The 51,995-nt window shown below is 57.7% G+C and carries 51 protein-coding genes and 1 pseudogene; 27 read left to right on the top strand and 25 right to left on the bottom strand.

What is annotated here, in order from left to right; translation table 11 throughout:
- Positions 1-152: 152 nt before the first annotated feature.
- Complete coding sequence (locus PUZ33_RS21645) at positions 153-737, bottom strand: class I SAM-dependent methyltransferase (protein ID WP_038981716.1); 585 nt, start codon at positions 735-737, stop codon at positions 153-155.
- A complete protein-coding gene (locus PUZ33_RS21640) occupies positions 737-1,750 on the bottom strand; it encodes an HNH endonuclease domain-containing protein (RefSeq protein WP_038981717.1) in 1,014 nt (337 codons plus the stop codon). The genes PUZ33_RS21645 and PUZ33_RS21640 overlap by 1 nt, the downstream gene beginning before the upstream one ends.
- 446 nt (positions 1,751-2,196) lie before the next feature.
- Between PUZ33_RS21640 and PUZ33_RS21635 the strand changes: the two genes are divergently transcribed.
- The 3 genes from PUZ33_RS21635 to PUZ33_RS21625 all read left to right on the top strand — a co-directional run bounded on the left by PUZ33_RS21635 (position 2,197) and on the right by PUZ33_RS21625 (position 3,598).
- The gene (locus tag PUZ33_RS21635; protein WP_072203616.1) at positions 2,197-2,664 is read left to right on the top strand and encodes a SymE family type I addiction module toxin; all 468 of its coding nucleotides are present in this window, start codon (positions 2,197-2,199) and stop codon (positions 2,662-2,664) included.
- A gap of 180 nt (positions 2,665-2,844) precedes the next feature.
- Complete coding sequence (locus PUZ33_RS21630) at positions 2,845-3,360, top strand: DUF2778 domain-containing protein (RefSeq protein ID WP_306295015.1); 516 nt, start codon at positions 2,845-2,847, stop codon at positions 3,358-3,360.
- On the top strand, positions 3,335-3,598 hold the full coding sequence (locus tag PUZ33_RS21625) for a hypothetical protein (protein ID WP_045902479.1): 264 nt from the start codon (positions 3,335-3,337) through the stop codon (positions 3,596-3,598). Before PUZ33_RS21630 ends, PUZ33_RS21625 begins: the two co-directional genes overlap by 26 nt.
- 486 nt (positions 3,599-4,084) lie before the next feature.
- Here the strand turns inward: PUZ33_RS21625 and PUZ33_RS21620 are convergent, their stop codons facing one another.
- Together PUZ33_RS21620 and trpS are read right to left on the bottom strand one after the other, a co-directional pair.
- Positions 4,085-4,456: a hypothetical protein gene (locus PUZ33_RS21620; RefSeq protein ID WP_058679390.1), complete on the bottom strand. Its 372-nt coding sequence runs from the start codon at positions 4,454-4,456 to the stop codon at positions 4,085-4,087.
- A gap of 576 nt (positions 4,457-5,032) precedes the next feature.
- Positions 5,033-6,037 (bottom strand): tryptophan--tRNA ligase, encoded by a 1,005-nt coding sequence (trpS, locus tag PUZ33_RS21615; protein ID WP_058680787.1) that lies wholly within the window; start codon positions 6,035-6,037, stop codon positions 5,033-5,035.
- A 200-nt stretch (positions 6,038-6,237) separates the two neighbouring features.
- Here trpS and fosA point away from each other — a divergent pair, with 200 nt between their 5' ends.
- Entirely contained in the window at positions 6,238-6,663 is a 426-nt protein-coding gene (fosA, locus tag PUZ33_RS21610) for a FosA/FosA2 family fosfomycin resistance glutathione transferase (RefSeq protein ID WP_023305374.1), read from the top strand.
- Here the strand turns inward: fosA and PUZ33_RS21605 are convergent.
- On the bottom strand, positions 6,649-7,656 hold the full coding sequence (locus PUZ33_RS21605) for a LacI family DNA-binding transcriptional regulator (RefSeq protein WP_274205369.1): 1,008 nt from the start codon (positions 7,654-7,656) through the stop codon (positions 6,649-6,651). The genes fosA and PUZ33_RS21605 overlap by 15 nt on opposite strands.
- A gap of 185 nt (positions 7,657-7,841) precedes the next feature.
- Between PUZ33_RS21605 and PUZ33_RS21600 the strand changes: the two genes are divergently transcribed.
- A complete protein-coding gene (locus tag PUZ33_RS21600; RefSeq protein WP_058661999.1) occupies positions 7,842-8,930 on the top strand; it encodes a cellulase family glycosylhydrolase in 1,089 nt (362 codons plus the stop codon).
- Positions 8,931-8,980: 50 nt separating this feature from the next.
- Positions 8,981-10,402 (top strand): MFS transporter, encoded by a 1,422-nt coding sequence (locus tag PUZ33_RS21595; protein WP_029882208.1) that lies wholly within the window; start codon positions 8,981-8,983, stop codon positions 10,400-10,402.
- Here the strand turns inward: PUZ33_RS21595 and PUZ33_RS21590 are convergent.
- The 4 genes and pseudogenes from PUZ33_RS21590 to PUZ33_RS21575 form a co-directional block, all read right to left on the bottom strand.
- The gene (locus PUZ33_RS21590; RefSeq protein ID WP_023293378.1) at positions 10,365-11,186 is read right to left on the bottom strand and encodes an alpha/beta fold hydrolase; all 822 of its coding nucleotides are present in this window, start codon (positions 11,184-11,186) and stop codon (positions 10,365-10,367) included. The genes PUZ33_RS21595 and PUZ33_RS21590 overlap by 38 nt on opposite strands.
- A gap of 30 nt (positions 11,187-11,216) precedes the next feature.
- Positions 11,217-12,836, bottom strand: a complete 1,620-nt coding sequence (locus PUZ33_RS21585) for an MFS transporter (RefSeq protein WP_013095408.1) — start codon at positions 12,834-12,836, stop codon at positions 11,217-11,219.
- Complete coding sequence (locus tag PUZ33_RS21580; RefSeq protein ID WP_058661998.1) at positions 12,833-13,240, bottom strand: DoxX family protein; 408 nt, start codon at positions 13,238-13,240, stop codon at positions 12,833-12,835. The genes PUZ33_RS21585 and PUZ33_RS21580 overlap by 4 nt, the downstream gene beginning before the upstream one ends.
- Positions 13,240-15,110: pseudogene (locus PUZ33_RS21575) on the bottom strand (amidohydrolase). Before PUZ33_RS21575 ends, PUZ33_RS21580 begins: the two are co-directional and overlap by 1 nt.
- A 217-nt stretch (positions 15,111-15,327) precedes the next feature.
- Between PUZ33_RS21575 and PUZ33_RS21570 the strand changes: the two are divergent.
- From PUZ33_RS21570 to PUZ33_RS21550, 5 genes are read left to right on the top strand one after another with little or no spacing between them, the layout of a single operon-like run.
- On the top strand, positions 15,328-16,014 hold the full coding sequence (locus PUZ33_RS21570) for a hydrolase (RefSeq protein ID WP_013095411.1): 687 nt from the start codon (positions 15,328-15,330) through the stop codon (positions 16,012-16,014).
- A 60-nt stretch (positions 16,015-16,074) separates the two neighbouring features.
- Entirely contained in the window at positions 16,075-16,287 is a 213-nt protein-coding gene (locus tag PUZ33_RS21565) for a DUF1427 family protein (RefSeq protein WP_013095412.1), read from the top strand.
- Entirely contained in the window at positions 16,284-16,544 is a 261-nt protein-coding gene (locus tag PUZ33_RS21560) for a XapX domain-containing protein (RefSeq protein WP_013095413.1), read from the top strand. Before PUZ33_RS21565 ends, PUZ33_RS21560 begins: the two co-directional genes overlap by 4 nt.
- A gap of 22 nt (positions 16,545-16,566) precedes the next feature.
- Positions 16,567-16,947 carry a response regulator transcription factor gene (locus PUZ33_RS21555; RefSeq protein WP_013095414.1) on the top strand — a complete coding sequence of 127 codons (381 nt, stop codon included), beginning with the start codon at positions 16,567-16,569 and terminating at the stop codon, positions 16,945-16,947.
- 9 nt (positions 16,948-16,956) lie between these two features.
- Entirely contained in the window at positions 16,957-22,539 is a 5,583-nt protein-coding gene (locus PUZ33_RS21550; protein WP_058680785.1) for a trifunctional serine/threonine-protein kinase/ATP-binding protein/sensor histidine kinase, read from the top strand.
- Between the two features lie 3 nt (positions 22,540-22,542).
- Here the strand turns inward: PUZ33_RS21550 and PUZ33_RS21545 are convergent, their stop codons facing one another.
- Positions 22,543-23,160 carry a response regulator transcription factor gene (locus tag PUZ33_RS21545; protein WP_023620669.1) on the bottom strand — a complete coding sequence of 206 codons (618 nt, stop codon included), beginning with the start codon at positions 23,158-23,160 and terminating at the stop codon, positions 22,543-22,545.
- Between the two features lie 179 nt (positions 23,161-23,339).
- Positions 23,340-23,726 carry a VOC family protein gene (locus PUZ33_RS21540; protein ID WP_029882203.1) on the bottom strand — a complete coding sequence of 129 codons (387 nt, stop codon included), beginning with the start codon at positions 23,724-23,726 and terminating at the stop codon, positions 23,340-23,342.
- 81 nt (positions 23,727-23,807) lie between these two features.
- Here PUZ33_RS21540 and PUZ33_RS21535 point away from each other — a divergent pair, with 81 nt between their 5' ends.
- From PUZ33_RS21535 to PUZ33_RS21525, 3 genes are all read left to right on the top strand, one after another.
- Complete coding sequence (locus PUZ33_RS21535) at positions 23,808-24,578, top strand: DeoR/GlpR family DNA-binding transcription regulator (protein WP_013095418.1); 771 nt, start codon at positions 23,808-23,810, stop codon at positions 24,576-24,578.
- 63 nt (positions 24,579-24,641) lie between these two features.
- The gene (locus tag PUZ33_RS21530) at positions 24,642-25,238 is read left to right on the top strand and encodes an ATP-dependent Clp protease proteolytic subunit (RefSeq protein ID WP_013095419.1); all 597 of its coding nucleotides are present in this window, start codon (positions 24,642-24,644) and stop codon (positions 25,236-25,238) included.
- Between the two features lie 136 nt (positions 25,239-25,374).
- On the top strand, positions 25,375-26,496 hold the full coding sequence (locus PUZ33_RS21525; RefSeq protein ID WP_013095420.1) for a ribosomal protein uL16 3-hydroxylase: 1,122 nt from the start codon (positions 25,375-25,377) through the stop codon (positions 26,494-26,496).
- A gap of 100 nt (positions 26,497-26,596) precedes the next feature.
- On the opposite strand, the gene PUZ33_RS21520 is transcribed toward PUZ33_RS21525, so the two are convergent.
- Positions 26,597-28,015, bottom strand: a complete 1,419-nt coding sequence (locus tag PUZ33_RS21520) for an aminotransferase-like domain-containing protein (RefSeq protein WP_038981738.1) — start codon at positions 28,013-28,015, stop codon at positions 26,597-26,599.
- 176 nt (positions 28,016-28,191) lie between these two features.
- Between PUZ33_RS21520 and PUZ33_RS21515 the strand changes: the two genes are divergently transcribed.
- Positions 28,192-28,353 carry a DUF1127 domain-containing protein gene (locus PUZ33_RS21515; protein ID WP_020687816.1) on the top strand — a complete coding sequence of 54 codons (162 nt, stop codon included), beginning with the start codon at positions 28,192-28,194 and terminating at the stop codon, positions 28,351-28,353.
- Between the two features lie 86 nt (positions 28,354-28,439).
- Here PUZ33_RS21515 and pdxR read toward each other — a convergent pair whose 3' ends face one another.
- Entirely contained in the window at positions 28,440-29,828 is a 1,389-nt protein-coding gene (gene pdxR, locus PUZ33_RS21510; protein ID WP_058680783.1) for a MocR-like pyridoxine biosynthesis transcription factor PdxR, read from the bottom strand.
- Positions 29,829-29,930: 102 nt separating this feature from the next.
- On the opposite strand from pdxR, the gene PUZ33_RS21505 reads away from it, so the two are divergent.
- Positions 29,931-30,410 (top strand): carboxymuconolactone decarboxylase family protein, encoded by a 480-nt coding sequence (locus tag PUZ33_RS21505; RefSeq protein WP_058680782.1) that lies wholly within the window; start codon positions 29,931-29,933, stop codon positions 30,408-30,410.
- Here PUZ33_RS21505 and PUZ33_RS21500 read toward each other — a convergent pair.
- Positions 30,397-31,299, bottom strand: coding sequence for a LysR family transcriptional regulator (locus tag PUZ33_RS21500; RefSeq protein ID WP_023620661.1), 903 nt, complete (start codon positions 31,297-31,299; stop codon positions 30,397-30,399). The two genes, PUZ33_RS21505 and PUZ33_RS21500, sit on opposite strands and share 14 nt — an antisense overlap.
- Positions 31,300-31,399: 100 nt before the next feature.
- On the opposite strand from PUZ33_RS21500, the gene PUZ33_RS21495 reads away from it, so the two are divergent.
- The 7 genes from PUZ33_RS21495 (at position 31,400) to PUZ33_RS21465 (ending at position 37,151) form a co-directional block, all read left to right on the top strand.
- Positions 31,400-32,815 carry an aldehyde dehydrogenase family protein gene (locus PUZ33_RS21495; protein ID WP_062676737.1) on the top strand — a complete coding sequence of 472 codons (1,416 nt, stop codon included), beginning with the start codon at positions 31,400-31,402 and terminating at the stop codon, positions 32,813-32,815.
- A gap of 151 nt (positions 32,816-32,966) precedes the next feature.
- Complete coding sequence (locus tag PUZ33_RS21490) at positions 32,967-33,290, top strand: antibiotic biosynthesis monooxygenase family protein (protein ID WP_045902494.1); 324 nt, start codon at positions 32,967-32,969, stop codon at positions 33,288-33,290.
- Entirely contained in the window at positions 33,283-33,681 is a 399-nt protein-coding gene (locus PUZ33_RS21485; RefSeq protein WP_058680779.1) for a hypothetical protein, read from the top strand. Before PUZ33_RS21490 ends, PUZ33_RS21485 begins: the two co-directional genes overlap by 8 nt.
- Positions 33,653-34,348 carry an ArsR/SmtB family transcription factor gene (locus PUZ33_RS21480; protein ID WP_038418621.1) on the top strand — a complete coding sequence of 232 codons (696 nt, stop codon included), beginning with the start codon at positions 33,653-33,655 and terminating at the stop codon, positions 34,346-34,348. Before PUZ33_RS21485 ends, PUZ33_RS21480 begins: the two co-directional genes overlap by 29 nt.
- A 202-nt stretch (positions 34,349-34,550) precedes the next feature.
- On the top strand, positions 34,551-35,021 hold the full coding sequence (locus PUZ33_RS21475; protein WP_013095432.1) for a MarR family winged helix-turn-helix transcriptional regulator: 471 nt from the start codon (positions 34,551-34,553) through the stop codon (positions 35,019-35,021).
- Positions 35,018-36,085, top strand: a complete 1,068-nt coding sequence (locus PUZ33_RS21470; protein WP_095440265.1) for an HlyD family secretion protein — start codon at positions 35,018-35,020, stop codon at positions 36,083-36,085. Before PUZ33_RS21475 ends, PUZ33_RS21470 begins: the two co-directional genes overlap by 4 nt.
- Entirely contained in the window at positions 36,075-37,151 is a 1,077-nt protein-coding gene (locus PUZ33_RS21465; protein ID WP_013095434.1) for a DUF2955 domain-containing protein, read from the top strand. The genes PUZ33_RS21470 and PUZ33_RS21465 overlap by 11 nt, the downstream gene beginning before the upstream one ends.
- Here PUZ33_RS21465 and PUZ33_RS21460 read toward each other — a convergent pair.
- Positions 37,121-38,419, bottom strand: a complete 1,299-nt coding sequence (locus tag PUZ33_RS21460; protein WP_013095435.1) for a DUF445 domain-containing protein — start codon at positions 38,417-38,419, stop codon at positions 37,121-37,123. The genes PUZ33_RS21465 and PUZ33_RS21460 overlap by 31 nt on opposite strands.
- Before the next feature lie 169 nt (positions 38,420-38,588).
- Between PUZ33_RS21460 and PUZ33_RS21455 the strand changes: the two genes are divergently transcribed.
- Together PUZ33_RS21455 and PUZ33_RS21450 are read left to right on the top strand one after the other, a co-directional pair.
- Entirely contained in the window at positions 38,589-38,876 is a 288-nt protein-coding gene (locus tag PUZ33_RS21455; RefSeq protein ID WP_047023211.1) for a BrnT family toxin, read from the top strand.
- Positions 38,863-39,165: a BrnA antitoxin family protein gene (locus PUZ33_RS21450; RefSeq protein WP_023620649.1), complete on the top strand. Its 303-nt coding sequence runs from the start codon at positions 38,863-38,865 to the stop codon at positions 39,163-39,165. Before PUZ33_RS21455 ends, PUZ33_RS21450 begins: the two co-directional genes overlap by 14 nt.
- Before the next feature lie 30 nt (positions 39,166-39,195).
- Here the strand turns inward: PUZ33_RS21450 and PUZ33_RS21445 are convergent, their stop codons facing one another.
- Both PUZ33_RS21445 and PUZ33_RS21440 read right to left on the bottom strand, forming a co-directional pair.
- Positions 39,196-39,834 (bottom strand): LysE family translocator, encoded by a 639-nt coding sequence (locus tag PUZ33_RS21445; protein WP_058680777.1) that lies wholly within the window; start codon positions 39,832-39,834, stop codon positions 39,196-39,198.
- Between the two features lie 48 nt (positions 39,835-39,882).
- Positions 39,883-40,626, bottom strand: a complete 744-nt coding sequence (locus PUZ33_RS21440) for a helix-turn-helix transcriptional regulator (protein ID WP_058680776.1) — start codon at positions 40,624-40,626, stop codon at positions 39,883-39,885.
- Between the two features lie 137 nt (positions 40,627-40,763).
- On the opposite strand from PUZ33_RS21440, the gene PUZ33_RS21435 reads away from it, so the two are divergent.
- Complete coding sequence (locus tag PUZ33_RS21435; protein ID WP_058680775.1) at positions 40,764-42,134, top strand: NAD-dependent succinate-semialdehyde dehydrogenase; 1,371 nt, start codon at positions 40,764-40,766, stop codon at positions 42,132-42,134.
- Positions 42,135-42,175: 41 nt separating this feature from the next.
- On the opposite strand, the gene PUZ33_RS21430 is transcribed toward PUZ33_RS21435, so the two are convergent.
- Together PUZ33_RS21430 and PUZ33_RS21425 are read right to left on the bottom strand one after the other, a co-directional pair.
- Positions 42,176-42,496 carry a hypothetical protein gene (locus PUZ33_RS21430; protein ID WP_013095439.1) on the bottom strand — a complete coding sequence of 107 codons (321 nt, stop codon included), beginning with the start codon at positions 42,494-42,496 and terminating at the stop codon, positions 42,176-42,178.
- Entirely contained in the window at positions 42,496-43,041 is a 546-nt protein-coding gene (locus PUZ33_RS21425; protein ID WP_013095440.1) for a YfaZ family outer membrane protein, read from the bottom strand. The genes PUZ33_RS21430 and PUZ33_RS21425 overlap by 1 nt, the downstream gene beginning before the upstream one ends.
- 402 nt (positions 43,042-43,443) lie before the next feature.
- On the opposite strand from PUZ33_RS21425, the gene PUZ33_RS21420 reads away from it, so the two are divergent.
- On the top strand, positions 43,444-44,802 hold the full coding sequence (locus PUZ33_RS21420) for an esterase-like activity of phytase family protein (RefSeq protein ID WP_058680774.1): 1,359 nt from the start codon (positions 43,444-43,446) through the stop codon (positions 44,800-44,802).
- Positions 44,803-44,860: 58 nt separating this feature from the next.
- On the opposite strand, the gene yjiA is transcribed toward PUZ33_RS21420, so the two are convergent.
- The 6 genes from yjiA to hpaB form a co-directional block, all read right to left on the bottom strand.
- Positions 44,861-45,814, bottom strand: a complete 954-nt coding sequence (gene yjiA / locus PUZ33_RS21415) for a GTPase (protein ID WP_062676739.1) — start codon at positions 45,812-45,814, stop codon at positions 44,861-44,863.
- Positions 45,815-45,824: 10 nt separating this feature from the next.
- Entirely contained in the window at positions 45,825-46,028 is a 204-nt protein-coding gene (locus tag PUZ33_RS21410; RefSeq protein WP_003856610.1) for a YbdD/YjiX family protein, read from the bottom strand.
- Between the two features lie 114 nt (positions 46,029-46,142).
- Positions 46,143-48,296 (bottom strand): carbon starvation CstA family protein, encoded by a 2,154-nt coding sequence (locus PUZ33_RS21405; RefSeq protein ID WP_029882188.1) that lies wholly within the window; start codon positions 48,294-48,296, stop codon positions 46,143-46,145.
- 205 nt (positions 48,297-48,501) lie between these two features.
- A complete protein-coding gene (locus PUZ33_RS21400) occupies positions 48,502-49,404 on the bottom strand; it encodes a helix-turn-helix transcriptional regulator (RefSeq protein WP_020688847.1) in 903 nt (300 codons plus the stop codon).
- Between the two features lie 178 nt (positions 49,405-49,582).
- Entirely contained in the window at positions 49,583-50,095 is a 513-nt protein-coding gene (locus PUZ33_RS21395) for a 4-hydroxyphenylacetate 3-monooxygenase reductase subunit (RefSeq protein WP_013095446.1), read from the bottom strand.
- A 17-nt stretch (positions 50,096-50,112) separates the two neighbouring features.
- Entirely contained in the window at positions 50,113-51,675 is a 1,563-nt protein-coding gene (hpaB, locus tag PUZ33_RS21390) for a 4-hydroxyphenylacetate 3-monooxygenase, oxygenase component (RefSeq protein WP_058680771.1), read from the bottom strand.
- Between the last annotated feature and the right edge of the window lie 320 nt (positions 51,676-51,995).

The raw sequence follows: 51,995 nt of genomic DNA, 5'->3' as shown, positions 1-51,995 counted from the left end.
GCGATCAACAACCTGTTTGACTGCTTCAGTTTTAAACTCTTCGGGATAACGCTTACCGCTCATGGGCACCTCTCTTTAAGCCATCTTAAATGACTCTGAGGTGTCTGTTAAACCCGTGGCGATTCACCCTATCGATTAGAACTACGTGTTGATCAAGCGGCGGTTTTTCGTAATATCCCATTCAGCCATGTCTCATCCCTGTCCGGGCGGTTATCCTGAGTCGCCCACAGCGAAGCTATCTCAATCCCCGGAACCGCCTTCAATAACTCCCGCAACCCCTCTTCATCCAGATCCGTAAACCGTCTTTCACCCTGCACACGCTCACCGTTGCCATACTTAAAGGACACGTACCAGACGCCGCCAGGCTTAAGCGCATCCGCAAGCTTCTGCATCACCGCAGGCAACTCAGAAGAGGGGACATGCAGCAAAGAGGCACAGCACCAGATCCCATCGTACTGCGCTTTAGCGTCGATCTCTGAAAATGTCGTCAGCTGCACGGGTAGCCCGGTATGTTGCCTTGCCAGCTCCACCATCGCGGAAGAGGCATCAAAAGCATCCACCAGATAACCCATTTCATGAAAGGCTTTTGCGTCCCGACCAGAACCACAGCCCGCATCCAGAACCCGGGCACCATTAGGCAGTTGTTGCGTGAAGGCGTCGTAGAGCGCGGTCATATCGACATTGACCGTGCCATCGAAGAAATCCTGTGCGTGATTCTGATAGTAGTGAAGTGTCATTAAAACGTTGCCTCGCCTTCCGCGTTGGGTTTCCAGGTATGGATAAGTTTGTCCAGCGCGGCCTGCCAGTTACGCTGAAGAAAGCTTCTCCGTGCTTCAGGACGTTGCCCTGTCTGTAGAACAATCGTCTCATGTAACGGCAGTTTGCTCTGAATAAAATACTCATTGCGTGTGTGTAACCGCTGCAGGAGCCTGAGCTCGGGAATGCGTGCAGATTTGCCTTCAACGCCACGGTTACAACACCGACAGGCCAGCACTAAGTTCCATACGCCGTTAATATTGCTCACTTCTTGGCGGGCAGCCCAGGGAATAAAGTGGTCGACGTCCGCCAGTTCTGCGTCTCCCGGTACCAGACTGATGGGTTTAAAGCAGTAAAAACATCGTCCTTTCTGGTAACCATTCAGGCTGTCGCGACAGCTGGTGATGTCTACGCGACGCGCATTTACCCTCGTGAACAACAGCTGATTATCTTCATCGAACTCCACGCCCACAAGGTTACGTGAAATCCCCATAGACCAGGCCTGTTCTACCAGGTTCCAGCGGGCATTAGTTTCAAAGGCGAGGTTTTTATACTGCAGGCGTTCGCTCAGTAAAAAGAAGTTATCCGTCAGGCGGATCCCGTTGTGGGTTTTGCGCTCATCGAGGAAAAAACGTTTTTCGATCTCACCCTGGTTCACGTAATGAAAGGCATCGATCACGTTGTTAAAGCCAAGGCGCACCGTCGCTTCAATGAGCTGAGCGTGGGTGATTTCACCTCTGTTGAACTTCAGGCAGGTTTCCAGAAATTGACTGCTGCGGGAGGTGATCTGTTTTGGCGCATGCTTCAGATGTTCGCAAAGATAGCGGCTGAACGGCACGGCAAGCTGGTCGAGCGTAATCAAATCGCTGCCTGTTTTATCCACTTCATACAACGCTGACGCCAGCGCAAATTTGTAAGATGCGACGTTCCTTCCAAAGAGGATCACACCACGCCAGTAGTTCTCAAGCGTCGGATCGGCCTGATAAAATTCCATCGATGAAGTCCTGTTACGGTTGGCTGGGCAGGGCGTTACTAAAGCCTGTAACAGGATCACATAACAAAATCAGGGTGATGTAAATCGTTAATCTATAGGTTTGATGAATTTTTGAGAGATATGTGAGAAAGGCGTGGTGGCAACCGATGCGGCATTAGCGCCAGGTGCGAACGAACAGATATCTGGAGGAGGTGAGTTGTAGTGATTTCCAGACGAAGCGTTGTCATTTCTCGAATTAAAACCCTATTTCCTGAATCCCCCTCGCAAATTCCAAATTTACTCCACACCAAACTGCTGTATTTATATTCAGCCCTGTATAATGAGCATCAGAAATTACGCCGAACGGCAAAGGAAGTATCGAGGAATATTTAACGAAGAATTCGCGATATGAAGGTGCTGCAACACCCCCATACCGCTAACCACAACCAACTATCGAGGAGTTGAAAATGGCTGCGACGAATTTTAAGCCAGAGTTTACTGTTTGCAAAACAGAATCAGACGCTTTCACCGGCATGATTGAAAACCGCGAGCTGGTACGCAAAAACAGTGCCCGCCGCCTTCACGGCAACCCGCCCAACGCGGCACCCGTTCATCCCCGCGCGGAAACGCCGCAGGACAGTGCAGCCTGCTGCGAACTGTATGCACGCATAGACATGAAATACCTTCTTTTGGGCGGCGACTGGTTAACCCGTGCAGGCTTTATCAACGGTATGCCGGTAAAAATCCGCGCCATGAAAGACTGCATTGTGATTACGCCACAGCATACAAGAGAATTATGGGGATGTCTGGAAGGGATGAGTGTGGTGAATATAAATAAACAGAAAGTCGCGCAGTGGTTAAAAACATTTCCGGGCGCGTTGAATGATACTGGGGATATACCTATGGTGAAGCGCAGAAATGGTCTGGCAGAGTAAGAATAATATCTAAAATATCCCTTCTGTAATCATGTAAAAGGATAGGTTAATACGGGCTTGAATACACGTGTCCGTATTTTTCTTTTTTAAATGAATTATCTAATTCCGCTGGTACACCCAATAAAACGGTTGTAACATTCTCCGCAAAGCGACAGGGAGATTGCTATGCAAATTTGTAGGATGGATTACAACGATGTCTCCGCAGATGGAAGAACATTGACATTACACGTCTATGGGGTTGGGGCATTTCCTGTTTTTTCAGGTGTCGAACCCGTAACCAATATTGCAGAGTGCGCCTTTATCAGGAATGCTGCGTTACCGGTGGGTACATATTGGATCGTTGATTCACCGGAAGGAAGTGTTGCTAATCGTGTTGGGCGATTTGTAAAAGACTTAAAGAACGGGACCGATCATTCTGAATGGTTCGGCTTGTTTAATGCATCGACCATGGCTGATAACGTATTTGTGAATGGGGTCGACAGAGGATCATTTAGGCTTCACCCATTGAGGCCGAATGGCGAAGGAGAGTCGTGGGGATGCATAACGTTCTATAATATCCCTGATTTTCAGCTGGTCAGACAATCTTTGCTCGCACGTAAGAAGATTCGTGTTCCTGGTGGCAAAGGGTTGATGGCATATGGGCGTATAGATGTAACAGGAAGGGTCGATTATGCTTCATGCAAAGTTAAAAAATAATATCCTGATTGGCCTGGCATGCCTCATTGCTTCCTTCTTTATTGTCCTGTTTCCTTTGGGAGGCTTACTCGATTACTTATCTCAAGCCAGCAATGATTTTTTAAATCGTACCGGTCTGGGGTTTGCTGATGGTGAAGCAGACCCATCATTCCTGTGGGTGTTGGGTGGAATGATGGTCGTGGTTACCGCGCTACTGATGTTCGCCATCCGAAAGATATGCAGCCTGAAACGGGCATGAGATATTTCATTAAAGATTTTTTCGACAATCCCGTCAAAAGTCCTGAAGTGGTGCGTACTTTCGACTGCCATGGTATTTATCCTCGGATGGCTGTTTGTCTGGCTTGTGGTATAAGGTTCTGATGACACGACTGTTTATACAGAAAACGATTTTTTCCACTACCACCTGCTGACAGACAGGGAGATTGAAAACGCCCCTAAAGTAACGGACGACTATTATTTTGAGGCGCATTCGGGCGATGGTTACGAACCTTCAAACAGTATCATTTTTAAAGGCGCTACCAGTGCTGCGCCGTTGCGCGCTTATCTCGAAACGTTAGGGTATGTGAAGAAAAAGCGTAGCCTGGAAGTGAAGGAGGTCTGGTCGACACCCGAACGGTTAAACGCAGATTTTTTCTATCTGAACTTCAATACGGTTACGGGTGACATTGAACTGACCAAAGTGATAGGTAACGGGCATGTATCCCATGCCCGTAGTAAGAAAAAATCACTCGTGTTTTATCTGCTCTTTCACAGCCTTAACCAATACAGCATGGAGTTCGCCAACGGTTAAATCGCGTATCACAGGTTCGGGAATGCCTCGCAACCTGCGAATTAAACGGCAGATACCAAAGTAATCTATGCCCTCGGTGCTAAAAAGAAACTCGTTTTCAGCGAGAGAAAAAGTTTTCTCATAACCATCTTCTTCAGTGACGAGCGTAACGCCAAACGCGTCCTCGCAGTCTTCAATCAGGGCATCGCCATCCATGCCGCATATATCGAGGTCGGCTTCGATCAGGGTGTTCTCATCAATGCGCTTGCGATGATGTCCTGAGGACTGACGTACAACTTCTATGACCTGCGAAAGAGTGGGATTCATTATGTTGGATTCCATGGGGGAAGAAATGGCGCAGATATTTATAAAGAGACCGAATTAACGCCTGGGACTTATTATTGAAGGTACAAAGAAAATCAAAACAATCCACGCAAACATCCCAATGATTTTTAGCGGCCAAGGTTCGAATACATCAAAGCACACAATTGTGCCTATTACTAATAGTGGTCCTCCCAATAATTCAAGTATTCCTTCTAAAATAGATAACTTATGAGGCAATACACGATTCAGTAAAACGGCCATGAAATGTGCGCATCCTAAAGTAATGATTATAGCTATAGTGCATTCTTTCCAGTTATCAGTGACGCCCACGCATATGAGGCATAACACAATCACAAAAACACAAAGTAATGTATTCAGCATGGAAATAATAAACTTGCTCATAACATTTTCTACAACGTTCGAAAAATATAAAGAATCTATGAATATAGCGCTCTCAACAGAATAACAAACGACATTAGCTAAAAATGCATTTAAGAGACTCTTGCGCTTTAACTATTATTTTAATCGGCTACAAAGCGGCTTCGTGCTCTTCCCACGCACTCCACCGCTAAATCGACTTTAACTAAACACCGGCATCCCCAGCCCAACCTTCACCTCCCTCAACGTCTCCTGCGTCACCCCCTGCGCCCGTTCCGTGCCGCGCTTCAGCATCGCCATCAGCTCCCCCTTGTCCTGCATATACATCGCCCTCCGCTCCCGCATCGGCGCAATCAGCTCCTGCAAACACGCCTCCAGCTCGTTCTTACACACCCGGTCGCCCAGCCCGCCTGCCTGATAGTGCACCTTCATCGCCGCCACTTTGTCCTTGTCCGGATGAAACGCGTCGAGATACGTAAACACCACGTTCCCCTCAATCTGCCCCGGGTCGCTTACCTTCAGGTGGTTCGGGTCGGTGTACATGGCGCTGACCGCACGGTGAATGGTCTCTTCGCTGGCAGAAAGGTGCAGCGTGTTGCCCAGCGATTTCGACATCTTGGCGCTGCCGTCGATGCCGGGCAGGCGGCTGGTGTCGCTCAGCATCGCCTTGCAGTGGCGCAGCACCGGGGCGGGCAGCAGGCTGTTCATCTTGTGCACAATCTCGTTGGTCTGCTCAATCATCGGCAGCTGGTCGTCGCCGACGGGCACGCACTCGGCCTTGAACGCGGTGATGTCTGCCGCCTGGCTGATGGGGTAGGCCATAAACCCGACCGGCAGCGAGCGGGCGAAGCCCTTCTGCGCAATCTCGTTTTTCACCGTCGGGTTACGCTCCACGCGGGCGACGGTGACGATGTTCATATACAACATCGTCAGCTCGGCGAGGGCGGGCAGGGCGGACTGCAGGCAAATCGTGGTCAGGTTCGGGTCGATGCCGGCGGCGAGGTAGTCGGCCAGCACTTCGGGAATGTTGTCGCGGATCTTCTGCGGGTTACTGCCGTTGTCGGTCAGCCCCTGCAGGTCGGCAATCAGCACAAACTGGTTGTGCGTCTGCTGCAACGCCACGCGCTGGCGCAGCGATCCGACGAAGTGGCCGAGGTGCAGCGGGCCGGTTGGGCGGTCGCCGGTGAGGATGGTTGGTGCGTTCATAAAGACTCCTTAATGTGCAATTGCCGAAAGGGGTCTTAGATGTGAGAAAGCCGCCTTTCGGCGGCTATCTGAAAAATGAGGAAAACTACTCCGTGCCGCCTTTAAGAAGGCAGCCACCAGCGGTTTACGGTGAGCACGTCGTGGTTTATGTTCATGCTTTTACCGTATCACGTCCGGCGCGAAAAACAAAAGGGCACGTCATGCTGCAATCACTCAACCACCTGACCCTCGCGGTCAGCGACCTGCAAAAAAGCGTCACCTTCTGGCACGAGCTGCTGGGGCTTGCGCTGCACGCCCGCTGGAATACAGGGGCCTATCTCACCTGTGGCGATCTGTGGGTCTGCCTGTCGTACGACGAGGCGCGCCAGTATGTGCCGCCGCAGGAGAGCGACTACACCCACTACGCGTTTACCGTGGCGGAAGAAGATTTTGAACCGTTCTCGCACAGGCTTGAGCAGGCGGGCGTCACCGTCTGGAAGCAGAACAAAAGCGAGGGGGCGTCGTTCTATTTTCTCGACCCGGACGGGCACAAGCTGGAGCTGCACGTGGGCAGCCTCGCCGCGCGGCTGGCGGCGTGTCGCGAGAAGCCCTATGCGGGCATGGTGTTTACCTCAGACGGGGCTTGAGGCGCGTACCTTCAGCCTGCCCGCCAGCGTCACGTGCGTGGCGGCATCTTCCTGATTACACAGGTACTCCACCGCCAGCCGTCCCAGCTCGCTGTAGGGCAGCTGGATACTGGTCAGCGGCGGGGGGAGCTGCTCGGAGATCTTCTGGTCGTCGTAGCCCGCCAGCAGCATATCCTGCGGGATGCGCACGCCGTTCACCGCCAGCGCCTGATAGCAGCCAATCGCCAGCCAGTCGCTGGCGCAGAAGATGGCGTCCGGGCGCTCGGCCAGTTCCAGCAGGGAGGTGGTGGCGGTAAAGGACTCGCTGAACTGCCAGTTGGTCTGGCGCACCAGGTCGTCGTCGCACGCGAGTCCGGCCTGCTGCAGCGCGGCCTGGTAGCCCGCCAGACGCTGGCGCGAGGCTTCCATCCAGCTTTCCCCGGTGATGTGGGCGATGCGCGTGGCCCCGCAGGCGATAAGGTGTTTAGTCACCTGGAAGGCGTTGGCGTAGTCGTCCGGGATAAACGACGGCAGCAGCGGCGAGCCGGGGTCGCGCTGGTTAAGCAGCACAAGTGGGATGCGGGTGCAGTCCTGGAATGCCGTCATGTCCACCAGCGTGGTGACCGGGGAGGCGAGGATAATCCCGATGCAGTTGCGTTTCTCCAGCTGGCGGATGATGTTCAGCGCCAGCTCGATGTCGTCGCCGTAGTCGTAGACGGTGAGCAGGGTTTCGTTGCGCCACGCCGCTTCCCGTGCCTGACTGATGGCGTCGATAAACGGGTCGAAGCTCTGCATGGAGCTCACCAGCAGGGCGATCTCTTCCTGGTTGCGCGGGGCGTGAACGGCGGGGAGGCGGTCGTAGCCGAGCTCAGTGGCCACGTTAATCACCCGCTGGCGGGTGTCGTCGCTGAGCTTGATGTTGCGGGACTGGTTAAGCACCAGCGATACCGTCGCCTGCGATACCCCTGCCGCCCGCGCAATATCGTTCATCGTCACTTTCGTTTTTCGCTTCATCCGTCCTCTCCCTTTCGCGATTTCGCATCATACCCTAACCGCACGCTTTAGCGCCGTCGATCACGTTTCTCATTCATCGAAGCGTGAACTTTGTGAGGGCCGTCGCTTTTCTAAACGCCGTGATTTGCGCATTTATCCCGCAGCTAATATTTATTAGCTAAATATTATCAGTAAGAGGACACGTAATGAAAGAGCAGTGGAGCAGGGAGCAGGCACAGGCGTGGTATCAGCAGAAAGGCTGGCTGTGCGGGTTTAATTACCTGCCGTCGACGGCGGTGAACTGGACCGATATCTGGCAGGAAGAGACCTTCGATGCCGCCACCATCGAGCGCGAGCTGGGCTGGGCGGCAGAGGCGGGTTATAACACCCTGCGCATCAACCTGCCGTTTATCGTCTGGGAGCATGACCGCGACGGGCTGATGGCGCGCATCGACCGCTTTTTGACGATTGCCGACGGTCATGGCTTCAGCACCATGCTGACCCTGATGGACGACTGCGGTTTCTCCGGCGACGAGCCGTACCTCGGCCCGCAAAAGCCGCCGGTACCGGGCAAGCACAACAGTCAGGCGGCGGCGAGCCCGGGGCGCGACAAGGTGTGCGATCCTGACTGCTGGGCAAACATTGAACGCTATATCCGCGACGTTGTCCGCCAGTTCCGCGACGATAAGCGCGTGCTGCTGTGGGATCTCTATAACGAGCCGGGCAACCGCGGCATTTTCGCGACTGGCACGCAGGAGGTGCAGTACGACGCGAAGCTGGAGACCTGCGCGCACGAGTTGATGAAGCTGGCGTTCAAGTGGGTGCGTGAAGAAGACCCGACCCAGCCGCTCACCGTCTGCGCGTGGCGTCTGCCGCCGGAAGAGGAGGGCGAGACGTTCTTCCAGCATCCGCTGGACCAGACCGCACTGGCACTCTCGGACGTGGTGAGCTTCCACGCCTACACCCACACCGGCCGCATGACGGCGATTATCCAGCAGCTGCAAAAGCTTGGTCGACCGCTGTTCTGCACCGAATGGCTGGCGCGCCACGTGGGTAGCACCATCGAGGAGCAGCTACCGCTGATGTACGCGGCGAAGGTCGCGCCGTATCAGTGGGGGCTGGTGCGCGGCAAAACCCAGACGTGGCTGCCGTGGCCGGTGGTGATGAAGGAGTCCACGGACTACTGCCGCCTCTGGTTCCACGACGTGTTCGAGGAGAACGGCATTCCGTTCTCACGCCGTGAAATCGCATTAATGCAGCAGCTGCGCAAGATCGCCCCGAAAGTTCAGGGCTAATAATATCGACCCGGCGGCCGACCGCCGGGCAACCAGGCAGGCATATAACAATGGCAATGACAATGAAAATACCGTCTCGCGAGTTGTGGTCTTATTTTGGCTATGGTTTAGGTCAGTGTTTTAGCTTTGGTTTAGTAGGTTCGTTTATTAACTATTTTTACACCGACGTGCTGGGGATCTCGGCGCTGGCGGCCAGTACCATCTTCCTGATTGCCCGCGCGTGGGACGCGGTTCACGATCCGCTGTTTGCCAGCATCATGGATACCATTAACAGCCGGTTCGGCAAGTTTCGCCACTTTTTGCTGATTGCGCCTTTGCTGATCACCGGCGTCACGCTGCTGTCGTTCTATAAAATCGAAGCAGACATGACCACCAAAATCCTCTACGCCGGGGTGACCTACATCCTGTGGGGGACGCTGTATGCCATCTCCGATATCCCGTTCTGGTCAATGTCGTCGGTGATGACCAACGACTCCGCCCAGCGCACCCGCGCGGTGACGGCGGCGATGCTCGGGGTGAACGCGGGGATTGCCTGCGCCAACATCTTCTTCCCGAAGCTGGCGGCGTTCTTCGCCCAGTACAGCAATGATAAAGGCTACTTTATGGCGGCGCTGGTGATGATGCTGGTGGGCCTGCCGCTGATGCTCAACGGCTTTATGCAGATCAAAGAGCGCGTGCCGCCGAGCCCGGAAAAGGTGACCATCCGCGACACCTTCCACAACCTGCGTCAGAACAAGCCGCTGTTTATTGTCCTGCTGTCGTTCTTTTTCTGCGTGTTCCACAACGTGGCGGGCGGGCTGTATATCTACTTCTTTATCAATAACCTGGGCGACGGCAGCCTGCAGATGGCGATTGGCGTGATGGGGATTGTGGCGGCGGTGTTGTGCCTGGTGGCCCCAATGCTGACGCGCCGGATGCAGAAGCGGAAGCTGTTTATGATCCTCTGCGGGCTGGACGTGGCGGTGCGCGTGGTGATGTGGTTCATCGGGTATCAGCAGGTGACGATGCTTTTTATTCTGCTCGGCCTGAGCACGCTGTTCGTGATGATGACCAACATCCTCACCTCGTCGATGATTGCCGACACCATTGAGTACGCGGAGTACCACACCCACAAGCGCTGCGCGGCGATCACCTTCTCCGGGCAGACCTTTACCGGCAAGATGTCGGTGGCGGTGGGCGGTGGGTTAATCGGCGTGTTTCTGACGATGATCGGTTACGTGCCGCAGGCGCAACTTCAGAGCCAAGGCGTGCTGTCGGGACTGTTCTTCGGGATTTGTTTGTTACCGGCGATTGGCTCGTTGATCCGCATGGGCTTTATGTCGCGCTTTACCTTTACCGAGGAGAAGCATGCGGAGATTTGTCGGCTGCTGGCGGAGCGGAACGCGTCTGCGAAAGCGCCGGGTGGCGGCTGCGCCTTACCCGGCCTACAGAAAATTACAGCGACTTCACAAACGCCAGCAGATCTTCGTTGAGCTGGTCCTGGTGGGTCAGCGCGAAGCCGTGCGGCGCGTTGTCGTACACCTTCAGCGTGGCGTTTTTGATCATCTCTGCCGCCAGCTTGCCGGTGCTTTCAAACGGCACGATCTGGTCGTTACTGCCGTGGATCACCAGCGTCGGCACATCGATTTTCGCCATATCCGGGCGGAAGTCGGTTTCGCCGAACGCGGTCACGCAGTCGATGGTGCCCTTCAGTGACGCCAGCAGGGCGATGTTAAGCGTTTGGGTCAGGGCACCGGCAGAGACGGTCTGCCCGGCATTGATGCCGTAGAACGGGGTGGCGAAGTCGCTGATGAACTGGGCGCGATCTTTACGCAGGCCGTCGCGAATACCGTCGAACACGCTCTGATCCACACCCTGCGGGAAGGAGTCCGATTTGCCGAAGATCGGCGTGACCGCGCCCAGCAGCGCCAGACCGGCCACGCGTGCGCTGCCGTAGTTATTGATGTAGCGGGTCACATCGCCGCCGCCCATGGAGAAGCCCACCAGCGTCACGTCCTGCAGGTCCAGGGTGGTAATCAGGTCGTTGATATCGGACGCAAAGGTATCGTAGTCGTAGCCGTTCCACGGCTGATCCGAGCGGCCAAAACCGCGACGGTCAAAGGCGATGGCGCGGAAGCCGCGTTCGGCCAGATAGTTCAGCTGGCTGTCCCACATGTCGCCGTCCAGCGGCCAGCCGTGGCTGAAGAGAACCGGTTTACCCGCGCCGCAATCTTTGTAGTAAATCTGCGTGCCGTCTTTTGCCTTAAACGTTGCCATAGTGTGTTCCTGTACAGGTGATGGTTATGGTTATACCGGCGCGACCAGGTAGCGAATAGCCGGTGATGTTGTGCCCTGATGAAAAGCCAGAACGCGGCTCTGCAGCAGGAGGTCATTCATGGTGTGGCGCTCCTGCTGGCGCAGATGCTCAATCCAGGAGCCCATCAGGAAGGTCTCGATAAACAGTCCGGGGCGTTCGATATCCTCGTACACCGCCCAGCTCATCGCTCCGGCGCGGCGGCGCACCCGGCGCAGCTCGTGCACTGCCTGCAAAAACGCTTTCGCGTTGTGCGGGTCGATGATGTACTCGTGCGACACCAGCACCGGGCCGCGCTCGTTCGGCAGGTCGATCTCCACGCCGTCCAGCGGCTGGCCGCTGAGGTCGAGATTTAAATCAGGATCTTTCTCCAGCTTCCAGCGGAACACCGTCGCGCTCGCCAGCACCATTCCCAGCGTGGCGACCACCAGCGAAGTCGGGGTGCCAAACTGCGAAGCGATCTGTCCCCAGAGGGCGCTGCCTGCGGTCATCGAGCCGAAGAACACCGTCAGATAAACCGCCAGTGCGCGGGCTTTCACCCAGCGTGCCGCGCTGCGCTGCGCGCCGAGGTTGAGGGTAGAGAGCACCGCAATCCACGCGAAGCCGGTGAAAAACTCAAACAGGTTCAGCAGCCAGAAGTGGCGTACGAACGCCAGCGCCAGCATAGTAAGAGCAAACGTCAGGCTGGCAGCCACCATCAGGCGGTCGGCGTTCAGCCGCTGGCGCAGTCGCGGCAGCAGGATGGCCCCGGCAATCGCCCCCAGGCCAATGCACGCCAGCATCACGCCGTAGCCCGCGGGGCCTAAGCCCAGCTCGCGACGCGCCACCAGCGGCAGCAGGGCCCAGCCCGCGCTGCCGAAAACGAAGAAGGCCACCGTGCGCACCAGCACATTGCGCAGCACCGGCGCGGCGTGTACGTAACGGATGCCAGAGCGCACCGCCGAGAAGAAGTGCTCCGGCGGCAGACGCTGCACTGTCGGTGCGGGGCGCCAGCGCCACAGCACCCACGCCACGCCGACCACGGAGAGCGCGTTCAGGGCAAACACCATCCACGGCCCGGCCAGTGACAGCAGAAAACCGCCCAGCGCAGGGCCAATCGCCCGGCTGATGTTCACCCCGAGCGAGTTGAGCGCCACGGCGGCACCCAGCTCCGGCTTGCTCACCAGGTCGGGCACCACCGCCTGGAACGGCGGCGAGCTCATCGCCGCCCCCACGCTCAGCAGAAACGTCGTCACCAGCAGAACCGCAGGCGTGACGTGGCCGGTGAAGGAGAGCACCGCCAGCCCGGCGGCGGCGATGAACACCCACAGCTGGGAGAAGAGCAGGTATTTACGTCGGTCGACGATGTCCGCCATCACCCCGGACGGCAGGGCGAAGAGGAACATCGGCAGGCTGCTGGCCGCCTGTACCAGCGCGATATCCAGCGGATCGGCGCTCAGGCTCAGCATGCTCCAGTTAATACCGACGTCGCTCATCCATGAGCCGACGTTAGAGACCACCGTGGCGATCCACAGCATGCGGAACACCGGCTGGCTCAGCGGCTGCCAGGGCGAAACCGTCGGTGCGGGCGTCGTCTCGACGTGGGCGTCACGAACGTCGTTAACCTGGGTCATGCAAATTTCTCCGTTACCTTACGCTGCAGCCGCCACTGGCCCGGCCCGGTGAGGGCAAGGGTAGTGAAGATAATCAGCAGCAGCCAGCCAAACTGCCCTTCGGCAATCGACCAGTTGGGGTGAACCGCCAGCATCGCCACCAGCAGTACGGCAATAATCGGCAGGCACGCCAGGCGGGTGTAGACGCCCGCAATGATAAACAGCGGGCAGATCACCTCGGCGACAATCGCCGGGATCAGGCTCGCCCAGGGCCCTAAGCCGAACGGATCTTCAATGCGCGTCAGCTCTTCGCTGAAGTGCAGCACCTTCGGCAGGCCGTGCACGTACAGCAACAGCAGGCTGCCGGTCAGACGCAGGAAAAACAGCCCCAGGTCTACCCGGGACGGAGCAAAGGTGTTTTTCATCAGAATGCAAAGCAGCTGCAGCCCAGCGCCCCCCAGAATGCGTTATCGTCCGACACCGGTATCTCTGACGTGCGCGCAAAATCATGCTGGTGGCTGTGCACCCCGCACGGGCCGCTGCAGTGGTGGACGGCGTTCATACCCACGCGTGTGGCCTGCGGCGGCGCGCTGCGGTAGTGGCCCGGCACCTTCACCACCGGGGACCACTCAGGCAGGACCGGAATGGCCGGCGGGGCCAGCGGGCCAAAGCTGCCTGCGGCGTAGACGATATCGCCGTTGACCACCGTCAGGACGGATTCGATGCCCTTGATCTCCTCTTCCGGCACGCGGAAGTAGTCTTTGCTCAGCACCGCCAGGTCGGCGAGCTGACCGACTTTGATCTGCCCCTTCTGGTTTTGTTCGCTGGAGAACCATGCGCTGCCCTGGGTCCAGAGCATCAGGGCGGTGTCGCGATCCAGACGGGCGCTGTGATCGTACATCTGCATCCCGCCGACGGTGCGGCCAGAGACCAGCCAGTAGAGGGCGGTCCACGGGTTGTAGCTCGCCACGCGGGTGGCATCGGTGCCTAAACCCACCGGCACGCCAGTCTCGAGCATTTTTGCCACCGGTGGCGTATGGCGGGTGGCTTCAATACCGTAACGCTCGGCAAAGTATTCGCCCTGGAAGGCCATACGGTGCTGCACGGCAATGCCGCCGCCGAGCGCTTTGATGCGGTCGATGTTGGCCTGGGTGACAGTCTCCGCATGGTCGAAGAACCAGTGCAGGCCGTTGAACGGAATATCGCGGTTAACTTTTTCGAACACGTCCAGCATGCGGCTGATGGACTCGTTGTAGGTGGCGTGCAGGCGGAACGGCCAGCGGTGCTCTACCAGATGGCGAACCACGCGCTCCAGCTCATCCTCCATGCCTGGTGCGAGATCCGGGCGTGGTTCGAGGAAATCTTCAAAATCGGCGGCGGAGAAGACCAGCATCTCGCCCGCGCCGTTATGGCGGAAGAAGTCGCTGCCCTGGCCCGGCGTGAGCATGTCGGTCCATTTCTCAAAGTCTTCCAGCTCGTGGCCCGGACGCTGGGTAAAGAGGTTGTAGGCGATGCGGACGGTCATCTGCTTCTTCTCGTGCAGCTCGGCAATCACCTCGTAATCTTCCGGGTAGTTCTGGAAGCCGCCGCCCGCGTCGATGGCGCTGGTCAGCCCCAGACGGTTCAGCTCGCGCATAAACTGGCGGGTGGAGTTAACCTGCTGCTCCAGCGGCAGCTTCGGCCCTTTGGCCAGCGTGGCGTAGAGGATCATGGCGTTCGGACGGGCGATCAGCATCCCGGTCGGGTTGCCGTTGGCGTCGCGCTGGATCTCGCCGCCCGGCGGGTTTGGCGTGTCTTTGGTGTAGCCAACCACCTTCAGCGCGGCGCGGTTGAGCAGGGCGCGGTCGTAGAGGTGCAGGATAAAGACCGGGGTGTCCGGCGCGGCGTCGTTGATTTCGTCCAGGGTTGGCATGCGGCGTTGGCAAACTGGAACTCGCTCCAGCCGCCCACCACGCGCACCCACTGGGGCGATGGCGTGCGCAGGGCTTGTTCTTTCAGCATCCGCAGGGCATCGGCCAGAGACGGCACGCCTTCCCAGCGCAGCTCGAGGTTGTAGTTCAGCCCGCCGCGAATGAGGTGCAGGTGGGAGTCGTTCAGGCCGGGGATGGCGGTGTGGCCTTTTAAATCCACCACTTTAGTGCCGTCGCAGTGGTGTTGCATCACCTCGGCGACGGTACCCACTTCCAGAAATTTTCCGTCGCGCACGGCGACGGCTTCCGCCACAGGATTCTCGCGATCGACGGTGTGAAACTGGCCGTTAACCAGAATGAGATCGGCTTTTCCAAGGGTAACCATAACTGCTCCTGACTGAGAGGGGAATGGTCAGGATTATGGGAACCGGTTTCGGCAAAGATCCAGTTATACAATAGGATAGGTATACCAAAGTATAACTATACCTAAGGTTAACTATACGAAGAGATAATTACGCACAGGCGCAGAAGGCCGCAGGATGGGGGCGACTTTATCGACGTGGCACTCACGGCGATTTCACCCTTAACCACTGGAAAATGCTATGACCTCTTCAAAGCTCGAAGTATTAACCCCTGCGAACTGTCAGATTATTTTCATCGACCACCAGCCACAGATGGCGTTTGGCGTGCAGTCTATTGACCGCCAGGTGCTGAAAAACAACACCGTGGCGCTGGCGAAAGCGGCCAAAGTGTTCAACATCCCGACCATCATCACCACCGTAGAGACCGAAAGCTTCTCCGGTAACACCTACCCGGAGCTGCTGGACGTGTTCCCGGGCCAGGACATTCTGGAGCGTACCTCCATGAACTCCTGGGATGACCAGAAGGTGCGCGACGCGCTGAAAGCCAACGGCAAGAAGAAGGTGGTGGTTGCCGGTCTGTGGACCGAAGTGTGCAACAACAGCTTTGCCCTGTGCGCAATGCTGGAAGGTGACTACGAAATTTATATGGTGGCGGACGCGTCCGGCGGTACCACCAAAGAAGCCCACGACTTTGCCATGCAGCGCATGATCCAGGCGGGCGTGATCCCGGTGACCTGGCAGCAGGTGATGCTGGAGTGGCAGCGCGACTGGGCGCGTAAAGAGACCTACACCGCGGTGATGGATATCGTGCGCGAGCACTCCGGCGCGTACGGCATGGGCGTGGATTACGCTTACACCATGGTGCACAAAGCGCCGTCTCGCCAGAAGAGCGAGCACCGTACCTTAGCGCCGGTCCCGGCCCGCTAAGTCCCGGCGGCAGGCTGGTCCCTCATCCGGCCTGCCACTGACTGCTTTCTGGAGTTCTCTATGAGTACAGGGTTGATATCCCTTGCGGCAGGCGTGTTGATCGGCCTGATGTATGCCGCGCTGAAGGTACGCTCCCCCGCGCCGCCCGCGCTGGCGCTGATTGGCCTGCTGGGGATGCTGGCCGGGGAGCAGGCGACGCGCCATCTGTTAGCCCGCGACAGCGTGGTGAGCGTTCCGGCAGTGGTTCACCATCCGGCAGGAGAGTCATCATGAAGGCCTGGATAATTTCGCTGGTGTGCGGCGTGCTGGCTGGGGTAATTTACGCTCTGCTCAACGTCCACTCTCCGGCACCGCCGGTTGTCGCCCTGCTTGGCCTGTTTGGTATGCTGGTGGGCGAACAGCTGATCCCGGTGGGACGTCGCATACTGAATCGCGAACCGCTGACTCTGGCCTGGTTTCGTCACGAGTGTGTGCCGAAAATCAGCGGCACGGCGCCTCCCGCGCCCGTGAAGGAAAACCGCGACGTTTAATGATTTTTTGAGGAATAACAGCATGACGCTGCCGTGGCGCATTGCCATCATTGATGACGAACGTTCTGTCCGCAGCGGGCTGAGTAACCTCCTGGAGTCGGAAGGGTATGCGACCGACACGTTTGATTCGGCAGAGGTGTTTCTGAGCCACCCGTTCGCCCTGTCCGGCGCGGCGCTGGTGATCACCGATATCAAGCTGCGGGGCATGAACGGCCTTGAGCTGTTTGAAAAGCTGCGGCTGCTGGCCGCCCCGCCTCCCCCCGTACTCTTTATCTCCGGTCATGCTGATGAAAATATGCAGCGGTACGCTCTTGATTTGGGCGCCGCTGCATTTTTGCGTAAGCCTATTAACATCGATATTCTGCTGGATCATATTCAGCGGGAGCTGGCCCGCCGACAATAAGGATCGCGGATGAACGAAAACGAGCTGCCTGCATTCTGGCCCGCCCAGGGAAATCTCCATGATGGGCGGGTTTTTGTCCTTAAAGAGGATGTCATTTTTACCGTGCTGGCGCAGGAGGGCGGGATCTCCTGGATGAACGCCCGACATCCTCATTCTGGCGGCTCCTTTATCATTGCCACCGCGGTCAGCGACGAAGAGGAAGAGCGGGCCACCCGGCTGCTCAAAAATGAGTTTGCGTTGCGCGATCACCTGCAGGACAGCTGGGCCGTTCGCGCCGTGGCCTCCACCCAGTACCGGGGGCGTTTTGCACTGGTGTATGCGCCGTTTTCGTTTGAGCTGCTGGCGCGACGCGCGGGCAGGGCGATCTCGGGGATCGCCCGGTTTATCGAGCTGGCGATCCAGATCTGCACGCCGCTGCGTCAGATGCATCTGCAGAACCTGATCCACGGCGATATCAAGCCCGGCAATATCTTTGTTCATCACGATTCAACCTGTCGTCTGGGCAGCTTTGGCCTGTCATGCAGTATCTCCGGGGCCTTTTCCCAGACCCGGCTGGCCGTCTCTGGCGGTACGCCCGCCTATATGTCCCCGGAGCACACCACCCGCACACAGCGGGCCGTCGATTGCCGCAGCGATCTCTACAGCCTAGGCATTGTGCTTTATGAGCTCCTGACCGGACGCCTGCCGTTTGAGCTCGGCGAGAACGAGCAGACCAACTGGGCGCATTACCACATTGCCTCTGAGCCGCTTTCTCCCGCCGTGTTGCGCCCGGATGTGCCCGACATGCTGTCGACCATCATCCTCAAGCTGCTGGAGAAGCAACCCGATAACCGCTACCAGACCGTCGACGGGCTGATTGCCGATCTTCGACGCTGTCAGGCGACGTTAACCTCCGAAGGCGAGATCGTCGCCTTTACGCCCGGCCAGCAGGACCGGACGCCGGCGATCCATCTGGCGGACTCCCTGTTTGCGGCGCATCCGCAGGCAAACGACGTCATCGCCGCGTTTGAGCGGGTGGGGCAAAACATTGTGCCGGAGCTGGTGACAATCGGCGGGCCGTCGGGGATCGGTAAATCCTCGATCATCGCCACGGCGCTAAAAACGTTGCAGCAGCGCAGGGTGCTGCTGGCGGTGGGCAAGGTCGATCAGTTTTCGCCGACGTTACCCTACGGCGTATTAAGCTCGGCGTTTCGCACCCTGACGCTGCACCTGCTCGGGCTTCCTGCGGAAGAGGTGGCGAAGTGGAAAATCCGCCTCTCGCGCGCCCTGGAAGGATATGAAGAGCTGGCCGTAAGCCTGGTGCCCGAGCTGGGGTTGCTGCTGGAGAGTAAACCTCGCTTCTCGGCAGATACATTTTCCATTGATGCCCGGGCCCGCTTCAGCCATATGGTGCTGGCGCTGGTTAAAACCTTTGCCTCGCAGGGCTGTCCGCTGGTCTTGCTGCTTGACGATCTGCAGTGGAGCGACGCCGCCAGCCTGCAAACGTTGAAGCACCTGCTGGCGACCTGCGGTGCCATTCCGCTATTGCTGGTGGTGGCGCACCGGGACATCGCCTCGTTATCCGATCCCACGCTACAGCAGCAGCTCGCGAGCCTGCCGGCGTCGGCGCAACATGCCATCGAGATTATCCCGCAGCCGCTGACGGTGAAGGCGGTAGCACGCTGGCTGGGCACGCTGTTTCGCGTGCGCAGCGCCACAACAACCGACCTCGCCACGCTTATCCACGAAAAAACCGGCGGCAACCCGCTGTTCGTGCATGAGTTTTTCCGCCGCATTGTGGATGACGGGCTGGTGGTCCATAACAAGTATCAGGACAAATGGCAGTACGATCTGCAGGCGATCCGCGCCCGGCATTACACCGAAAACGTCGTCACCCTGGTGCTGGAAAAGCTCGAAGAGATGCCCGACGAGACGCGTCGTCTGCTGGGCAGCATTGCCTGTCTTGGCGGCACGGGCGAGCTGGAGATGCTGTGCCGCGTGGTCGGGATGTCGGTGGCGGAAATCCGTTATGCGCTCCACCCGGCGGTGATGGCGCAGCTGATTGTGCTGACGGAAAAAGCGTATGCCTTTACCCACGACAGGGTGCAGGAGGCTGCTTTCGCGCTGCTGGATCAGCGTGAGAGGAGCCACCTGCACCTGACCACCGCCAGCCTGCTGGCCGAGGCCGCGCGTCAGGCGGCGGGGAACGAACTGCTGTTCCGCGCCGTGCACCACGTGACGGCCGCGCTGGACAGCATTCAGCCTGCGCCGCAGCGCCAGATGTTCCGCGAGCTCAGCCTGCTGGCCGCACGGCGGGCGAAGCGCACCGGCGATTATCATTCGGCCCTGAGCTACATTCAGACCGCCAGAGCGCTGGGCAATGCCGGGGCGGTGTCTGACTTTATGCTCGACATCGAAGAGGCGGGCTGTGAATTTGCGCTCGGCCACCTGGAGCGAACCCGCGAGCTGTGTGACGCGATCCTCGGCTGCCCCGGCGGGCTGACTGAAAAAGCGCTGGCGGCTAACCTGCTGGTGGAAGTCTACATTCGCCAGTCCGACAGCCGTCTGGCGCTGGAGGCGGCGCTGTGCTGGCTGGGGATTTTTGGTATCCAGATCAGCCACTACCCGGAAGACGTCGAGTGCGACGAAGCCTGGAAACACTTCTGCAACCGCGTGGGAGACGCGCCGCAACAGCATTTTGTCCAGCTCTCGCAAATGGACAACCCGCAAACCGAAGCGGTGATGAACCTGCTGTATAGCGCCAGCATTTGCGCCAGCTTTATCTGTCCGCGCCTGCACTTTTTGTTGCTCTGTCGCATGATGCACCTGACCCTCGACCACGGTATCACCGGCGCCTCCACCACGGCGATGGCCTGGTTTGGGGTGTTGATTGGCCAACGCTACGCCGAGTATCGCCTTGGGTTCCAGTACGGCACGCTGGCCCGCGAGCTGGTAAACCGTCACGGCTACGATGCCTTTGAAGCCAAAACCCTGCTGCCGCTCGATCAGCTCAGCGTCTGGACCCAGCCGCTGTCGTTCACCATCGAGTGCGCCAAGGCCTGCTTTACCGCTGCCGTCACTCACGGTGATATGACGGTGGCCTGCTTTGCGGCCTGCCATCAGGTGATCAACTTCCTCTCGCGGGGCGATCATCTGGACGGGGTGCTGACCAGCATCGATCGCGGTCTGGCCTTTGTCCGTAAAACCCACTTCCAGGACATCGAAACGATTTTGATGCTCCAGCGCGGCTACGTTGAGTTTCTGCGTACGCCGGTCATCGGCACCTGGAGCGCCGCGCAGGTACTCCCTGAAGCGATGCTGCCAGCGGCGCCTGAGCAGGCCCCGGAGCAGACCTCGACCATGCTGTTCTGGTACTGGCTGTACCGTGGGATGGCGCACTTTACCTGCGGGGAGTATGCCGCCGCGCAGGCGGAGCTGGAGCAGGCGGGCTGGTTCGCGTGGTCTGCGCCAGGCCACATTCACCTGCTGGATTACCATCTCTACAGCGCCCTGTCGCTTTCCAGACAGCTTACGCCGGAGACCTTCTCGGCAAATCATCGTCGCAGCATTCACGCCCACTACGACAAAATCGCCCTCTGGGCGCGGATTAATCCGGGCACGTTTGCCGACAAAGAGGCGCTGATTTACGCCGAAATCGTGCGTCTGGACGGGATGAACAGCATTGCGCTTGAGCAGTATGAGAAGGCGGTGCGCCTCTCGCGGGAGGGCGGTTTCAATCCGCTGAACGCGCTGGCCCACGAGCTGGCAGGGCGCTTTGCCCTTGCCTGCGGCTACCCGACCGCATCGGACGCCCACTTCCGCGGGGCGATCGCCGCCTGGGGCCGCGCCGGTGCACAGGCAAAAGTGCGCCAGCTTGAGCAGGATTTTCCGCATCTTCTGAGCTCCGCCCAGGCCAGCGCGTACGACACGGTGGCTTTCGCGCAGAATGAAGTGATTCGCGATCTGCAAAGCGTGATCAAGGCGTCACGCGCGCTGTCTGAAGAAATTAACCTTGAGCGGTTAATCGAAAACCTGATGACGCTGCTGCTTGAACGGGCCGGGGCGCAGCGCGGTCTGCTGCTGCGCGTGAGCGACAACCATATCCCGGAGATCGAGGCCAGCGCGTGGACCAGTACCGACGGCGTGCGGGTGCGGATCCTGAAAGAGGTCCCGATGGCGACCGATATGCCGCTGTCGGTGCTGGCGGCGGTGATCCGCACCGGACAGGAGATCCGCACCGGCAAGCCGGAAGAGTTCCACCCCTTCAGCCAGGATCCTTATCTCGTGACCTCGGGGGCGGCCGTGATGTGCGTCCCGATGTTCAAACAGGCGCGTCTGGTGGGCGTGCTCTACCTGGAAAATCGCCTGATGCCGGAGGTCTTTACCGCCGAGCACTCCCGCGTGGTGAGCCTGCTGGGGGCGCAGGCGGCGGTCTCGCTGGAGACGGCGCGCCTGTATGCCGAGCTGCTGGCGGAAAACATCCAGCGTCGTCGCGTGGAGAAAGAGCTGCGATCCAGCCAGACCTCGCTGATGCTGGGCGAGCAGATCAGCCACACCGGCAGCTGGCGCTGGGAACTGGAGCAGGATCTGATGTTTATCTCCGAGGAGTACGCCCGAATCCTCGGCCTGCCTGAACAGCAAAAGAAGATCTCCATGGCGGAGTTTTTGACCTTTGTGCATCAGGATGATTACGCCCGGATCAGTACCATCGTCACCCAAAGCGTACGCGAAGGGCTCTCCATGCGGGCGGAGTTCCGCATTAACCGTACCGATGGCTCAACCCGCTATATTCTCGGGATTGGCGATCCGGTGGGCGTGGGCAGCGAGGTGAACGAGTATTACGGCATCATCACCGACATTACCAGCCAGCGGGCGGCGGAAGATGCGATGCGGGTGGCGCAGGCAGATCTGGCGCGCGTTTCCCGGGCGACCACCGTCGGGCAATTGACCTCTTCGATCGCCCATGAGATCAACCAGCCGCTGATGTCGATCGTCTCCAACGCCGGGGCGAGCCTGCGCTGGCTCAACCGGGAGCCAGCCCGGCTGGATAAAGTGCGTGAAGGGCTGGAGGAGATCGCCGCTGAAGGGGCGCGGGCGGGGGAGATCATCCGCAGCATTCAGTCCCTGACGCGCAAGCAGGATCCGACCTTCTCACGCATCGATCTGCACTACCTGGTCCACCATATCATCGCGCTGTCGCGCAGCGAGCTTGAGCAGCGACACATTAGCGTCGATTACCTTTTGCAGGCGCAGGATAGCTTTATCACCGGCGACAGCGTGCAGATCCAGCAGGTGCTGCTCAACCTGGTGATGAACGCGGTAGAGGCGATGGCCGAGGTGAAAGATCGCTCTTGCACCATCACCATCAGCACCAGCAATGCAGAAGGGAGAGTGCTGGTGGAGATAGCCGATACCGGCAGCGGCATAGAGCCTGAGCGGCTGGAGAAGATTTTTGACTCGTTCTATTCCACCAAAGCGCAGGGCATGGGGATGGGGCTGACCATCAGCGCCAGCATCATTGAGCGGCACTGCGGAAAACTGAGCGCGCGCCGCCGGGAGCCGCACGGCACCGTCTTTGCTTTTGCGCTGCCGCTTGCGGCACAGGAAGGGTAACGGCTATTCCGTTGGCAGACTTTTGCTCAGGCGTTCCACGACCCTGACCAGCTCTGCCACGGAGCGCACCTGCATCTTCTCCATCACGCGGCGGCGATGGACTTTCACCGTGATTTCGCTCACCCCAAGCTCGGCGGCGATCTGCTTGTTCAGCAGGCCGCTTATCGCCAGCTGGAGCACTTCATGTTCGCGCGGGGTAAGAGACATATGGCGCTGCTTCAGGGCGTAGTGCTCTTTATTACGCACGGCGTTGTTTTCCGCCAGCCGGAGCGCGGATTCAATGGCGTCGATAAGCGCGGCGGATTCAACCGGTTTGGTCAGAAACTCATAGGCCCCGCCTTTGATGGCGCGAACCGACATCGGGATGGTGCCGTGGCCGGTGAGGAAAATAATCGGGATCTCACGCCCGCTGTCCCTGAGGGCATCAGCCACCTCAAAACCGGAGATGGTGGGCATTTGCATATCGAGGATCACGCACGAAGGCAGATCCTCGAAGCGGTGCTGAAGAAATGCTTCTGCCGATGAAAAGCCGATAGCGTTCAGGTCTGCCGATTCCAGTAGCCCGGTCACGGACTGCCTGACGGCGTCATCGTCATCAACCACATACACAATGTGTTCCATTCACCGCCCCGGTGCTGATTTAAATGTCGAGGATGCAAACCGTCCCTTCGGTTACGTAAGAGACTGTTTATGCTGACTTTCATCTTAACACATTAAATATCATTATCATTTAACAATATGATAACCATATGAAGTATAGCGAGCCGGAACAGGGGCGGTGAAGGAACGAAACGCTGTTTTTATGCACCGACAAGCTCAATGCGATTACCGTCCGGGTCCGCGATTACCGCTTCATAGAAGCCGTCCCCGGTCATACGCGGGGCGCTAAGCAGCGTGCCGTTTGCCCTGGCCTGTGCCGCCATGCTGTCCACCTGTGCTTTTCCGCCGACGTTGATGGCGATATGCGCCCAACCGATAAATTCAGGGTGGGCAGGCGCGTCGGGCAGGTCCGGAATGGTCATCAGCTCAATCGTCGGCCCCTCATCAAGGGTAATAAAATGGGATTCAAAACCCGGACGATTTTTACTGACGTAGCGTGCGTTGCTGCGGCCATTAAACACCGTTTCCCAGAACTGAACCTGGGCGTTAAGGCTGCGGGTCCAGAGTGCGACATGTGCAATATTCATTGTAACCCTCGTTGTTTGTGTTGCGCGGTTATGCAACATTATGCGCATTGATACTCGATTAGAATTATTAAAGGACTTTCAATGCTCGATTATGCAGCTTTTCCTGAACAGCGACAAGCGCGGATCCGCCAGATCCTTCAGAAGAGCGGAAGGGTGGTCTGTACCGAGCTGGCGAGCCAGATGAACGTATCCGAGCACACGATTCGCCGTGATTTACATGAACTTAGCAAAGAGGGGTATTGCAAAAAGGTCTACGGCGGCGCGGTGCTTCAGCTTCCGGATGCGGGCAATTTTTTAAGCCGCGAGCAGAAAATAAGTGCAGAAAAGCACACAATCGCGCAGAAAGCAGCAACGCTGGTTCAGGCGGGCGGGTGCATTTTTATTGACGCGGGGACAACAAACCTGGCGCTGGCGAAAGCCCTCCCGGCGGATCTCAACGTCACGGTGGTGACCAACTCCCCGGCCATCGCCACGGAACTGCTGCGCCATCCCCTGTGCGAGGTGATCATCACCGGCGGGCAGATCCAGCGGGCATCCGGCGGGTCGGTGGGCGCCACGGCCGCGGGTCAGATCCAGGGCATTATCTTCGATCAGGCCTTTATTGGCGGCTGCGCGATGGATCCGCAGATGGGGCTCACCGGCTTTGATTTTGCCGACTGCGAATTCAAAAAGGCGGTTATCGCCCAGAGCAACCAGACCATCGTGGCTCTGACGGCAGACAAACTTCCCGGCGTGGCGCGCTTTGTGGTGGCGACGTGTCAGGACATTGATGTGCTGGTGGTAGAAGAGGCGCTGGAACAGGGCGTTGTCGACGCGTTTGCGGCCCAGGACATTCGCATTGTGTGCGCCTGAGGACTTTCACGGGTAAAACAGGCTACACTCTGGTTTTAAGCGCTAAATGCTGAGGACATAACAATGCACTACACACTGAAAGACGGCGATAAGGATAAAGCGGAAGGAACACAGAGCGCACTGCAGCAGAAGCTGCTGGAATCCCGCTCGATTGTTATCTCCGGTGAAATCAACCAGGCGCTGGCAGAGAAAGTCATCACCCAGCTGATCCTGCTGCAAAGCGTGAGCAACGATCCGATCAAACTGTACATCAACAGCCAGGGCGGTCACGTGGAAGCCGGTGATACCATTCACGACTTCATCAAGTTCATCCGCCCGGACGTGCACGTGATCGGTACCGGCTGGGTGGCGAGCGCCGGGATCACCATCTTCCTGGCGGCGAAAAAAGAGCATCGCTACTCGCTGCCAAACACCCGCTTTATGATCCACCAGCCGCTGGGCGGCGTGCGCGGTCAGGCGACGGATATTGAGATTGAAGCGCGCGAGATCATCCGCATGCTGGACCGCGTGAACAAGCTGATCGCTGATGCCACCGGCCAGCCGCTGGAAAAAGTGAAAAAAGACACCGACCGCAACTTCTGGATGTCTCCGGCCGAAGCGCTGGATTACGGCATTGTGGGTAAACTGATTACCCATTATGACGATCTGAAGCTGGATTAAGTTTTTAACGCCGTGTACGTGTCGGGTGGCGGCTACGCCTTACCCGACCTACGCGTGCTGGTTTGACCCATGACAAGTTCCCCCTCTGCCTTCTTGCCTATAATCGCGCCTGTTTCCCCTCTCACTGGTGCTATCCATGGCGTATCAACTGAACCTGAACTGGCCGGAATTTCTTGAGAAATACTGGCAAAAAAAACCCGTTGTGCTGAAAAATGCCTTCCCGAATTTTGTCGACCCGATTACCCCGGACGAGCTGGCAGGCCTGGCGATGGAGCCGGAGGTCGATAGCCGCCTGGTGAGCCATTTCAACGGCAAATGGCAGGCCAGCAATGGTCCGTTTGAGCACTTTGACGGCCTGGGCGAAACCGGCTGGTCGCTGCTGGCGCAGGCGGTGAACCACTGGCACATGCCGGCGGCGGAGCTGGTGCGCCCGTTCCGCGTGCTGCCGGACTGGCGTCTGGATGATCTCATGATCTCCTTCTCCGTGCCGGGCGGCGGCGTGGGCCCGCATATCGATCAGTACGATGTGTTCATCATTCAGGGGATGGGCAGCCGTCGCTGGCGCGTGGGTGACAAGCTGCCGATGCGTCAGTTCTGCCCACATCCGGCGCTGCTGCACGTGGATCCGTTTGAACCGATCATCGACGAAGATCTGGCGCCCGGCGATATTCTCTACATTCCACCTGGATTCCCGCACGACGGCTTCACCCATGAAACCGCGCTGAACTACTCTGTGGGTTTCCGGGGGCCAAACGGCCGCGATCTGATCAGCAGCTTTGCCGATTACGCGCTGGAAAACGATCTGGGCGGAGAGCATTACAGCGATCCGGATCTGACCTGCCGCGAACACCCTGGGCGCATTGAGCAGTACGAGCTCGATCGCATTCGCCAGATGATGATCGACATGATCGGTAAGCCGGATGATTTCACAAAATGGTTCGGTAGCTTTGTCTCCACGCCGCGTCACGAGCTGGATATCGCCGCCGCCGAGCCGCCGTATGCGCCCGAGGAGGTGCTGGACGCGCTGCAGGGCGGTGAGAGATTGTCTCGCCTGAGCGGCCTGCGCGTGCTGAATATCAACGGCAGTTTCTTTATCAACAGTGAACAGCTCGAGACAGTCGACGCGAAGGCGGCGGACGCGCTGTGCCGCTACACTGAGCTGGGCCAGGCCGAGCTGGGCGATGCGCTGAACAACCCGGCGTTTGTCGAGGAGCTCACCGGGCTGATTAACCAGGGGTACTGGTATTTCGACGAGTAGTGCGGCCTGTTGCCCGGTGGCGCTGCGCTTACCGGGCCTACAACGGCGGTTTTCTCCCTCTCCCTGTGGGAGAGGGCCGGGGTGAGGGCATCAGGCCGCACTAGCCCTCCTCCATCGCAATCACAATCGCTTCACCCATCTTCTTCAATGCCTCGCGATGCTTATCCGTCGGCGGTAATGCCACGTTAATCCGCAGGCAGTTGCGGTACTTCCCGGAGGCGGAAAACAGCGACCCGGCCGCCGCCTGGATCTTCAACCGGCACAGCTGCTTGCTGACGCACACCATGTCGACCTTCTCCGGTAGCTCCACCCACAGCAAAAAACTGCCCTGCGGGCGCGTCACGCATATGTCTGCCGGAAAATATTGCCGTACCCAGCAGGTATAGGTTTCCATATTCTGCTGATAAATCTGGCGCATACGGCGCACGTGGCGATGATAATGGCCGTCGCGGATAAACGCCGCCACCGCCATCTGCGTGCCCGGCACGTTAAACCCGCCCGCTGCGTATTTCATGTGCATCACCCGGTCGTAGTAGCGTCCCGGCACAATCCAGCCGACGCGTAACCCTGGCGCCACGGTTTTGGTAAACGAGCTGCAGAGGATCACGCGGCCATCAATATCCATGGAGTGAATGGTTCGCGGGCGCGGGTATTCCGCCGCCAGCTCGCCGTAGATATCATCCTCGACGATCACGATATCGTGCCGCTGGGCCAGGGCCAGCACCTGCTTCTTACGCGACTCCGGCATGATAAACCCAAGCGGATTATTGCAGTTGGGCACCAGGATGACCGCTTTGATGGGCCACTGCTCCAGCGCCAGCTCTAATGCCTCAATGCTGATCCCGGTTTGCGAATCGGTCGGAATTTCTATCGCCTTGATGTCAAACCCGCGCAGCATCTGCATGGTGCCGTGGAACGACGGCGACTCGACCGCCACAATGTCTCCTGGTTTACAGACTGACAGCAGGGCGATGGAGAGCGCGCCGTGGCAGCCGTTGGTGATAACAATCTCGTTCGCCGCCACGGTGGAGCCCCCGTCGAGCATCAGCCGGGCGATCTGCTCGCGCAGCTCAAGGCGCCCGTCGAGTACGTCATAGCTCAGCATTTCGGCGGGGTTGTGCTGTGCGATGCGGCTCATCTCACGCCACAAGGGCTTCAGGCTCGGCTGGTTAACGTCTGGCGAACCGCCGCCAAAGGAGATCATCTCTTTGTCGGCGCGGGCATCCAGCAGCATCATCACCTCATCCCACTGGGTGACGTCCACCGGGCGCTGCACCGGGCGCGTCATGGCCGGCACCGGCGGCAGGGCCTTGCGCTTAGACACAAAATAGCCGGAACGCGGCTGGGGAGTGATGAGCTGCAGGTTTTCGAGGATCTGATAGGCCTGCTGTATGGTGCTGATGCTCACGCCGTGCTCCTGGCTCAGCGCGCGTACCGACGGCAGACGTTCACCGCTGCGATACAGCCCTTGTTCAATGCGTTCTGCCAGTAGATTGGCCAGATGTTGGTAGCGCGTCATGCTGTATCCTTTGTTGTCACCATACAGATTACAAAACCAGTACAGATTGCCGCAAAAAACGGCATGCAGATACCGTTTTAGCGGATCTGTATGTTAAACAAAAGTTGTTTTTGAGTCTGTATTGCTAAAGCCGTTTTCCACGATCATAGCCCCACTGACACGGTGAGGAGAGCATCATGGAATTCTACGAAAATCGTTCAAAACGTCCGTTTATCGCGTTTGTGTGGGTAGCGAAAACGCTGCGTAACTGGTATCGCGTCAACCGTACCCGCCGCATTCTGAGCCAGATGAGCGACGAGCAGCTCAAGGACGTTGGATTGTCGCGGTATGATGTGTGAGACACGTCGCCGCCGGGTGGCGGCTGCGCCTTACCCGGCCTACTCGATCCCGTAGGCCCGGTAAGCGTAGCGCCACCGGGCGATGTTTAGCTCAACAGCGCAAGCGTCTGCCGCTTCGGTCTTTCCAGCAAATCCACCGCCTCCTGATATGACCGCACGTTGTTATAGCCCATCACCAGCCCGTAACGTTTGCCCGACCCGCGATACCACTCTGAAAGGGCATTCACCTGCAGCTGCTGCGCTTGCCAGCAGCACGCCACCTCCCGATCGTTGCTGCCTTTCGCCAGAAACGCCACGATATGCATTCCGCCGTCGTTCTGCTCGGTGAAAAACAGATCGCCATATACCTCACGCAGGGCGGCAATCATCCACTCCCGGCGGGTCTGGTACAGCACGCGCATCTTCTTAAGATGACGGAAAAAATGGCCCTCGTTGAGAAAGGTGGTGAGGATTTTTTGCGTCAGTACCGGCTGGCCGCTGGCGACGATGTCCGCGCAGTCGGTAAATGCCTCAACCGTGCTGGCGGGCATCACGATGTAGCCCATGCGTAAGGAGGGCATAATGGTTTTACTGAAAGTGCCCATAAAGATCACCCGATCATGGCGATCGAGGCTTTTCAGCGACGGCAGCACCTTACGGGTATAGTGAAATTCTCCGTCGTAATCATCTTCAATAATCCACGCCCCGTTCTGGCTCGCCCAGTCGAGAAGCTGCTGTTTACGCGGCAGAGAGAGCGTTACCGCCAGTGGGCTCTGGTGAGAGGGCGTCACGATAGCAAAACGGGCGTCGCGGTGATGGTGCAACAGGTACTCCGTGTCGATGCCGCAGCGATCGACCGGCACGGTGTGCAGACGTGGCACAATCCGCTTAAGCAACTGCTGGCCCATAAAATAGCCCGGATCTTCAAACACCACTTTGTCGCTGCGGCTGGCGAGCGTATCGAGGATCAGGCGCAGACTGCCGCTGTAGCCGCTGGTGATCAACACCTGTTCGGCGGTACACGAGAGCCCGCGGGAGATATTCAGATAGCGGGCGATGGCCTGGCGCAGGGGATACCAGCCCAGCACCGGCGGGTTGAGCATCTCTTCCGGGCGCATCGAGCGCGTTGCCTGGCCTGCCAGCAGTAACCATTTTTTATAGGGGAAGCTGTCGAGGGAGGGAATGCCGGGGCGCAGAAAACCCGCTCGTTCACGCTGGCTGATAAGCGATGCCGGGAGTGTACCGGTGGTGTGATCCGCCGGCGCTGGCGTCGCGGGCAGCAAGAGATCGGGATTGACCCGCGTGCCGCGCGCGCCCTGGCTCACCAGGTACCCTTCGCCGATTAAAATGGCATACGCAGTTTCGACGGTTTTGCGCGCTACCTTGAGCTCTTCGGCCAGTACGCGAATGGCGGGCACCTTATCGCCAGGCTTCAGCACGCCGCGCGTAATGTTGTCGCGATAGCGGGTGTAAATGTCGTGATAGCCCGGCTTCATGTCCTACCTCATTTTATGGTTTTTGTATCTTTTTACTATGTCATGACCCGCGTAGATTGTCCTCATCGCATGACACATACCGTGTAAATAAGAGGAAAGACAATGAGCACTCGCGTAAACCACCATAAAGTCACTCCAGCCCTTGCCAACGCGCTGTCCGCCCTGAGCATGGAAGTGGCGAAAACCTCCATCGACCCGGCGCTGAAGCACCTGATCGACATTCGCGTTTCCCAGCTGAACGGCTGTACCTTCTGTCTGGATATGCACTCCAAAGAGGCCAAAATTGCCGGGGAGCGCGAACTGCGCCTTTACCACCTGGCGGCCTGGCGCGAATCTCCGCTGTTCAGCGCTCGCGAGAAAGCGGCGCTGGCCTTCGCCGAAGCGTTGACCCAGATTGGCGTTCACGGGGTGAGCGACGCGTTGTACCGCAGCGTGGCGGAACACTTTTCTGACGTGGAGATTTCAGAGCTGAACTTCGCCATCGTGGCGGTCAACGCCTGGAACCGTTTAGGCATTACCTCGCGCATGGCCCCCGGCTCGCTGGACGCAGCTTACGGACTGAACAAGGCTAACCTGGAATAATCCCGCGCTCGCGGATCATCGCCACCAGCGCCCGCAACCCCGGCGGGACGTGGCGATGGCCTGGATAGTAAAGACGCAGCCCGGCAAACGGCTGCGTCCAGTCGTTTAACACGCTCACCAGTTCCCCGCTTTTCAGCTCGTCACGGATATAGAGTTCCGGCAAAAAGCCAATCCCCAGCCCTGCTTTGACCGCGCGGATCGAGGCAAAAAGATCGGATGTCGCAAAACGTGGCGGCACGGCCAGCGCATACTGGACTCCCCGACGGGCCAGCTCCCAGCGGTAGATCCCACCGTGGGCCATGCGCATCCCGATCCCCTGATGCAACAGCAGATCCTCCGGCGTTTGCGGTATACCGTGGCGGGCAAAATAGTCCGGTGTGGCGGTCACGAGCTGGCGGATCTCTCCGGTCAGCGGTACGGCGATCATATCCTGCGGCACCGCCTCTTCAAGGCGGATCCCGGCGTCGTAGCCTTCGGCGACGATATCGATCATCCGCGCCTCGCTCACCGTTTCAACACGCATTTTCGGGTAGCGGATCATAAAGTCGATCAGCAGCTGGTCCAGAAACAGGGAGCCAATATTGTTCGGCACGTTCAGGCGCAGGGTGCCTGCGGGTTCACCGGTATCGCTGTGGATCTCTTCCCCGGCCTGACGAATTTCCTGCAGCGCCGGACCGATGCGCGCCACATAACGCTGCCCGGCGTCGGTGAGCGCCACGCTGCGGGTAGTGCGGTTAAAAAGACGCGTCTCGAGGCGGCTCTCCAGCCCGGCGATGGCGTTACTCACCGCCGTGGCAGACATGCCCAGCTCCTGGGCGGCACCGCGAAAGCTGCCGCGTCGTACCACCGCCATCACCACTTCCAGCTCTGTCAAACCTGAACGATGCATAGATTATCCTGAAAATCGAAACAACCCTTGCAGCATAGCGTGGATTATCGCAACGGAGTAGTCGTGCCAGACTGTGTCCACACAGCCTGAGGAGGTTTACATGCACCACATCGAACAGATTTTTATCAACGGCGAATTTGTTACCCCGCACGGCACCGAGCGTTTTGATTTATACAACCCGGCGACGGCACAGGTCATAGGGCAGGTGCGTCTGGCAGATGAGGTAGACGCTGAACGCGCCATTGCGGCCGCCAAAGCGGCGTTTCCGGCGTGGTCGCAAACCGCAAAACAGGAACGGATTGCTGCGTTAACACGTATGCATGCCGCTGTTGCCGCCCGTCATGATCAGCTGCTGGAGGCGATAATCGAAGAGTACGGCGCACCGGCTGCGCGCTCGGCGTGGATGGCCAGTTATCCGGCCGATGTCATTGCCCAGGCGATGGAGGCCCTGGAGGCGTTTGAATTTTCATTTTCAGCGGGGGCGGCATCGGTGCAGATGACGCCGCTAGGCGTAGCGGGCCTGATCACGCCGTGGAACAGCGATGCGGGGTTTATCTGCGGCAAACTGGCGGCGGCGCTCGCGGCGGGTTGCACGGCGGTGATCAAACCCAGCGAAATGAGCGCCCTGCAAACGCAGATTATTACCGAGGCGCTGCGTGATGCCGCATTGCCAGCGGGCGTGTTTAATATCATCACCGGGCGCGGCGAGACGGTGGGGGAGACCATTAGCCGCCACCCGGACGTGGCGAAAATCTCGTTTACGGGGTCGACGAATACCGGCAAAGCGATCCTGCGTAACGCGGCGGAGGGTTTTAAGCGCGTCACGCTGGAGTTAGGCGGTAAATCGCCGACGATTTTGCTGGATGATGTCGATCTTGCACGGGCGATCCCGCTGGTGATTCAGGCCGGGTTTATGAACAGCGGGCAGGCGTGCGTGGCCGGCACGCGTATTCTGGTGCCGCAGTCGCGCAAGGCCGAGATGGAAATCGCCCTGGCGCAGGCGGTGGCGGCGGTGAAATCCGGCGACCCGCGCGAAAGCGCGACAGAGATTGGCCCAATGGTCAGCGAAAAGCAGTGGCTGCGGGTGCAGGGGTATATTCGCAAAGGGCTCGACGAAGGCGCGCGACTGCTGGCGGGCGGCGAAGGGCGACCGGACGGGACGCGGGACGGCTGGTTTGTGCGCCCGACGCTGTTTACTGATGTGAACAACCAGATGACCATCGCGCGTGAGGAAATTTTTGGCCCGGTGCTGTGCATTATTCCTTATCAGGACGAGGCAGAGGCTGTCGCGATTGCCAACGATACCGAGTACGGCCTGAGCGCGATGGTGCTGGGGCGTGACACCGGGCGTGCGCGTCGCGTGGCGCAGCAGATTGTTTCCGGGCGCGTGCTGGTGAACACCCTCGCGCATGAGCCAAAAGCCCCGTTTGGCGGGTTTAAACACTCCGGCGTGGGACGCGAGATGGGCGAATGGGGAATTGGGGCGTTTATGGAGCCGAAGTCGATTGTGGGTTAAACCCTGCCCGGTGGCGCTACGCTTACCGGGCCTACAAAAACCGTAGGCCGGATAAGCGCAGCGCCATCCGGCACAACACTTCGCTCCATACCGAAGCATCCTTGTCATCTGTCCTGCATTCTCTTCACACCATCACAACGGAGAGACCTTCATGATCGCAGTCATTTTCGAAGCCAAAGCCGCGCCGGCGCATCAGGCGCGCTACCTGCAGCTCGCGGCCGAACTTAAACCCCTGCTGGCGGATATTGACGGTTTTATCGATATCGAACGTTTCCAGAGCCTGACCTCCGACGGCAAAATTCTCTCGCTCTCCTGGTGGCGGGACGAAGAGGCTATCCGCAACTGGAAGCAGAACGTTTTTCATCAGGCCGCGCAGGCCGAGGGGCGGGAGTCGATTTTTACGTACTACCGCATTCGGGTGGCACAGCTGATGCGGGAATACAGCACCGAAAACGGAGGGCACGCGGATGTATGATGTTCATGTGATTTTTAACGATACGCCGGGTGAACTGGCACGCTTTGGTCAGCTGTTGGGCTGCAAGGGGATTGGGCTGGAAGGCGGTGGTGTATTCGGCGTTGAGGCGCATTTTCTGGTGGAAGACGGCGAAAAAGCCCGCCATGTTCTGCTTGAGGCCGGATTTAACCTGAAAGCGGTTCGTCAGCCCATCATCAGAAAACTGCGGCAGGAACGCCCCGGCGAACTGGGGGAGATAGCTGCTGCACTGGCGGCTCGCGGGGTGTCTATTCTTACCCAGTACAGCGACCACGCGAATCACCTCATTCTGCTGACGGATAATGATAAACTGGCCGCAGCAATCACCGAACCCTGGGCAACCTATGTTAAAGACGAGCTTACCGCCAGATAACAGCGCAGCGCTGGAGCAGGCCATTGCCGCAGTAGCAGCCGCAATGGCCGATCCGTCGCGCGTGAAAATGCTTTGTGCGCTGATGGACGGGCGGGCGTGGACGGCCACCGAGCTGAGTGCGGCGGCGGATGTGGCACCGTCTACCGCCAGCGGGCACCTTGCGCGGCTGCTGGACGGAAAGCTCATTACCTGCCTGTCGCAGGGGCGCCATCGCTATTATCGCCTGGCAGGGCATGACGTAGCGGAGCTGGTGGAGCAGATGATGGGGCTGTCGTGGCACCGCATTTCTCCGCCGGAAACCAGCGCGCCAAAAGCCCTGCGTGAAGCCCGCACCTGCTACGACCATCTGGCGGGCGCGGTGGCGGTGCAGATCTACGATTTCATGCAGGCCGAAAGTTGGCTGGAGCCAGACGGTTCGGCACTGACCCTGTATGGCCGGGAGCAGTTTCTGAAACTCGGTATCCCGTTAAGCACTCATCCCCGGCGAAAGGCCTGTTGCGCCTGTCTGGACTGGAGCGAGCGGCGGTTTCATCTGGGCGGTGAAGCCGGTGCGGCGTTGCTCATGCATCTGGAAAGCAAGGGCTGGATCCAGCGGGTAGCGGGGTATCGGGAAGTGGTGCTTACGGCTTCGGGGAAGGGCGCCATTACCCGACATTTTAGCCGCTAAACTCCGCTGCGGGCTGTACCCTCACCCCAACCCTCTCCCTTAAGGGAGAGGGGGTCCTCCGTGCAGGCATTATTGTATGGGGAACCCTCAGCCCGCCGGGAGAGGGAGATATCCTTTCGCAATTCCTGCTCTTTCGCCTCGCGTTTCTTGATACTTACCCTGATAACTATTATCTTGACGACGTGTTTCGAGAGGTCCCCCCATGAGTGAAGAACAACTGTTTTGCCGCAGGCCGATGGGCATGCGGATGGCGATGATTGTGCGCCAGTGGCGCGCCGTTATTGACGACGCCATTCTCGATACCGGGTTAACCCAGTCGAGCTGGACGGTAATGATGCAGCTTCATCAACTGGGGGATAACGTCTCGGTGAGTGAGCTGGCGGAGGTGCAGGGCATTGAACTGCCGCCGCTGATGCGCACCCTGACACAGCTGGAAAAGCAGGGATACCTGCTGCGCACTGTATCGCCTTATGACAAGCGCATCCGGCTTCTGACGCTGACGCCTGAGGGAAAAGCCATCCTAAAAAGGCTCACCCAGGTGATTGAGACGTACCAGACACGCGTATCGCAAAACATCGCGCCTGAGCATATCGAAATTTTCAGCGCCACCTTGAATCAAATCGCCTGCAATTTGCGGACAATCCGCGAAGAAGATAACAAGACCGAAAAATAATGACTCCTGAACAAAAGTTTGCCCGCTGGGTAAGGGTGAGTATTGCCTCTTTCCTGCTGATGTTTGTCTACTTTGTCGTCGCCGATATCTGGATCCCGCTGACGCCGGACTCCACCGTCATGCGCGTGGTGACGCCGGTTTCTCCGCGCGTCTCCGGGTATGTGTCGGCCGTGCACGTACACAACAACAGCCAGGTGACGCGGGGCGACCTGCTGTTTGAGCTGGATGACACGCCGTTTCGCAATAAAGTGGAAGCGGCGCAAATCGCGCTTGAGCAGGCACGCCTGTCCAATGAACAGCTGGACGCGCAGATCGCCGCCGCCCAAGCCAGCCTGAAAACCGCCGTGCTGACCGCGCGTAACGACAAAGTGACCTTTGACCGCTACCAGAAGCTGAGCACGTTACAGAACGTCTCGCAGGCGGATCTGGATAAGGTCCGTACCACCTGGCAGAGCAGCGAGCAGTCCGTGAGCTCGATTCAGGCGAACATCCATAACCTGCGCATCCAGCGCGGCGAGCGGGAAGAGCACCGCAACGTGACGCTGCAAAAATACCGTAACGCGCTGGATGAGGCGGAGCTGAACCTCGGCTGGACGAAAGTTTACGCCCAGGCGGATGGTACGGTCAGCAACCTGCAGTTGAGCCCCGGGTTTTATGCCTCGTCCGGCTCGGCGGCGCTGGCGCTGGTGAATAATCAGACCGATATTGTGGCCGATTTTCGTGAGAAGAGTCTGCGCCATACCCATCAGGGGACCGATGCCGCCGTGGTATTTGACGCCTTTCCGGGACAGGTTTTCCGCGCCCACGTGACCAGCAGCGATGCGGGGATCCTTGCCGGACAGGAGGCGGTGAGCGGCGAACTGTCCGCGCCGGAAACCTCCAACCGTTGGGTGCGCGACGCTCAGCGAATGCGCATTCACGTGGCGCTGGATGAGACGCTGCCGAAACCGCTCCCGACCGGCGCTCGTGCCACCGTGCAGCTCTACAACAGCGAAGGGCCGTTTGCGCGCTTCTTCTCCGGGATGCAAATCCACCTGGTGAGCCTGCTCCACTATGTCTATTAGCACGCTGGCGCGGGTCTTTACCCCGCACGGCAACATCGTCTATACGGCCAATGACTTTCGCCAGACCCTGCGCATCGTCTTTGCCGGGATGATCGCGCTGAGTATTTCAAGTTTCTATAACACCAGCTACGGCGTGTTTTATGTGGTCTACCCCATCATGCTGCTGTCGCTGGTGCCGGTCTTTAACCGCCATGTGGCGAAGCAGTTTATCTTCAGCGCATCGCTAAACTGCGTCGAAATGGTGATTATTATCGGCTATCTGTCCCAGTGGCCGGTGATCATGACGCTGGTGGTTTTTGCGCTGTATGTCATGCGTTTTCGCTTTATGAGTAAGGGGCCGCTGTTCCTGTTCGGGTCGATGGGCGTGGTGTGCCAGAGCGTGATGCTCAACTTTATGAGCTATCCCACCACCGACTGGCACACGCTGCTGTTTTCCAACATTGAAGCGAGTGTGATGGCGGTATGCCTGAGCGCGCTGATGAACTACCTCCTGCCGGACGTTGAGCCGCGCAAGCCGCCGCCGCTGATCGAGAAAGATGATGCCCGCGTGCGACACGAGTCTCTGCTCTCCGGCACCGTTGCGACGATGATTTTTGTCATCTTCCAGATAAGCGATTTGAGCGATTCGCTTTCGGCGCTGATGGCCGGTGTGTTGATTCTGTTCCCGATGCACTATCGCGGCGCGGTGATGAGCTCTATCTGGCGCGTGGCTGGCGTGGTGCTGGGCTGTCTCTATATTCTGGTGGTGCAGCTTATCCTCTACGATCACAGCAGCCACATGCTACTGATGATGCCGCTTATCGGCCTCGGGCTGGCGTTTGGTGCGCGTCTGCATGTGATGGAGAAGGTGGGAGCCGGCGTTGGGTTTGCCAGCATCACCACCATCGGGATTATGTTCGGTCAGAACATGCACCCGGACAGCGACCTGGTGTTCAGCGATCTCTACCGCATCACCTCGGTGACCTTTTCCCTGGTGGCGACGCTGACGATGGTGTTTCTGGTGCACTTGATCCTCAATCGCTTTGAGGCGACGCGCTACGTCATTGCACCACCCAAAACGGAGTAATGCGCAAGCACGGCGGGCAGTTGCGAGAGTAAAAACAGGATCAGGCCAATTGTCCCGCCCACCAGGGTGCCGTTGACGCGGATAAACTGCAGATCTTTGCCGATATTAAGCTCGATCTGGCGGGACATATCTTTGGCGTCCCAGCTTTTTACCGTGTCGCTGATATGGCGAGTGAGAAACGCCGCGAAATCCGGTGCCACGCGGTGCGCCGCCTGCTCCAGATGCTCATTGAGCGATGCCCGCAGGCTGTCGTCACCGAGCAGCGTTTCGCCGAACCACTGCCCGGCGTTGGCGATGCGCTGCTTCACGCGGGAATCCTCACGTTGCATATCCGCCTTCAGCCACTGGCGCAGGTCAGCCCACATCTCACCCAGATAGCGGTTAAACGCGTCGTCGTTCTTCAGGTAATGCTTGATGTTCTCTGCCTTTGCGGCCATCTCCGGATCGTTTTTCAGGTTGTCGATAAGCTTCAGCGTGGCGCGGTCGAACGCCTGGCGGATCTGGTGGGTGCGGTCATGACTGACGTCGTCCAGCAGGGTATTCACCGCGTTTGACACCATCTCCGCGCTCTGATCGCCCAGCCACTCGGTGGGCAGCACCATCGCCTTGCGCGGATGCTCGGTCTTAAGCCAGTGGACGATCTGGTCTGAAATAAATTCCCGCGTGCTATCGCGTTGAATCAAGGTGATCAGGCGGTTGATGATGGCGTCCAGCAGTACCTGATGGCGGTTGTTTTTGGTCATGCTCTCCAGCATCACTGCGCTGGTTTCGGTGAAATCGACCTTGTCGATGGCCTTATGCACCGCGCGTTTGAGCAGGCGCTGAATACGCCCGTCATCGGTCAGCTCAAGAAAACCACCCATCACCTGAATCAGATGCTGCCCGACACGCTGGGCATTGTCGGGCTTACTGAACCAGGTGCCAATCATCTGCGCCGGCTCATAACGGCGGATCAGCGCCACCAGCGACTGGGTGTCGAGAAACTTCTCCTGCACGAACTGGCCGAGATTATCGCCAATCCGGTCTTTATTGCGCGGGATAATCGCCGTATGGCGCGAGATAAACGGAATGGGCACCCGGCGAAACAGCGCGACGACCGCAAACCAGTCCGCCAGCGCACCAACCATCGCCGCCTCGGCAATGGCCTTCACGCCGCGCACCCAGAAGGTTTGCGGCAGAAACAGGGTGGTGATAAACGCCGCGACGGCAATCAGCAGCAGCGACAGCGCCAGCAGCTTGGCGCGTTTGAGTTCAGCGATTTTTTCCATGGGTTAAGGATAGAGGGAGACGGGGGGAAAGTGCAAAGACGGGAGCGTTACACCATCTTCGCTTCTGGAATCCGCCTTCCGAAATTAAACACCGCTTTTGCTTAATTGGTTTAATCCTTGCGCAGTTTGTATATGCTTTTTTGTATATACAATCAGGGAAGGGTACACTATGCCAACGGAGTATGAGTGGGATAGCGATAAGGCGAAAAGTAACCAGCAAAAACATGGCATACGCTTTGAGGATGCGGTTTTGGTTTTCGACGATCCTTATCATTTGTCTGTTCAGGATCGCTATGAGAACGGTGAGTTTCGCTGGCAAACCATCGGCCTTGTGCAAGGCGTCATTGTTATCCTGGTCGCACATACGGTACGTTTCGAAAGCGGAGGCGAAATTATTCGTATCATTAGCGCACGTAAGGCGGACCGTAAAGAGAGGAGCCGTTATGAGCATCGTTAAACATAAACGAGGTAGTTCGCCTGAGGTTAGCGCTCGTCGTGACGCTGAGCTAAAAGCATTAGCTGAAAAACCAGAAGCAGAAATCGATTACAGCGATATTCCTGCCACGGACGATAAACAGTGGTCCGGGGCGGTGCGAGGGAAGTTCTATCGGCCACTTAAAACGCAGGCATCTGTACGCATTGACGCCGACGTGATGGAGTGGCTGAAACGGCCTGGAAAGGGTTACCAGACGCGGCTAAACGCCATATTGCGTGAAGCGATGCTGCGCGACCAAAACAAAAAATAAACCACGGGCAGCGTTGGGCTGCCCCTTATTTCAGCTTATCAGCTCCAGCAGCCGCCACAGTACCCACCCGCCAAACCCCATTAGTACAACCCCTGCCGCCCGCTCAATTAGCCACAGCGAACGGCTGAGCCTCTGTTGCACCGCGGGCAGCCCCATCAGTGATACCAGCGCCAGATCCCACACCAGCACTACCATCACCATCCAGAAGCCGCAGGTCGACTGCTGAAGCAGCGTGACGTCTGGCCCCAGCAGCGCCGTCATCAGCGCCAGATAGAACAGGGCGTTCTTTGGATTTAACAACGCCGAGCCGAGTCCCAGCAAGATCTGCTTACGCAGTGAAGGGAAGCGCTGGTGGGTTTCATTCAGCGCCAGCGCTTGCGGGCGGCTGCGCACCAGATGCGAGCCGATCCACAGCAGATACAGCGCCCCGCAAAGCTCGATAAGGGTAAACAGCCACGTAAACTGGCGCAGCGCGCTCCAGCCAATGATCACCAGCAGGATATACAACCCGTTGCCCGCGGCGATGCCGAGGCACAGCCCGGCGCTGCCGCGCACCCGGTAGCGCGCCGCGTAGCCCACCAGCAGGAAGAAATCCGGGCCCGGGCTTAACAGGGCGACAAAATGCGCCAGCGCCAGAGCGAGAAAAGCGGAAGGGAATAACAGTTCCATAGCAACCTCTGTGTAAAAAACCGAGGTCAGACTACGGCGATGCAAACGCTATTTATTGTCCGATATTGATCGGCCCGTGGCGTACTGGCGCGGCGTGGCGGCGGTATAGCTCACAAAGGTCTTATGAAAATGGCTCTGATCGGCAAACCCGCTCTGGTAGCCGACATCGGCAATATCATCCCCGGCACGCAGCCGCGCTTTGGCGTATTCCACGCGGGAGATGTTGAGAAAGCTGCCCGGCGTCAGGCCAGTGTCCTGCCTGAAGGTGCGGATCAGCGTCTCTTTGCGCAGCGAGAAGCGGTGGGCAAGGTCGTCGAGTGACGGCGGGCTGGTTAAATCGGCAAGAAACGCCCGCTGGATGTGCTGGCTGGTTGTACGTAGTTCACCCGTGCGGCTGGCGCAGCGCGGAAGGGCAGAAATCAGCATGTTCAGGGAATTAGCCGACATGTTCTCAACAACGTTCTGGTAAAGAGCAAACAACGTGCTGTCGCGTATGACCTGTTCAGCCAGGGGATAATCCGTGTCGATATAGAGCATATGATAGCTGCGGGGCTGGCCCGCAACGGGGTTGCAGCTGTGCGGCACATGCGCCGGGATCACGATGAGATCGCCGGGGTGGAGGATGTACTGCGTGTCGTTGCACCGGCAGCAGGTCTGGCCTTCCACTATCGCGCCAATCGAGAGTTGGGGGTGACAATGACGTTTATACGCCACGGTACTCTGCCACGTGCTGCGCAGCTCAAGGCCCGGAAGGCGGTTAAAGGTCTGGCGGATGTGTCGGGTATGGGTCATAGGCGCTCCTGTCACGAACATTTTTATACCATGCCCTGGCCCTACTAAGAACCTTCCGGATATACCCAACTTTACGTCCATCACCCGTCATGTTGTCTACCCTTACTACCCTAAGCGGTAAAACATGGAGATTCGATATGGCTTATCAGACAGTAAATCCTGCTACCAACCAGCTCATCAAAGAATATCCCTCTCATACCGACGCGGATATCGAAGCGGCGCTGAAAGCGGCCGACGCCCTTTACCATTCGCAGTGGGCGAAAGGCGACATTGAACAGCGCCTGCCGGTGCTGCATAAGCTTGCTGACCTGATCGACGAACGCACCGAAGAGCTGGCTAAAATTGCCAGTCAGGAGATGGGTAAGCTCATCGAACAAAGCCGCGGCGAGGTGAAGCTGTGCGCGCAAATCGCCCGCTACTATGCCGATAACGCGAAGCAGTTCCTGGCCCCGGTGAAGTACCCGTCTGAACTCGGGGAAGCGTGGGTCGAGCATCACCCCATCGGCGTGCTGATGGCCGTGGAACCGTGGAATTTCCCGTATTATCAGCTGATGCGTGTTCTGGCACCTAACCTGGCGGCGGGTAACCCGGTTCTGGCTAAACATGCCAGCATCGTGCCGCACTGTGCCGAAACCTTTGCTCATCTGGTGCGTGAGGCAGGGGCGCCGGAAGGGGCATGGACCAATCTCTTTATCTCGTCTGAGCAGGTGGCGAACATCATTGCTGACGACCGCGTACAGGGGGCCGCGCTAACCGGCTCTGAGAAAGCGGGCAGCGTGGTGGCCGCGCAGGCGGCGAAGCACATCAAGAAATCCACCCTTGAGCTGGGAGGTAACGACGTTTTCGTGGTGCTGGACGACGCGGATCTTGATAAAGCGGTGAAGACAGGCGTGAACGCGCGACTTAACAACGCCGGTCAGGTCTGTACCGCAGCGAAGCGCTTTATCCTGCATGAGGAAATTGCCGATGCCTTCCTGAGCAAATTCACCGACGCCTTTAAGCAGGTGAAAATTGGCGACCCGCTGGATGAAAGCACCACGCTTGGGCCACTGTCGTCTAAAGATGCGCTCGAAACGCTGACAAAACAGGTCAATGAGGCGGTGAAAAAGGGCGCGACGTTACACTATGGTGGTAAACCGGTGCAGCGCGACGGGAGCTTCTTCGAGCCGACGATCCTGACGAATATCTCCCGCGACAACCCGGCGTACTTCGAGGAGTTCTTCGGCCCGGTGGCGCAGATATATGTGGTGAAAAACGATGACGAGGCGGTCGCCCTGGCGAACGACTCCCACTACGGACTGGGCGGTGCGGTGTTCAGTCAGGATATTGAACGCGCGAAGAAAATGGCGTCACGGATTGAGACCGGGATGGTGTATATCAACTGGCTCACCGATACCGCGCCAGAGCTGCCGTTTGGCGGCGTGAAGCGCTCCGGTTACGGACGCGAGCTGTCGGATCTGGGGATCAAAGAGTTTGTGAACCAGAAGCTGGTGGTGGTGCGTAAGTAAGCAGCAATAAAAAACCTGCCAGTAGGCAGGTTTTTTAGAGATTATTGCACTTCAATTTTATCCCAGCCGCTTTTGAACATGCAGCTGTCTACGAGGGTCGCCCTGCGATCCTCATTGGCGTCTTCAACCGTGTAGCTCGTGGAAATATCCTTTTTCTTGTTCTTCAGATCCGTTTTTTCCGAGTCCGAACCGGTTACGACGTTATCCGGGGGCAGATCGATCAGCGCCTGCGCTTCACATTCCGTGAGCTTTTTGTTCATTTCAGCGTCGCTGACGCCCGGTTTCACCCATTTGTACTGGACGCAGCCGGTGAGCAGAAGCGTGAGGCTCAGAACGCAAAGCGCGGTAATGCGGTGTTTCATCAGAAGGTGACTCCACCGCCAACATACGCACCGTCAATCAGGGTGTGGCCTGGACGACCGTCTTTACCATCAACGCTCACGTGGCGGTAACCCACTTTCAGGGTCACAGGTGTAACTGGCGTCCAGCTTACGCCGCCGTTGGCTTCAACGTAGTTTTTCACGCTGTTGTTCATCCCTTCTGGTGCCACGTAGCCTTCACCATACAGATGAATGCTGTCGGTCAGGGCAACGTTTACGCCACCACCGATCGGGAACGCCACGCCGTTATCGCCTTTTTTCGGGCCGATATAGATAGCTTTTGCACCCGCGTTCAGCATGACCGGGCCAAGACCCAGGTTATAACCTGCACCCACACCGCCGGTCTGCGTACCGTCATCGGTGTTTTTCAGCCAGTTGCTTTCCACATACAGGCCGGATGAGGATTTACCCATCTCCAGGTTGAGGTTGGTAAAGTTTTTACCCTGCTCAACGCTGCCACCCAGAGCCAGTGCAGAACCCGATACAGCAGTCAACGCAGTCAGCAGAAGGATATTCAGTTTTTTCATCTCATATGCCTCGTCATCAATTTAATCTGGGCGCACCATAACAAGCGATGTTAATGACTGCAAATGTGATGAAAGTCGCCGTTTTATGCTGGTTTTGTTAATTTTTTAATTTGGTGGTGTTGCGAGAGTGTTGGGTTGCGAGGTCGTCAACGGGTAATGATTTGGCGTTTAGAAAGTGTTTATTTTTTTAGCTAAACATAATCTGAATGAGAGCAGAAAGAGTGGTTCGCAGCGAATTAATTGGGTTTCTAATAATTTCCAGAAATGTTTCCGCTGTTACAGATAACAACAGAGCTTTACATTTCTTTGGCGCTCCGGCCCGCGCAATGTTGCCATTCGATGTCATTTTCCTGACACGTTTCTTCTTTACGGTGTGAGCTTCACTTTATGGAAGCTAACAATATGAAAAGAAAAATTATTCCTGTGCTAATCGGTTGTGCGCTCTCTTTCTCTGCCCTCGCGGCGCAGCCTACGGCTGAGCGCTATGTCGTCAGTTTTCCAGAAGGCACACACGTGAACTACACCGGCGCGTTTGCCAGTGCATTCCCGAACGGCCTTCCGGTTGGGATAGGTTCTGGCCTGCTGTTCACCGGAAAACAGGGCGATGCCCTGACCTTCGCCACCATTACCGATCGCGGTCCGAACGCGGATTCACCGAAAGTGGGTAAAAACGAAGCCAAAATTTTCGTTACGCCAGATTTCGCGCCGCTGCTGATGACGATTCGTGTACAAAACGGCAAAGCGGAGGCCATTGATGCCCGTCCTCTGCATGACGATAAAGGCGCGATCAACGGTCTGCCGCTGGAAAACGACGTGATTGGATCCACCAATGAAGTGGCCTTCAGCGACACGTTAAAGAGGCTGAAGGGGGATAATCGCGGGCTGGATACGGAAGGGATCACCCCGGACGGTAAAGGCGGTTACTGGCTGTGCGATGAGTATGGCCCGTTTCTGATTAACATCGACAGTAAAGGGAAAATCCTGGCGATCCACGGTCCGCAGGCGGCGGAAGGGGAAAAAGCAATTGCGGGCGGTTTGCCAAATATCCTCAAATGGCGTCAGGCGAACCGCGGCTTTGAAGGACTCACCCGTATGCCGGACGGGCGTATTATTGCCGCCGTGCAAAGTACGCTGGATATCGACGGTAAGAGCAAGATAAAGGCGCTGTTTACGCGTCTGGTGAGCTTTGACCCGGCAAGCGGAAAAACCGCGATGTACGGTTATCCCATCGACAGCGCGGCCTACAGCAAAAACAGCGACGCTAAAATCGGCGACATCGTGGCGCTCGATAACCAGCACATCCTGCTGATTGAACAGGGAAGTGATAAAAACGACGGAATGCGTAACCTGATTTACAAGGTCGATCTCAGTAAGGCGAGCAACCTGTCAGGTTTCGACAAGCCGGGCGAATATCCGGAGTTTGATGATGAGAAAACCCTGGCACAGCGCGGCATTACCCTTGCGCAGAAAACGCAGGTTGTTGATCTGCGCGCCCTGGGCTGGCAGCAGGAAAAGGCTGAAGGGCTGGCGCTGATCGACAGCAAAACGCTGGCGGTGGCGAACGATAACGACTTTGGCGTGAAGGTGGCGATGCAACATCCGGTCGAGGGCAAGAAGCTCAAGGATTATCGGGTGAACGCGGAAGGAAAGCTGACGCTGGATGATAAGCCGGTTGAGACGACCCTCAGCGTGAAGCCGCTGGAGAAACCGGAGTCTGACAGTGAGCTGTGGATTGTGACGCTGCCGGAGGCGGTGAAATAAGTTTATCTCTTACCCCTCACCCTAACCCTCTCCCAAAGGGAGAGGGGAGGCTGGGCGGTTATCTCTTCAGCCCCGCAAACGCCGCCCGAATTTCCTCTTCCGGCAGCTGGATGCCAATAAACACCATCACGCTGTGCGGCGGCTCGTCGCCCCAGGGTCTGTCCCAGTCCGCGCTGTACAGCCGCTGTACGCCCTGGAACAGCAGGCGGTCTGGTTCGCCGTCGATCCACAGCATGCCTTTGTAGCGCAGCAGTTTATCGGCAAACGACAGCAGCAGGTTCTCCATCACGCGGGAGACCTCGCTGATGTCTACCGGGTAATCCAGCTCCACCACAATCGACGCCACGTCGTTCTGCTTATCCGCCATAAAGTGAAAACGCGGTTTTGAGGTGACATGCTCTTCCAGCATAAAACCGTTGGTGTTGAATAGCTGAGACAGGTCGATATCGCCGTGCGTCACGGTGTATACCGGTGCGCGGGCGTTGATGCGTGCCAGGCGCTCGCGCAGTTTAACGCTCTCGCCCGCCACGTCGGTTTTGGTCAGCAGGATGCGGTCGGCGTAGCCCACCTGAGACTGGGCGATGGTAAACTGGTTCATCTGATCGTCGGCGTGAACCGCGTCGACCAGGGCAATCACGCCGTCCAGCAGGTAGCGCTGGCAAAGGATGTCATGCGAGAAAAAGGTCTGAATAATCGGGCCGGGGTCGGCCATGCCGGTGCATTCAATCACCAGGCGGTCGAAGTGGATGTCCCCACGATCGCGGCTGTCGAGCAGGTCCAGCAGGGCATCTTCCAGTTCGTTAGAGCGGGTACAGCAGATGCAGCCGTTGGTCAGGGTTTTGATCTGCGTGGCGCGATCGCCAATCAGCTGGTCGTCAACGGAGACTTCGCCGAACTCGTTTTCGATCACGGCGATTTTGAAACCGTGCTGCGCGTTGAGAATGTGGCGCAGCAGGGTGGTTTTACCGGCGCCGAGGAAACCGGTCAACAGGGTGACGGCAATCGGGGTCATGGTCTCTCCTTTAGCAGCAGCGGACGCCGCCTTCTCCACTTCCGCCGTAGCGCGCTTCCTGACGCTCGCGGAAGAATTCAGTGTAGGTCATGTAGGGCTTATCCGGGTGGTTGGTTTTCATATGCTCAACGTAGTTGTCATAGTCCGGAATGCCAATCAGCATTTTCGCTGCCTGACCGAGGTATTTTTTTGCTTCGCCTAAGTTACCAAACATTGTGGATTCCAGACAGGAAAAGCCCCTCCCCCTAATCCTCTCCCCATAGGGGAGAGGGAACTTTTACACCCTCTCCCCTATGGGGAGAGGGCTGGGGTGAGGGGGATTAGTAGATTAATGGTGCGAAGAGGTCTTCACGCCGCCTTCCGGTACCGGCACGTACGGGGTCTCTTTGTCCGTACGACCTTCAGCGTTACGCACTTTCATCCAGGTTTTGATGCCGTAGAAGATAATGCTGTACACCACCACCAGGAACAGAATGCTCAGACCCGCGTTGGTGTAGTTGTTCACCACGATATGGTTCATGTTGGCAATCTGCTGGGCGGTGAGATCCGCGCCACCGGCGGCAATTTTCGCTTTGTACTGGTTAGCCATGTAGAAGAAGCCTTCCAGCTGCGGGTTGCTGCTGAACAGTTTTAGACCCAGCGCCCAGGTGGTGCAGAGCAGCAGCCACAGCGCAGGCACCACGGTGACCCAGATGTATTTGGTGCGTTTCATCTTCACCAGTACCACGGTGCCGAGTACCAGGGCAACGGCTGCCAGCATCTGGTTAGAGATACCGAACAGCGGCCACAGGCTCTTCACGCCGCCGAGTGGGTCAACAACGCCCTGGTACAGCAGGTAACCCCACAGGCCAACGCAGCCCGCAGTACCCAGCACGCCCGCCACCAGCGAGTCGGTTTTCTTCAGGAACGGCACGAAGTTACCCAACAGATCCTGCAGCATAAAGCGGCCTGCACGGGTACCGGCGTCCAGCGCGGTGAGGATGAACAGCGCTTCGAACAGAATACCGAAGTGGTACCAGAAGCCCATGTCTGCCCACGGCAATACTTTGTGGAACACGTGTGCAATACCTACCGCTAGCGTCGGTGCGCCACCGGCGCGGTTCAGCACGGACGGTTCGCCGATGTCTTTCGCGGTCTGCATGATCTGCTCAGGCGAAATCACAAAGCCCCAGGAGCTGACGGTCGCCGCCGCGTGGGCGCTGGCGTCCTTCAACTGCGCCATAATCAGCGCCGCGTTGTCACCGCCCATCTCATGCAGGTTTGGCATGGTGATGCCCAGGCCTGCCGGCGGGGTGTTCATCGCGAAGTAAAGACCCGGTTCGATGATAGACGCAGCCACCAGCGCCATGATCGCCACGAAGGATTCCATCAGCATGGCACCGTAACCGATGAAACGCGCGTCGGTTTCGTTGGCCATCAGCTTCGGCGTGGTGCCGGAGGAGATCAGCGCGTGGAAGCCAGAAACGGCACCACAGGCGATGGTGATAAACAGGAACGGGAACAGGGCGCCTTTCCACAGCGGACCGGTACCGTCAATGTACTGGGTCACCGCTGGCATTTTCAGTTCAGGGTTGATGATCACAATACCGATCGCCAGCCCGACGATGACGCCGATTTTCAGGAAGGTCGCCAGATAGTCACGCGGAGCCAGAATCAGCCATACCGGCAGAAGGGCAGAGATAAACGCGTAACCAATCAGGGCAAAGGTGATGGTGGTGTCTTTAAAGGTCAGCGCCGGACCCCAGTACGGGTCGTGCGCAATCACACCGCCGAAGTAGATAGAGGCAACCAGCAGCACGATACCAATGACCGACACCTCGCCGACGCGGCCAGGGCGCAGGAAGCGCATGTAGATCCCCATGAACAGCGCAATCGGCACGGTAGAGCAGACGGTAAAGACGCCCCACGGACTTTCAGCCAGCGCTTTCACCACGATTAATGCCAGCACCGCGAGGATGATGATCATAATCAGGAAGCAGCCGAAGAGGGCGATGGTACCCGGCACGCGGCCCATCTCTTCTTTGATCATCTCACCCAGCGACGAACCGTTACGGCGCGAGGAGATAAACAGCACCATAAAGTCCTGCACCGCACCCGCCAGCACTACACCAGCGAGCAGCCACAGGGTACCCGGCAGGTAGCCCATCTGCGCGGCCAGTACCGGGCCGACCAGCGGGCCAGCGCCTGCAATGGCGGCAAAGTGGTGACCAAACAGCACATAGCGGTTGGTTGGCACGTAGTTCAGGCCGTCATTGTTAATGACCGCCGGGGTGGCACGCGTCGGGTCGAGTTTCATGACCTTCTGCGCGATGTATAAGCTGTAGTAGCGATAAGCCACAAGGTAGACGGAAACCGACGCGACCACGATCCACAGGGCGCTTACGTGTTCGCCCCGGCGTAATGCGACAACCGCCAGACAGAAAGCGCCGAGGATCCCGAGTAAGGCCCAGGGCACGTGCTTCAGTAGTTTTTTAGTATCCATAGTAAGACCTGGTTTTTTATGTAAAGAAAAAAGGGTCAGGGTTCGTTGTGAGGAGGTATTGAGTAATGCTGGAGCGATCGTGCCAGAAGCTTGCGCGCGTAAAGGGGAGAAATTGGGTGAGTGGTTGAAAGTGCCTGGTGAGCGGTCAAAGGGGGCGGTGAGTGGTTCAGGCTCGCCGCCAGCGGGAGAAATAATGTGATACAGATCACCCGGTTACCGTGGCTGCGCTCCCCGCCAGGTAGCCTTCCAGCGTTTTAACCAGCTTTTCCTTAAGCCAGGCTGGCTCCAGGATCTGAATGTTGGGTAACCAGTAGAACAGCAGCGGCAGGATCTGGTTTTCATGTGCTGCCTGACAGCGCAGCGTCACGCCGTCGTGTTGCTCCTCCAGCAGCTCTTGTGCCGGGAGGAGATCGCGGCGCAGGAAGTAGTGTGAAATATTATCCTTAATAAATATTTTCACCTCGAAAGTATCTTCCGATACCCACGGATCGAGGTTTTTTTCCAACAGCCCGATCACATTTTCGTCCGGCGTAAAGGTGCGTTTCTGAATATCAAGCCAGCGAATCTGACTCAATGAGAAGGATTTTAACCGGCTATTTTCGGTAGCTTGTAAATACCATATATTTTTTTTGTTAATGAGTTTATAGGGGTTAATCAGCCGGGTTTTGCCTTTATAAACGATCTGGCAAACATTACAGTTTTTAATCGATTTTTCAATGTTGGATAAATGGCGACGAATATCACGTTCCGCCGTGTGCTCCGCCTCGTTGGCGAGAATAAGAATATGATTTTCGTCAACGCGGTTTTCGAGTTTCTCCCAAAACTCCGCGTTTCTTTCGGGGAAAAAGCTATCAGCATTCAGGAAGTTAGCAAGGGTATGGTGTAATCCTTGTCCGCCGGGCGATTGCGCGGAATGGATCAGCCGATATAGCCCGTTTCCGGTATGTTCCACAATCGGGGAGAGCGCATTTAAATCCCGGTAGACGGTACGCTCGGTAATATTAAATTTCTCCATCAGCGCACTGCGGTTTATCACACCGTTTAAATGTAGCTCAAGGAGAATATCGACCAGACGTTCAGCCGAGCGGCTCCGCGTCGTTTTAGCCATAAGGTCTTCCTGTATATTAGGGTATGCGCTGAATGATGCGGGTAGCACTGACACAGCGTGTCAGTATTCAGGCACAGAAAATTTCTCTTATGGCTATATAACGGCGTGATTTAGCGGAAACCTTAGGAATTTTTGCAGAAAGGCGCGCTGGCCTCAGGAGGGCCAGCGCGAGAGGGGATCACACGGCTGCTTCCGGCTCCATCATTACCGGGTGGAAACGGCGTTTGAAATAGATCAGGCCGTGGCCCTCTTCACTGAGGATGATATTTTTAATTTCAACAAGATAAACCAGATGCGTGCCGATGGTTTGCACCTGACTTATCTCGCCTTCCAGGCTTGCCAGCGCCCCTTTCAGCACCGGTTGCGCCAGAGGACCTTTCTGCCAGCAGGAGAGGGTAAAGCGCTCCTCCATGGCCATCCCGGTCATACCGGCGAAGTGGCGAGCCATGATCTCCTGCTCGTGGTTGAGCACATTCACGCACAGTTTGCCGTTGCCCTGAAACACCGGGTTCATGGCGCTGTTGGCGTTGATACAGACCATGACCGACGGCGGGGAATCCGTTACCGAGCAGACGGCAGTGGCGGTGATCCCGCAGCGTCCGGCATCGCCCGCCGTGGTGATGACATTCACCGCGGCCGACAGGCTGGCCATGGCGTCGCGAAAACGCAGGCGTTGTTCATCTGAATGCATTGAAACCTCCCGCTGCGTTATTTCAGCAGCTTGTCCAGCATGTTGATATCGCTGTTGTTGTGCAGGTGTGGCACCGTCCAGCCGTGTTGGTCGTACTCAGACATGCAGCGGTCGACCATCGCCATCATTTTGTCCATGTTGCCGGAGCTTTGCGCCTGGCGCAGACACTGCAGGCGAATTTCGTCCTGGCTGCCGGAGTAGTTGATCTCATACAGCTCGTGACGGCCACCAAATTCGCTGCCGATGGCATCCCACATCAGCTTCAAAATCTTGATGCGTTCGACGTGATCCATGCCGTTGGAGCCGCGCACGTACTTCGCCAGATACTGATCGATCTGCGGGTTGTTCAGATCCCGTGCGCTGGATGGCAGGTAGATCAGCCCGCTGGTGACGTTGCGTTCGATGATGTTTTTAATCTTCGCGTAGGCCATTGGCGCCATCACGCGATAGGTTTGCAGCGCCGCGTGATCCGGCAGGTACGCACCGTTCACCCACGGCGTGGCTTCGTAACACATGGAGTCGCTCAGCGCCCAGAACATATTGCGCCAGGCGACCACTTCGCCGAGATCTGCCTGCACGCCGCGGAACTCCAGGGTGCCGGTACACTCCAGCGATTTTTTCAGCAGGGCGGTGATGAAGTCGAGCTTCACCGCCAGACGCACGCAGGCCTGCAGCGGGTACATGCGGGCAAAACCGCCTTCCATAGTCCAGCGACGGCAGCGGTCGAAATCGCGGTAGATCAGCACGTTTTCCCATGGGATCAGTACATTATCCATCACCAGGATCGCGTCGTTCTCATCAAAACGGCTGGAGAGCGGGTAGTCGTACGGCGAGCCGGTAGCGCCAGCCACCATCTCGTAGGAGGCGCGGGAGATCAGCTTCACCCCTTCGGCATCCATTGGCGCGACGAACATCAGCGCAAAGTCCGGGTTTTCGCCCATCACCTGCGCGGAGCCAAAGCCGATCATGTTGTAGTGGGTCAGCGCCGAGTTGGTGGCAACCACTTTGGCGCCGCTGACGATGATCCCGGCGTCGGTCTCTTTTTCCAGCTTGATATAGACGTCTTTCACCTCGTCCGCCGGTTTGTGGCGGTCGATAGGCGGGTTGACGATAGCGTGGTTAAAGTACAGGCCGGTTTCCTGAATGCGGGTATACCAGTTACGGGCATTTTGCTCGAACTGGCCGTAGAAGGCCGGGTTTGCGCCAAGCGCGCAGCCGAACGCGGCTTTGTAGTCCGGCGTGCGGCCCATCCAGCCGTAGCTCAGGCGAGACCACTCGGCGATGGCGTCTCGCTGCTGACGCAGGTCGTCGGCGCTTTTCGCCACGCGGAAGAACTTATGGGTGTAACCGCCGCTGCCGGTGTCGGTACCCCAGCACAGCGTGTCCTGCATGTCCGGTTTGTGCAGCGCGTCGTACATCTGCGCGATGGAGGCCGCCGCATTGCGAAACGCCGGATGGGTGGTGACGTCTTTAACGCGCTCGCCGTAGATATAAATCTCGCGGCCATCCTGCAGGCTTTTTAAATACTCTTCGCCGGTTAACGGGCGTTTGGTATCAGCGCGGAACTCTTCAGGCTTCATAGGGACCTCGTATCGGAATTGGTTTGTTAAATTTATGTTTTGTTTTTGTTGTTTAATTGAAGCGTGAGAGGGGCGGAACGTGAAGGGACGATTGGGACAACGGCAGGTACTTTTCGCGAGAGATCGCAGAGTGTGATTTCCCTCACCCTAACCCTCTCCCAACGGGAGAGGGGACGGTTACTCCCTCTCCCGTTGGGCTGAGGGATCCCCAGTAATATGGTCATGCAACCATGACCATATTACTGTACTCTTTTCCCAGCTTTTTCATCTCGTTAACTATATTCAGCCGTCTCACTTTCCCGGGCTCATGCCGGATGACT

The sequence above is a fragment of the Enterobacter cloacae complex sp. 2022EL-00981 genome, from assembly GCF_028737495.1.
Classification (GTDB): domain Bacteria; phylum Pseudomonadota; class Gammaproteobacteria; order Enterobacterales; family Enterobacteriaceae; genus Enterobacter; species Enterobacter cloacae.
This window is presented reverse-complemented; position numbering and strand designations above follow the sequence as displayed.

Excerpts from the sequence above, each read along its gene's own strand:
- PUZ33_RS21645 (WP_038981716.1), bottom strand. The coding sequence starts at position 737 with ATGACACTTCACTACTATCAGAATCACGCACAGGATTTCTTCGATGGC.
- PUZ33_RS21640 (WP_038981717.1), bottom strand. The coding sequence starts at position 1,750 with ATGGAATTTTATCAGGCCGATCCGACGCTTGAGAACTACTGGCGTGGT.
- PUZ33_RS21635 (WP_072203616.1), top strand. The coding sequence starts at position 2,197 with ATGGCTGCGACGAATTTTAAGCCAGAGTTTACTGTTTGCAAAACAGAA.
- PUZ33_RS21630 (WP_306295015.1), top strand. The coding sequence starts at position 2,845 with ATGGATTACAACGATGTCTCCGCAGATGGAAGAACATTGACATTACAC.
- PUZ33_RS21625 (WP_045902479.1), top strand. The coding sequence starts at position 3,335 with ATGCTTCATGCAAAGTTAAAAAATAATATCCTGATTGGCCTGGCATGC.
- PUZ33_RS21620 (WP_058679390.1), bottom strand. The coding sequence starts at position 4,456 with ATGAATCCCACTCTTTCGCAGGTCATAGAAGTTGTACGTCAGTCCTCA.
- trpS (WP_058680787.1), bottom strand. The coding sequence starts at position 6,037 with ATGAACGCACCAACCATCCTCACCGGCGACCGCCCAACCGGCCCGCTG.
- fosA (WP_023305374.1), top strand. The coding sequence starts at position 6,238 with ATGCTGCAATCACTCAACCACCTGACCCTCGCGGTCAGCGACCTGCAA.
- PUZ33_RS21605 (WP_274205369.1), bottom strand. The coding sequence starts at position 7,656 with ATGAAGCGAAAAACGAAAGTGACGATGAACGATATTGCGCGGGCGGCA.
- PUZ33_RS21600 (WP_058661999.1), top strand. The coding sequence starts at position 7,842 with ATGAAAGAGCAGTGGAGCAGGGAGCAGGCACAGGCGTGGTATCAGCAG.
- PUZ33_RS21595 (WP_029882208.1), top strand. The coding sequence starts at position 8,981 with ATGGCAATGACAATGAAAATACCGTCTCGCGAGTTGTGGTCTTATTTT.
- PUZ33_RS21590 (WP_023293378.1), bottom strand. The coding sequence starts at position 11,186 with ATGGCAACGTTTAAGGCAAAAGACGGCACGCAGATTTACTACAAAGAT.
- PUZ33_RS21585 (WP_013095408.1), bottom strand. The coding sequence starts at position 12,836 with ATGACCCAGGTTAACGACGTTCGTGACGCCCACGTCGAGACGACGCCC.
- PUZ33_RS21580 (WP_058661998.1), bottom strand. The coding sequence starts at position 13,240 with ATGAAAAACACCTTTGCTCCGTCCCGGGTAGACCTGGGGCTGTTTTTC.
- PUZ33_RS21570 (WP_013095411.1), top strand. The coding sequence starts at position 15,328 with ATGACCTCTTCAAAGCTCGAAGTATTAACCCCTGCGAACTGTCAGATT.
- PUZ33_RS21565 (WP_013095412.1), top strand. The coding sequence starts at position 16,075 with ATGAGTACAGGGTTGATATCCCTTGCGGCAGGCGTGTTGATCGGCCTG.
- PUZ33_RS21560 (WP_013095413.1), top strand. The coding sequence starts at position 16,284 with ATGAAGGCCTGGATAATTTCGCTGGTGTGCGGCGTGCTGGCTGGGGTA.
- PUZ33_RS21555 (WP_013095414.1), top strand. The coding sequence starts at position 16,567 with ATGACGCTGCCGTGGCGCATTGCCATCATTGATGACGAACGTTCTGTC.
- PUZ33_RS21550 (WP_058680785.1), top strand. The coding sequence starts at position 16,957 with ATGAACGAAAACGAGCTGCCTGCATTCTGGCCCGCCCAGGGAAATCTC.
- PUZ33_RS21545 (WP_023620669.1), bottom strand. The coding sequence starts at position 23,160 with ATGGAACACATTGTGTATGTGGTTGATGACGATGACGCCGTCAGGCAG.
- PUZ33_RS21540 (WP_029882203.1), bottom strand. The coding sequence starts at position 23,726 with ATGAATATTGCACATGTCGCACTCTGGACCCGCAGCCTTAACGCCCAG.
- PUZ33_RS21535 (WP_013095418.1), top strand. The coding sequence starts at position 23,808 with ATGCTCGATTATGCAGCTTTTCCTGAACAGCGACAAGCGCGGATCCGC.
- PUZ33_RS21530 (WP_013095419.1), top strand. The coding sequence starts at position 24,642 with ATGCACTACACACTGAAAGACGGCGATAAGGATAAAGCGGAAGGAACA.
- PUZ33_RS21525 (WP_013095420.1), top strand. The coding sequence starts at position 25,375 with ATGGCGTATCAACTGAACCTGAACTGGCCGGAATTTCTTGAGAAATAC.
- PUZ33_RS21520 (WP_038981738.1), bottom strand. The coding sequence starts at position 28,015 with ATGACGCGCTACCAACATCTGGCCAATCTACTGGCAGAACGCATTGAA.
- PUZ33_RS21515 (WP_020687816.1), top strand. The coding sequence starts at position 28,192 with ATGGAATTCTACGAAAATCGTTCAAAACGTCCGTTTATCGCGTTTGTG.
- pdxR (WP_058680783.1), bottom strand. The coding sequence starts at position 29,828 with ATGAAGCCGGGCTATCACGACATTTACACCCGCTATCGCGACAACATT.
- PUZ33_RS21505 (WP_058680782.1), top strand. The coding sequence starts at position 29,931 with ATGAGCACTCGCGTAAACCACCATAAAGTCACTCCAGCCCTTGCCAAC.
- PUZ33_RS21500 (WP_023620661.1), bottom strand. The coding sequence starts at position 31,299 with ATGCATCGTTCAGGTTTGACAGAGCTGGAAGTGGTGATGGCGGTGGTA.
- PUZ33_RS21495 (WP_062676737.1), top strand. The coding sequence starts at position 31,400 with ATGCACCACATCGAACAGATTTTTATCAACGGCGAATTTGTTACCCCG.
- PUZ33_RS21490 (WP_045902494.1), top strand. The coding sequence starts at position 32,967 with ATGATCGCAGTCATTTTCGAAGCCAAAGCCGCGCCGGCGCATCAGGCG.
- PUZ33_RS21485 (WP_058680779.1), top strand. The coding sequence starts at position 33,283 with ATGTATGATGTTCATGTGATTTTTAACGATACGCCGGGTGAACTGGCA.
- PUZ33_RS21480 (WP_038418621.1), top strand. The coding sequence starts at position 33,653 with ATGTTAAAGACGAGCTTACCGCCAGATAACAGCGCAGCGCTGGAGCAG.
- PUZ33_RS21475 (WP_013095432.1), top strand. The coding sequence starts at position 34,551 with ATGAGTGAAGAACAACTGTTTTGCCGCAGGCCGATGGGCATGCGGATG.
- PUZ33_RS21465 (WP_013095434.1), top strand. The coding sequence starts at position 36,075 with ATGTCTATTAGCACGCTGGCGCGGGTCTTTACCCCGCACGGCAACATC.
- PUZ33_RS21460 (WP_013095435.1), bottom strand. The coding sequence starts at position 38,419 with ATGGAAAAAATCGCTGAACTCAAACGCGCCAAGCTGCTGGCGCTGTCG.
- PUZ33_RS21455 (WP_047023211.1), top strand. The coding sequence starts at position 38,589 with ATGCCAACGGAGTATGAGTGGGATAGCGATAAGGCGAAAAGTAACCAG.
- PUZ33_RS21450 (WP_023620649.1), top strand. The coding sequence starts at position 38,863 with ATGAGCATCGTTAAACATAAACGAGGTAGTTCGCCTGAGGTTAGCGCT.
- PUZ33_RS21445 (WP_058680777.1), bottom strand. The coding sequence starts at position 39,834 with ATGGAACTGTTATTCCCTTCCGCTTTTCTCGCTCTGGCGCTGGCGCAT.
- PUZ33_RS21440 (WP_058680776.1), bottom strand. The coding sequence starts at position 40,626 with ATGACCCATACCCGACACATCCGCCAGACCTTTAACCGCCTTCCGGGC.
- PUZ33_RS21435 (WP_058680775.1), top strand. The coding sequence starts at position 40,764 with ATGGCTTATCAGACAGTAAATCCTGCTACCAACCAGCTCATCAAAGAA.
- PUZ33_RS21430 (WP_013095439.1), bottom strand. The coding sequence starts at position 42,496 with ATGAAACACCGCATTACCGCGCTTTGCGTTCTGAGCCTCACGCTTCTG.
- PUZ33_RS21425 (WP_013095440.1), bottom strand. The coding sequence starts at position 43,041 with ATGAAAAAACTGAATATCCTTCTGCTGACTGCGTTGACTGCTGTATCG.
- PUZ33_RS21420 (WP_058680774.1), top strand. The coding sequence starts at position 43,444 with ATGAAAAGAAAAATTATTCCTGTGCTAATCGGTTGTGCGCTCTCTTTC.
- yjiA (WP_062676739.1), bottom strand. The coding sequence starts at position 45,814 with ATGACCCCGATTGCCGTCACCCTGTTGACCGGTTTCCTCGGCGCCGGT.
- PUZ33_RS21410 (WP_003856610.1), bottom strand. The coding sequence starts at position 46,028 with ATGTTTGGTAACTTAGGCGAAGCAAAAAAATACCTCGGTCAGGCAGCG.
- PUZ33_RS21405 (WP_029882188.1), bottom strand. The coding sequence starts at position 48,296 with ATGGATACTAAAAAACTACTGAAGCACGTGCCCTGGGCCTTACTCGGG.
- PUZ33_RS21400 (WP_020688847.1), bottom strand. The coding sequence starts at position 49,404 with ATGGCTAAAACGACGCGGAGCCGCTCGGCTGAACGTCTGGTCGATATT.
- PUZ33_RS21395 (WP_013095446.1), bottom strand. The coding sequence starts at position 50,095 with ATGCATTCAGATGAACAACGCCTGCGTTTTCGCGACGCCATGGCCAGC.
- hpaB (WP_058680771.1), bottom strand. The coding sequence starts at position 51,675 with ATGAAGCCTGAAGAGTTCCGCGCTGATACCAAACGCCCGTTAACCGGC.